Below are 56,195 nucleotides of genomic sequence, written 5' to 3' on the forward strand. Positions count from 1 at the left end.
GGTTCGTCAATAAAGATCGCTCATGTCTCCGCTCCGTTCTGGGAGCCGTGAGTCACGCAGCGCAGCTAAAATCAATGCATCCTGAGCCTAGGAGTTAACTTAGAACTTGTATGGAAGTCTGTCGCCCAGCAAAAAACAGTAAACGGATAGAATATTTGGCTGAACCCGATCAGGTAACTCATAGTCAGTTTGAACTGACGAGTTATTTCCCGGTATCAATCCGTCGATGTCTACAGGCCATTCGAAACTAGCCACCACTTTGGCGGGTATGTTGGCGGGTAGCTGGTAAAAACCGCCATTTTTTCCAATGAATTCAAAGGAAAGTGGCGGACCGAGGAGGATTCGAACCCCCGACCCCTTGATTCGTAGTCAAGTACTCTATCCAGCTGAGCTATCGGTCCGCGTTGGTGAGGCGGTGTTTAGACCTGCTGCCCGAGACGTGCAAGCCGATTCTTCAAAAAAAAATCAAAAAGTCATGTCCCCGCGCGGAAGGCGGATTTCAAAGACTGTTCCCTCGGGGCCGGTCTCTTTCAAAACCAGATCCCCGCCATGGCCGCGCACCAGCTCCTGCGAGATTGCCAGCCCAAGACCCGAGCCACCCTTTCGGACCCCGCCCTGGAAAGGCGTGAACAGGTTTTCGCGCGCCTTGGGGGGAAGACCCGGCCCCGTGTCGCGGATTTCGATGCACCAAGCGTCGTCGTATTCACAGCCCGCAATGGTAACCCGGCCAGGTTTTCCAGAGGCAACCAGAGCCTGTCTTGCGTTGCGCACGAGGTTCATGATGACGCGGTACAATTGTTCGGGGTCGGCACGGGCCACAAGCGCGTCCGGCACTTCGTTCACGATCTCGACGCAGGCATCGGCGACGGCGAGTTGTTCGCTGGCCGCGACATCTGCCGCGATTGCGCGGATCGGAACCATAGTCAGGGTGGGCGCGGGCTCTTCCGCGCGGCCAAAGGCCAATGTGCTTTCACAAAGAGACACGGCCCGGGTGATGGAATTCACCAGTTTCGGCGCCATCCGCCGCACCAGCGGATCATCACTGGCCTCGATCCGATCGGTAAACAGCTGCGCCGACGTCAGGATATTGCGCAAGTCATGGCTGACTTTGGCGACGGCCCCCCCAAGCTGCGCCAGCCTTTCCCGCTGTTTGAGCGCCTGGGTCAGGTCCGTTTGCAGCATCTTCAGTGCCTCCTCGGCCTCGCGCAGCTCCGTCACCTTCGAATTCGGCGATATTATGCCACGCGCATCCTCTGGCGCACTGGCATAGCGCTGCATGTAGCCGACGACGCTTTTGATGGGCCGCACAAGTACGACGCGTACGGCGAGAAACAGAAAAAACGCCGTGATGATGGAGATCACAAAGGACAGACCGAGAATACGCAATCCGTAGTCAATCATCGCCGTTCGCAACGGCATGCTGTCCATGGTGACTTCGATCAGAAGGCCTGCCCCCTTGACCGGTTCTCCGATGACCCGGATGACTTCGTTTTCGGGCTTGAGAAAGCGGCTGATTGCATCCCGGATCAGAACCCAGGGGCTTGCATCCCGCAAATCGAACGTGTCGGCGATTGGATCGGGAATCGGCGACGACAGCATCAGTTGCCGAACCTCATCCCGTCGCAATACGACATTGTAGACGCCTGCGTTTGCCAGCAGTTCCGCCTCAAGATCTTCCGCCAGCATATCGTCCGCCAGCAAAGCCAGCGAGGCGATCTGCGCGCGTTCGAGCCTGTTCAGCAGAAAGTCCTCGCGGAACCGGGCGATCGACGGGACAAAGATCAGAACCTCGGCCAACATGACGAAGACCGTCGTCAGGATCAGAAATCGGCCCGATAGCGAGTTCAATTTGCGCCCCTCCTCAGGTCAGGGAATCCAGCGCTGGACGAACCTGACCACTCGTTTAACTGTCTGATTCTCAAACAGCCTTGGCGAGAAATAAGCACCCGCCACACGTTTGTTAAGCTCTCCGATCGTCGGATAGGGTGAAACCATGGCAGCGATCTGCCCCATCTTCAGGTTATTGGCCAAAGCCAACGACCACAAGTTGATCAACTCACCCGCCTGATGCCCGACGATTGTGGCGCCGACAGGTCGGCCTTTCACGACCATGACCTTGACGAAGCCTTTGGTTTTGCGCTCGGCAATCGCCCGGTCATTGTGGTGATAGTCAAAGCGGGCGATTTCCAGCTTTTCTCCATGCGCCTCGCGGGCCTGAGCTTCGGTCAGTCCGACCTGCGCCAGCTCCGGGTCCGTATAGGTGGCCCACGGGATATGTGCCGTTTTCGCCCGGGACGGCAGACCGAACAGGGCCGAGCGAATGATGACACCTGCATGATACCCTGCAACATGGGTGAATTGCAGGCCACCGGCCACATCTCCGATCGCATAGACGCGGCGATTGGTCGTGCGCAGCGCGTCATCCGTCCTGAGGCCGGTTCTCGTGCGTTCAATTCCTGCTGCCTCCAGGTTCAGACGCTCGATATTGGCTTTGCGACCGGCAGCGATCAAAAGATGAGTGCCCCGGTGAATTTCATCGTTTTCGGCAACGACCTCCACAGCGCCCTCTGTTCCGCGAACCTGCGCGATCATGGCGTTTTCCCGGATGTCCACGCCTTCACTGCGCAGGGTATCCAGCACCACGGAGGCAGCCTCGGGATCATCTTTGCCCAAGGCTTTGAGCCCTTCGACGACCGTCACCCTGCTGCCGAGGCGTATATGGGCCTGCGCCATCTCCATCCCGATCGGGCCGCCCCCGATGATCAGCAGGTGATCTGGCCGCTCTCTCAAGTCAAAGATGGTTTCGTTCGTGTAATAGGGCACTGTGTCCAACCCCGGAATCGGCGGCACCAGCGGTGATGAACCGGTCGCGATGACGATGCGACGCGCAGAGATGACATGATCCCCGGCCTGCACCTTTTCAGGGGATATGAACGTGCCATATTCGCGGATGACCTTCACGCCGAAGCCTTCGAACCGCTGCTGACTGTCCATCGGTTCGATCTGCGCGATCACATCATGAACATGATCCTTTACTGCGGCGTAGTCGATCTGAGGGATTGTATCAGCGACGCCAAAACGAACGGAATGCGCCTGAGCGTGGGCCGCTTTGCCACTTGCAATCAGCGCCTTCGACGGGACACAGCCGAAATTCAGGCAATCCCCACCCATCTTGTGCCCTTCCAGCAGGACAACATCCGCGCCCATCTGGCTGGCACCCGCGGCGACGGACAATCCTCCGGACCCGGCGCCAATGACCAGGAGATCGGTTTTCAACTCTTTCATGGTTCAGGTGCCTCTTTTCGCGCGCAGTGCTTTGAAAACGATGGGCAAGGCGGCCAATATACACAACCCGATAATCGGCCCGATCACGAACGGTTCCCACAGCAACGAAACATCAGGCGTTTCCCCACGGTCGAATACACCACCCAAGCCGACCCCGATCCACGTGTACACGATACCTCCGGGAATGATGCCCAGCGCGGTCGTCAAAAGAAAATTGCGGAACTTCACACCGACCAAAGCCGGCACCAGATTGGCAACAAAGAACGGCACGACCGGCACCAGTCGCAGCAGAAACAACACCGAGATTTCGTTTTCCCGCAGACCGTCCTTCAGTTTCCTGACCGTGCCTTCTGATGATTCCAGGCGCGACGTCAGGGCTTCGCCCAAGCCCCAGCGCGCCGCCAGAAAGATCGCCGACGCACCGATGGTGGCGGACACGACATTGAAAACGGTTCCCGCAAAAAGACCGAAAAGAAAACCGCCCGTCATCGAAGCCACCGCGGCACCGGGCAGTGAAAAGGCCACTATGACGATATAAATGGCGACAAAAGCGGCTGCCATGATCCAATAGTGACCGTCCCGCCACGCCAGAAGCGCCTCGCGATTGTCCCGCAAGGTCTCGAAAGTCAGGTAATCCCCAAGCGTGAAAAAGCCGACAACGGCAACGCTCAGGATTACAAGCAGCGGAATGTGGCGCGCGACACCGTTGCGCGGCGCCTGGCTTGTGTCGGACATCAGATTTTCCGGTTCTTTGTGCTTCATCTTGTGCCCAAGATGCGCTGACTGACGGGCCTGCAACAGGGGGATCACGGGGCCTTGATCTGTGTGGCACCGAATGTGAGGGATTCCGGCGATAAACGGGTATTTTGAAACCTTTTGCCGTTGCCGGTTACAGAATTGTTGCAAAAGCTGCGAAAACCTGGCCGTTGGGGTTTGACTTACCCCCCGCTTGGCAGTAGAGGACGGGCTTCGAACACCACGGGCAGGCGAATCCGCGCCGCACCCGACCGCATAGATTGGAGACGGAGCGATGAAACGCACCTATCAGCCTTCGAACCTGGTTCGCAAACGCCGCCACGGTTTCCGCGCGCGCATGGCCACAAAGGCCGGCCGCAAGATCCTGAATGCACGTCGCGCACGCGGCCGCAAATCGCTGAGCGCGTAAACCGCTCACCGATCAGGTTATGAACATGACGCCGCCGGAGGCCCCTGAGGTTGGTAGGAACCACCCCGGGAACAAGCCCCCGGCGGCGTCCGTTTGTGCATCTGCACCCCTGACCGTTCTCAAGAAACGGTCCGACTTTCTGAAAGCGGCCCGTGCCCGCCGACAAGGCACGTCTTCGATGATGGTTCAGGCCCGCAAGCGTGACCCCGGCGAGGGCAACGGGATTCGCGTGGGGTTCACCTGCTCGAAAAAAGTGGGCAATGCCGTGGCCCGCAACCGCGCCAAGCGCCGTCTGCGCGAAGCCGCACGGGCCGTATTGCCCGAAGCCGGCCGCGACGGGTGGGATTACGTTCTGATCGGCCGCGCCGAAGTTACCGCCAACCGCCCCTATGACGCACTTCTGGACGACCTGCGCTATGCGCTCCGCAAGGTGCATGCGGCTGAAAAATGACCTTCCTGTCCCATATCGTTGCCCTGCCTGTTCGGGCGTATCGGCTGATCTTCAGCCCATGGGTCGGTTTCAACTGTCGCTACCAACCCACCTGTTCCGCCTATGCGCTTGAGGCGCTGGAGAAACACGGGGCGGTCAAAGGATCCTACCTGGCCGCTCATCGGATCTGCCGTTGCCACCCTTGGGGCGGCGACGGGTATGATCCGGTACCTGACGACAAGCATAACGACCCTTCGTCCTGACCCCCCGTCAGACTTGACCGGCAAGTGTCGCGCCTGAACAGTTGGACCTGCACAACCCGAGGTCGCGATGAAATCTCCTGCGCGCGACACCCTGCCAACCCACGATGTCCTGAACCAACCGCCCGTGCGCGGCGACGCCGATCTTTGGCTGTCCGATCCGGTCCTGCAAGACGCAGCAAAGACAGCGGGCGCGCGCGCTGTGGAACTGGCGGCATATGGCAACACACTCGGAACCGAAGAAACGCGGGAAATGGGTCGGGAAGCCAACCGGCATCCGCCAGAGCTGCGGCTGTTCGATCCCGGCGGCAGACGCCTGGACGAGGTGCGGTTTCACCCGGCCTATCATCAGATGATGCAGATCAGCCAATCGGCGGGCTATGCCGCGCTGGCCTGGGATGAACAGCCCGGCGGGCATGCGACCCATGCGGCGATGGTCTATTTGGCCGGGCAGGTCGAACCCGGGCATTGCTGCCCGATGACCATGACCCATGCAGCAATCCCTGCACTGGCCGCCAATGAACACATTGCCACTCTCTGGCAGCCAAAACTCATGGCCCGCCACTATGATCCTTCGAAGGAACCGATCGGTCAAAAGACCAGCGCGACGCTGGGGATGGCGATGACCGAGAAACAGGGCGGTTCGGATATACGCGCCAATACGACCATTGCGACCCGCGACGGGGATCACTGGCGCTTGCGCGGGCACAAATGGTTCTGTTCCGCGCCAATGTCGGATGGGTTCCTGACACTGGCACAGGCGCCCGGCGGGTTGACCTGTTTTCTGGTGCCCCGCTGGCTCGAGGGCGAGCGCAATGCGATCCACCTGATGCGTCTGAAGGACAAGCTGGGCAACAAATCCAACGCATCCTCGGAAATCGAGTATCATGACGCGCTGGCCTATCAGTTGGGCGAAGAAGGCGCGGGCATACGCACCATACTGGAAATGGTGCACCACACGCGGCTTGATACAGCCATGGCACCGGCCGGGCTGATGCGTGCCGCGCTCAGCGCAGCGCATCATTGGGTGGAACACCGCAGCGCATTTCAGCGCCGATTGATTGATCAACCGCTGATGCAAGCGGTCCTGTCCGACCTTGTTCTGGACTGGGAAGGCGCAGTGACTCTGGGAATGCGTGTGGCGCAGGCATTTGACGGCCAGACACCCGAAGACAAGGCCTTTGCCCGGATCGGCGTCGCATTGGCCAAGTTCCTGAACAACAAGCGCTGCCCGGTCGTCGTCGTCGAAGCGATGGAAGTGCTGGGCGGCATGGGGTACGTCGAAGACACGCCCTTGCCCCTGATCTACCGTGAAGCGCCCCTGAACAGCATCTGGGAGGGGTCAGGCAATGTGATCTGCCTCGATATCCTGCGCACCCTGACGCGTGAGCCGCAGGCCGCCGAGGTTCTGGGGGCCGAATTGGATGCGGTGAGAGGCACGGACAGAAGATATGACGCAGCTCTGACCGCGCATCGCAGCCGCTGGCCCGGTCCGCCGCCCGAGGCCGAAGCGCGCTGGTACGCTGAACGTACGGCTCTGCTGCTGACAGCCTCGCAATTGCTGCGCCATGCGCCCGGCGCTGTGGCTGACGGCTTTGTTGCCACACGTCTTTCAGGCGATAGCGGCCGCATTCCCGGAGCAGTAGCCGGGTTGGATACCGGCGCCTTGCTGGCGCGGCTTGGCTGACCCGCCACTTGCCCGGTTGCGCCATCTGCTGTAGGGGCAGCGCATGTTTGATGATGCAGACGATATCCACCCGCTCTTTGCCGGCGCGCCCTCGACCACCGAGTTCAAGAAACTGCGCAAACGCATCGTGCGCCAGACCCGCGAAGCGATCGAGCAATACGGGATGGTGGACCCCTCCGCCCATGACAAGGACGGCAAACCGCCGCGTTGGCTTGTCTGCCTGTCGGGCGGCAAGGACAGTTATACGCTGCTGGCCGTCCTCTACGAACTCAAATGGCGCGGATTGCTGCCCGTCGATCTTCTGGCTTGCAATCTGGATCAGGGACAACCCGGATTTCCGGCAACGATCCTGCCAGAGTTTCTGGACCGCATGGGTGTGCCACACAGGATCGAGTACCAGGACACGTACTCTGTTGTGATGGACAAGGTCCCGCAGGGCCGAACATATTGCGCCCTGTGCTCGCGACTTCGCCGCGGCAACCTGTATCGCATTGCCCGGGAAGAAGGCTGTTCCGCCGTCGTGCTGGGCCACCACCGCGACGATATTCTCGAAACGTTTTTCATGAACCTCTTCCACGGAGGCCGTCTGGCCACCATGCCACCGAAACTGGTGAATGAAGAGGGAGATCTTTTTGTCTTCCGCCCGCTTGCCCACGTCGCCGAAGCCGACTGCGAGAAATTTGCCAAGGCCATGCAATATCCGATCATCCCCTGCGATTTGTGCGGCAGTCAGGACGGGTTGCAACGGCAGCAGGTCAAACAGATTCTCGATCAATGGGAAAAGAACAGTCCGGGCCGGCGGCAGGTTATGTTCCGCGCGTTAACAAATGCGCGCCCGTCGCACCTTTTGGATGCAAAACTCTTTGATTTTGTTAATCTTTCCGTAAACTCTGACGAAAAAGCGGAAAATTTGGAAGAAATACCGCTTCTGCGTTAACGACTGACTCAGACTGGTTTCCTAGGCTCGGCACACCATTCATGCCCAAGGTCAGGACCCGATGCGGAATCATCCTTTCGTCGACCGTATTATTGAAGCTTTGAGAAATGTGGCATACGGCCCAGCCGTTCTCGCCTTTGTTCCGGCAACAAGCCTGGGGGCGTTCTGGCTTGGCGGTGAACGCGCTTTGGTCGCGGTGGCTCTGGGCTTGCCCATGATGATTGCCGGCATAGCGGCAATGGCCCCCAACCCGGCAGACAGGAAACGGCAACAGGGTGGCCTGCTGCCGAATGACCAGTTCGAAACCGTTCTGGCAGAGGTGCTCTCGGATAGTCGCCGCAGCGGTGAAACGTCGGCCTGTTTCGCTGTAATCCTGGACGACTATACGCAAATGCTTGAACTGCATGGCCAAGCAGCAGCAAACCATGTGGCACAGCAATTCTGCTCTCGTGTCATGTCCATGATCCGCGCCAGTGACTCCGCGACCCGGATCGATGGAAACAAGATGATGGTTGTTCTGCACCCGGCGCAACAGCTTGATCTGGAAACCTGCATTCACATGTCGGGACGAATGCAATCCGCGGTCGAAGACCCCATCATGCTGAACGGAACCGGAGTTTACTTGTCCTGCTCTATCGGTTTCTGCCTCAGCAGCAATGTCCCCGACGGCACCGCGACGGATTGGTGCAACGCTGCAAACAACGCGCTGCAAGAAGCACAGCAAAACGGGCCGTCGACGATTCGTGCCTTTTCGTCCGAAACACGTCGCCGAGCTCAGGTCAGAACCAATCTGCGCAAGGAATTTGATGCGGCGCTGGAAAGCGGTGAAATTCGTCCATGGTTTCAACCGCAGATCTCGACGGATACCGGGCGCGTGTCCGGGTTCGAGGCTCTGGCCCGCTGGGAACACCCGAAAAAAGGAGTGCTGGGTCCCAATGTCTTTCTGCCCTTTGCCGAACAGGCGGAGTTGATGGGCAAACTGGGGCAGGCGATGCGGCATCACGCCTTTTGCGCAATGCGCGAATGGGATCGCGCCGGTCTGACCGTACCACGCATCGGCATCAACTTTTCGTCGGACGAATTGCGTGACCCGGGGCTGATCGACCGCCTGAAATGGGAATTGGATCAATGCGATCTGACCCCGGACAGATTGGCGGTCGAAGTATTGGAGACCGTGTTTTCCAGAGGGCCGGATGACGTAATCACCCGCAATGTCACGGGCTTGGCCGCGATGGGGTGCTGTATCGATCTGGACGATTTCGGCACAGGGCATGCCTCGATCGCGTCAATCAAGCGGTTCAACGTGTCCCGGATCAAAATCGACCGCTCTTTCGTGACAAAGGCGGACCAGGACCCAAGCCAGCAGCAGTTGGCCAGCGCAATTCTGACCATGGCAGAACGGCTGAGTCTGGAAACGCTTGCTGAAGGTGTTGAAACGCCCGGGGAACACGCCTTGATGGCGCAATTGGGATGTGACCACGTTCAGGGGTTTGGCATCGGCAAGCCCATGCCTTTCGAAAAAACCAAGGGCTGGATCACGTCTCATTGCAACAAGATCGACGGAATGCCCAAAATCGGGCGGCAAACCGGCTGAAGAACCGGAAACTGCGCCACAGAAGACCAATCCGTGACGAAATGACGAGCGATTCCGCTTGACCTTTGGGCCTGCACTCTGTTGAACCCTGCGGGTGTCTTTCACTGCTCAAGGTGGCTGTCCCAGATGGACGATCAGAACAAGAATCTCATCCTCGCAACCGCGCTCAGCTTTCTCGTGATCCTGGTCTGGTTCGTGCTGTTCCCTCCGCCGGAACCCTCACCAACCACAGAACAGGCTGAAATCGCCAGCATCGAAGGGAATGAGGTTCAGACGCCCAGCGCCGCTGATACCGGTACGGTCGGCGAAGCAACTGCAAGCGCCACTGAGGCCGAAGCCGAACCCGAAGCGCCCCGCGTCAGCATCGACACGCCCCGCCTGACGGGCAGCCTGTCGCTTGCCGGTGGCCGAATTGATGAGCTGTCGCTGAAGGATTACAAGGTTTCATTGGCCGAGGATTCTCCGATCGTCGAACTTCTGTCCCCGGTTGGAAGTGACTCTGCCTATTATGCCCTTTATGGCTGGGCCCCCGGCGCGGGCCTGTCGGTCACGGACGTTCCCGGCCCGAACACTCTTTGGACGCTTGAGCAGGGCGAAACTCTGGGTGTTGACACTCCGATCACGTTGGCCTGGGACAATGGAAACGGCCTCACCTTCCGCCGCACCATTGCCGTTGATGAAGACTATATGTTCTCGGTCACCCAGTCTGTCGAGAACACCACGGACGCTGAGGTCGGCATGGCCCCCTACGGCATTCTGGCACGCCACGGTGTAGGCGAAGACGGTGACCTGCCGGGCCTGAAGAACTTCTTTATTCTTCACGAAGGCGTCATGGTTATGGCTGACGGCGTTCTGGATGAGATCGACTATGGCGATGTACGCGATTTCGATATCGACCCCAATGAACGCGCACAGGCCGAGGTCTATCAGGTCAAAGAAGGCGGCTGGATCGGGTTCACGGATCACTACTGGATGACCACCCTGATCCCGGCCGAGGGTGCAGCGTTCAAGGCTGCTGCCAAATACGATTCACGTCGCAAAATCTATCAAACGGAAACGGTTCTGCCGACGCTGACAGTCGCGCCCGGTACGACGGAAGAGGTCACGACCAGACTGTTCGCCGGTGCCAAGGAATGGGAAACCATCCGGGAGTATCAAGCAGAAGGTGTTCAGAAGTTCATCGACAGCATCGACTGGGGTTGGTTCTACTTCCTGACCAAGCCGATCTTCTGGCTGCTGCACAACATCAATGCCCTGATTGGAAACATGGGCTGGTCTATCATCGGCCTGACGCTGATCATCAAGGCCATCCTGTTCCCGCTTGCCTTCAAGTCCTACGTCTCGATGGCGAAGATGAAGGAATTGCAGCCGCAAATGGAAGCCCTGAAAGAAGCCGCAGGCGATGATCGCCAGAAAATGCAGCAGGGTATGATGGAGCTGTACAAAAAGGAAAAGGTGAACCCTGCCGCAGGCTGCTTGCCAATTCTGTTGCAGATTCCGATCTTCTTCTCGCTGTACAAGGTGATTTTCGTGACGATCGAACTGCGTCAGGCCCCATGGTTCGGCCCGTTCCAGGACCTGAGCGCGCCGGATCCGACGTCGATCTTCAACTTCTTTGGCTTGCTGCCTTGGGCCGCACCTGCACCCGAAAGCCTGATGGCGCTGATCTTCATCGGTATTCTGCCACTGCTGCTGGGTATTTCGATGTGGTTGCAGCAGAAACTGAACCCGGCGCCAACTGACCCGACACAGGCCATGATCTTTGCCTGGATGCCTTGGGTCTTCATGTTCATGCTGGGTGGTTTCGCCAGTGGTCTGGTCGTGTACTGGATCGCGAACAACACGATCACATTCACACAGCAATATCTGATCATGCGCAGCCAGGGTTATAAGCCGGATGTATTCGGAAACATAAAGTCCGGTTTCAAGCGGACGCCAAAAACGGACAACAAATGAGCGGAACGGTCTCAAGCCTTTGGCGCCACCCGATCAAAAGCCATGGGCGAGAAGCCCTGAGCCACGTCACACTCATCCCCGGGCAGACCATGCCCGGGGATCGCGTTTGGGCGGTCGCTCATGAGGCCGCCAAAACCGATGGTTCGGAATGGGCACCCTGTTTCAATTTCAGCCGCGGTTCAAAAGCGCCTCAGTTGATGGCCATTTCGGCCGAATTGCAGGGCGACCGGGTTATATTGCGCCACCCGCAACGACCGGATCTTTGTTTTGCGCCGGACACCGAACAAGAGGCTTTTCTGGACTGGGTGAAACCGATTATGCCGGCGAACCGGGCTGCATCTGCCCGGATCGTTCGGGTTCCGGGGCGCGGTATGACGGACAGCGACTTTCCATCGATCAGCCTGTGCAACATGGCATCGCATCGCGCAGTCGAACAGAAACTGGACCGGACTCTGTCCATTGTTCGATGGCGCGGCAATATCTGGTTCGAAGGTCTGCCGTTATGGGATGAGTTTGACTGGCTGGGTCGTGACGTGCGCATTGGCGAGGCCGTGCTTCGCGTCCGCGAGCGGATCACGCGATGTATGGCCACCACTGCCAATCCCGAAACCGGTGAGAGGGACGCAGACACCCTGCGCGCCCTGAACAGTTGGGACCATCAGGATTTCGGCGTTTACGCCGAGGTCGTCCAGGGTGGCGAAATCCGCGTCAACGATGAGGTGCAGGTGCTATGACCACGCTTCCCTTCCCCCTGGCCGAAGACCCGGATGAATTCGCCCTGGAGCGAGGCCGCAAACTGTTTGCAGGCCCGTCCGAGTTCGTCAAAGGCGTTGTCGCCATGAATGGCCTTCCCGCCCCTGACCGGTTGGAAGTCTGTTTTGCGGGGCGTTCGAACGTGGGCAAATCCAGCCTGATCAATGCCTTGACCGGCACGAAGGGTCTGGCCCGCGCATCCAACACGCCTGGCCGCACGCAAGAGATCAACTTTTTCACCCAAGGCCCTGAACTCTATCTCGTGGACCTGCCGGGCTATGGCTATGCAAACGCCCCGGTGAAAGTGGTCGAGAAGTGGCAGAAGCTGCTGAAACAATATCTCAGCGGGCGCCAGACACTGCGCCGCGCCTTTGTCCTGATCGACTCGCGCCACGGGGTAAAACCGGTCGATGACGAAATCATGAAGTTGCTGGACACCAGCGCCGTGACATTTCAATGCGTTCTGACCAAGGCAGACAAGGTCAAAGCCAAGGATCGTGAAAAGGTTCTGGAACAAACCCGGGCCGCGTTGTCCAAACATCCCGCGGCATTTCCGGAAATTGTGCTTACCTCATCCGAAAAGGGTGACGGCATCGCGACCCTGAGGTCCATCATTGCGCATCTGGAATAGCTTCGCCCTTGGCAGCGTGGGGCAAAGGTCCTAACACGGTTTTCCAGAAGGACTTTAGCTATGAAGACACGAGATATGAACCGGGACTGGATCGCCACCGCAGCCACACTCAACAGCGCCCTGCCCTATCTGCAGCGCTATGACGGAGCCATCGTCGTCATCAAACTTGGCGGACACGCCATGGGCAGCGACGAGGCGATGGAGAGCTTTGCCCGGGACGTGGTTCTGATGCGCCAGGTGGGTGTGAACCCGGTGGTCGTCCACGGCGGTGGTCCGATGATCAATGCAATGCTGGGCAAGTTGGACATTCAATCCGAATTCGTGAACGGCAAGCGAGTGACCGACAAGGCCACGGTTGAAGTGGTCGAAATGGTTCTGTCCGGGCTTGTGAACAAGCGCATCGTACAGGCGATCAATGATCAGGGCGGATCAGCCGTAGGCCTGTCTGGCAAGGACGCAGGCCTGATGGTCTGTGATCAGACGGATGCGTCGCTGGGCTTTGTCGGCACCCCTGCCGAGATGAATCCAAAGATCCTGCATGATCTGTTTTCACATGACGTAATCCCGGTCATCGCCCCGCTTGGTGCAGGTCGCGACGGTGAAACATTCAACGTCAATGGCGACACGGCAGCCGGGGCAATCGCTTCTTCGCTCAAGGCAGACCGTCTGTTGCTGCTGACGGATGTTTCCGGTGTCAAGAACGCGGCGGGCGATGTCGTGACCGAACTCAAGGCCGGTCAGATAAAGGAAATGACCCGCGAAGGCACCATTGCAGGCGGTATGATACCCAAGACGGAAACCGCACTGGACGCCCTGCACAGCGGCGTTCGGGCTGTCGTCATACTTGATGGGCGCGCACCCAATGCCGTGCTGCTGGAGCTGTTCACCGAACATGGGGCCGGGTCGCTGATACGCCCGGACTGATCCCCGCAAGAGAGGAGGAGGAGACATGACACATCTTGCACAGCCTTCCTCTGATCCTGACGCGACGCCTTATGAACAGGTTGAAAGCGCCGCCCATGATGCTGGTTTGTTGGTCATGGGCGCGCTGCATCCTCGCCATGTTGCAGCCAAAGACCTCGAAACCGGTACGCTGATCCTGTTGGGGGCCGGGCCGGATTTCTGGCCCGTACTGAAGGCCTCACCGGAATGGCACCAGAACGACCCCGTTGACCGATGGTCGCAAAGGGTCGTCGGTCAGATGGCCGAAAGGCTGGGCGCGCAGGCGTATTTTCCGTTCGGTGGCCCTCCGTACACGCCATTCATTGACTGGGCGCTCAAATCAGGGCGAACGTTCAGCAGCCCGGTCGGGGCATTGGTGCATGATACCGTTGGGATGATGATTTCCTATCGGGGCGCACTGCATTTTGCCGAAGAGTTCGCCATCCCGGCCCCTTCCGGCGTGTCGCCTTGCGAAAGCTGCGCCGCGCCTTGCACGACGACCTGCCCGGTCAGCGCGCTGAACGCGCAGGAGTTCTATGACGTCGCTGCATGCCACGACCATATGGGCACCGCTGAAGGTCAAGCCTGCATGGCGGGCGGGTGTCTGGCCCGCCTTGCCTGCCCTCTGAGTGCGGGCGCAGGACGCGACCCGGAACAATCGGCCCATCACATGAAAGCCTTTCATCCGTCATGACCCGAATTCTGATCCTGACACGTCATGCGAAATCCAGCTGGGATAGCCCGGGTCTTGGCGATCATGACCGCCCGCTGAACAAGCGTGGACGAAAGTCAGCCCCGGCCGTCGCTGCTTGGTTGCGTCACCACGGCTGGTTGCCGAATGAAGTCCTAAGCTCTACATCAACCCGCACCCACGAGACATGGGATCGCATGGGTTTACAGGCCGAAAAAGTCAGCTTTCACAGCGCGCTCTACCACGCTGATTCAAAGGTCATGCTACGGGAACTTTCAGGTGCTACGGAACCGGCTGTTTTGATGCTGGGCCACAATCCCGGGATCGCCGATTTTGCCAACCGTCTGGTGCGACAACCGCCAAATCATACACGCTTTTTCGATTATCCAACCTGTGCAACAACCGTCATGTCATTCGACATAAACAGCTGGGCCGAGGTCCGATGGCAAACCGGGACGTTGCTGGGGTTCACCATCCCGCGTGAGTTGATCGAATAGAAAAAGGCGGATCGGCGGCCTCGGTTTTGCAGCACATTCAGGCTAAGAATTCGATTGCCTTCACACCAATTTCCGATCTTTTGTGCCAATGACGGCCAAGATCACCCGTCTTTGACAACTGCGCGCAACCTCCCTGTGGGGGATCTGAATTGCGTCCACCGTATGCCTTCTGGTCGGGATTTTGGTGATTAATAGGCTCTATGCTATTATCTGGCCGTTGAGCACTCGCAGCATTTCATTGCGGGAATTATTACTACGACTATAGATTTACTGGAAAGGATTTGCTTCATGTCTTACGGGTTTCGTATCTTTCAGCTGAAAAATGTGCGCCCTGTCATATGCGGGGTAGTGGCTGCCGCGGCCTTTGGGGCCATGGCGCCAACAATGTCATTTGCACAGGAATTCATGACGCAAGAAGAGCTTCTTGCCACAATACCCGGCAACCAGTTGTCAGGCATTTCCAACAACGACGGAAAGACCCCGTGGGTGCAAGCCTACAGCAAGGCGACACGTAAGAAGAATGGCAAACTCAATGGCCTTTGGAACGGAAAGGACAAATATTCCGGAGACTGGTTCGTCAAAGATGACCAATGGTGTGAACAAGGGGATTGGGGCCAGAAGTGTTGGAGCATTGAACGGATCGGTTCAAACGAATTCCGAATATACGAAGGCGGACAACCGATGAAAAACACCTGGAAGCTCAAGTAGGCAAACTTTTGTAAACTGGGCTTGATCGGGTTTGTGCGAAAACTCTTTTGTCTGGCAACACGACCGATCAAATCACCGAGGTTCCGTCAGCCTAAAATCATCAGGTGTTTACCAAACCTCTGAGGCCCCAAAAAAAAGCGAGCCGCCATTTAGGCGCGGCTCGCTCATCTCGATGTTTGGCAGCGGGTTAGTGACCTGGCCCCCGCCGTGTCTCAATCAAAGGGGTCAGTGACCCAGAATCTGGCTCAGGAACAGTTTGGTCCGCTCGCTTTGCGGGTTGTTGAAGAACTCTTCGGGTTCGTTCTGTTCCACGATCTGACCGGCATCCATGAAGATCACGCGGTTGGCGACCTGACGGGCAAAGCCCATCTCGTGCGTCACGCACAGCATGGTCATGCCTTCCTCGGCCAGTTCGATCATGGTGTCGAGCACCTCTTTGATCATCTCGGGGTCCAGCGCCGATGTCGGTTCATCGAACAACATGATCCGTGGCATCATGCAGAGCGAGCGGGCAATCGCCACACGCTGCTGCTGACCGCCGGAAAGCTGACCGGGAAACTTGTCAGCCTGCTCGGGGATTTTTACCTTTTCCAGGAAGTGCATTGCACGCTCTTCAGCCTCTTTCTTGGGCGTCTTGCGCACCCAGATCGGGGCCAGCGTACAGTTTTCCAGAATGGTCAGATGCGGGAACAGGTTGAAGTGCTGGAACACCATTCCGACCTCGGAGCGAATCTTGTCGATGTTCTTCAGGTCATTCGACAGCTCGATCCCGTCCACCACGATCTTGCCTTGCTGGTGTTCTTCCAGCGCGTTCAGGCAGCGGATCAGGGTGGATTTGCCCGACCCTGACGGGCCCGCGATCACGATCCGCTCGCCCTGATTGACGGTCAGATTGATGTCGCGCAGCACGTGGAAGGACCCGTACCACTTGTTCATGCTGTTGATTTCAATGGCGACCTCGTCGCTCACCTGCATCTTGGAGCGGTCGATTTCGCGGTCGATTGCAAGTTCAGACATGTGTTGAACTCCTTAACGATGATCTGTGGCAAGGCGACGCTCGAGCCACTGAGAATATTGAGAGATGCCGTAACAGACGACGAAGAACAGAAGCGCGGCAAAGCCCAGAAGCTCCCAGTAGACGCCGTTCCATTCGGTCGACGCCAGGATGGGCCCCCGGATCATGCCCACCAGATCGAACATCGAAATGACCGAAACCAGTGTCGTATCCTTGAACAGGCCAACGGCCACGTTCACGATCCCGGGGATCGAGATCTTCAGCGCCTGCGGCAGGATGATCAGCCGCATCGCCTGCGGATAATCAAGGCCCAAGCTGTCTGCCGCCTCGTACTGCCCGCGCGGAAGCGCTGCCAGACCGCCGCGGATCACCTCGGCGATATAGGCGGACGAGAACATGGTGATCATGATCACAACGCGCAGGAACAGGTCGACCGTGCTGTCAGGCGGGAAGAAATAGGCCAGCATCACCGAAGCCACGAACAGCAGCGTGATCAGAGGCACGCCGCGGATGAACTCGATGAAGATGACGCAGACCCACTTGATCAGCGGCATGTTCGACTGTCGCCCCAAGGCCAGTGCGATCCCAAGTGGTACCGACAGCGACACACAGGTTACACCCAGCATCATGTTCAGCATGAAACCGCCCAGGTCACGACTGGGAACGGCCGTCAGCCACGCATTCTCTGATGCGCCTTCCGGGATCAGGGCCCCTCCGACGTTCCAGATGACCAGTGCCGTCACAATCGCTCCGAAGAATCCGGCGGCAAAGTTGTTGTTGCCCAGCTTCTGGAAGACACCACCGGCGGCTATGCAGCCAACTAGTGCAACCAGAGGCACGAGGATCGTGCCACCCCAGATCAGCCAGAAAGCCAGGAAGGGATAGACCGCAGTGAACAACAGCATCTTGCGAGGCAAGTCAAAGAACAGCACCGGCGCAATCGCCACCAGCATCAGCACAAAGGCCAGGTTCGGCCGCCAATAGGCATCGACGGGGTACTTGAACCCATAGATCAGCTGCGGCCAGCGTTCCGTCAGAACCGCGAAACAGGCTCCGGTCTTGTCCCCCAGAATCTCGCGGCATTCCGCGAGCGAGTTGGCATTCCACACTCCGTTCAGAATCCATGGCAGGGTATTCTTTAGAAGAATGTAGATCAGGATCAGCGACAGAACTGTCAGGATCGAGTTGACGACCCCTGAGAACAGATTCTCGCGCAGCCATTTGATGACGCCGGTCTCATTTGCCGGCGGCGGTGAGGGCGGGATGGTGCCTTCGGCCACGAAGGCGATCGGGTTTGTTGCTTGATCACTCATGGCTCAGCGCTCCTTCAGCTTGACGGAAGCGTTGTAGATGTTCATCCCCGTCGAAATCAGCAGCGAGGCCGTGAGGTAGAACAACATCAGCAGGAGAACGCATTCAATCGCCCGGCCGGTCTGGTTCAGGGTAATACCACCCAGTGTTGCGGTGATATCCGCGTAGCCAACGGCAATCGCAAGAGACGAGTTCTTGGTGATATTCAGATACTGCGAGATCAGCGGCGGGATGATGACCCGCAATGCCTGGGGCAGGATGACCAGTTTCATGATCCGTCCCTGACGCAGGCCCAACGCGGCGGCAGCCTCGGTCTGACCTTTGCTGATCGCCTGAATGCCCGCACGCACGTTTTCCGCGATAAAGGCGCCGGTATAGATCGACAGGGCAAACCACAGCGCAATCAGTGGACCACCGGCATTCAGTCCACCGCTGAAGTTAAAGCGCTTCAGCTCAGGGACATCCCAGGTCAGGCCCATGATGATCATCAACAGCACAAAAGGCACCAGCCAGATTGCCAGTTTCGGCAACAGCGTCGCGGGGCGCTCGCCAGTTTCCTCCTGCTTCTTGGTCGCGCGTTTTTCGACTTCGCCACTGACGAACCACGATCCGATCAGGACGGCGATGACCAGCAACCAGTTCAGGGCTGTCGATGCAAACAGGCCATTGGCGAACTCGGGACGGGGAAAATAAATGCCTCGATTGGTAAAGGCAAAGGACCCAAACAGCATTGAAGACGTCGGGTTTTCCCCCCGGAACGCGCTGGGCGCCGGCAGCACGGCCGTCATGATCGTGAAGATGATGATGATCCAGATCAGAACCGGGATGTTCCGGAAGATCTCGACATATACGGCCATCAGCTTCGACACGAGCCAGTTGTTCGACAGTCTCAGAACACCCGCGATCACACCGAAAACCGTTGCGGTGATACAGGCCAGGAAGGCCACGAGCAAAGTGTTCAGCAAACCGACAAGTGCCGCGCGTGCATGCGATGACTGACTGTCATATTCAACAAGACGCTGGTTGATGTCGTACCCGGCGGAGTCGCCGAGGAAAGCATAGGAAATATTGAGCCCTGCGGCCCTGAGGTTCTGGATCAGGTTGTTGCCCAGATACCAGATCGAAAGCGCAATGACGATGGCCGCAATCACCTGAAATGTAAGAGAGCGATAGCGGGTATCGTTTATGAGCATAGACAACCGAAAATCAGCTTTCGGTGGGTCAGTCATAGTCGACATATTTTGGGATCCCCGTGGCTTGCGAGCTGTTTAATTTCGGCGAGGTTTTCCCCGCTCTGCATCTGCCCGCAGCAATTTATTGTAGAAGAGGGCGCAGGTTGCCCCGCGCCCTCTTCCATTGATGCCTTAACGGAACGGCGGCGAGTACAGAAGGCCGCCTTCGGTCCACTGTGCGTTCAGGCCGCGCGCCAGGCCGATCGGTGTTTCTTCACCGATGTTCTTGGCAAAGATTTCACCATAGTTGCCGCCAGCTTTGATCGCTTTGGCCGCCCAGTCGGCGTCCAGACCCAGCATTTCACCCAGAGTGCCTTCTGTACCCAGCAGGCGGTTGATTTCCGGGTTGTCGGTACCGGCGCTCAGCTCGTCGATATTTGCCGAGGTCACACCCAGCTCTTCAGCCGAAATCAGTGCGTTCAGGGTCCAGCGGACAACGTCGCCCCACTCGTGGTCGCCATGACGGACCAGCGGGCCCAGCGGCTCTTTCGAGATGATTTCGGGCAGCAGGATGTGCTCGTCCGGCGCTTCGAAGGTGGCGCGGGTTGCGGCCAGGCCCGATGCATCGGTGGTGTAAACGTCACATGCACCGGCCAGGTACTGCTGCTGCGCTTCGGCGTTGGTTTCGATCGGAACCGGCTCGTAGCTGATGTTGTTGGCACGGAAGAAATCGGCCAGGTTCAGCTCGGTGGTGGTGCCGGTCTGGATGCAGACACGGGCGCCGTCCAGTTCCTTGGCCGAGCTGACGCCCAGCGCCTTGGGAACCATGAAGCCCTGACCGTCATAATAGTTCACACCGGTGAATTCGAACTTCAGGTCGACGTCGCGGCTGAAGGTCCAGGTGGTGTTTCTTGCCAGCATGTCGATCTCGCCCGAGGCCAGAGCGGTAAAACGTGTCTTACCAGTGGTCGGAACGAATTCAACGGCGTTGGCGTCACCCAGAACGGCAGCAGCAACGGCGCGGCACAGCGATACGTCAAAGCCCTGCCATTCGCCATTTGCGTCGGGTGCAGCAAAACCAACCAGACCGGTGGTCACACCACAATTCAGCTTGCCGCGTGCTTTAACGTCGTCAACGGTCCCTGCCATGGCTGCGCCAGCAGCAAGACCGGCAATCGTTGCCGCGCCCAAGATTACGGATTTTTTCATTTTTACCTCTTCCTGATTTTCCGCCCCGTCCGAGACGGCTCTGCCCGGCAAGTGGATGCCGGATAGGTTACCCCAAAGGTGTCTCCCCTTTAGTGGCACCGAGTTTGGGCGTATTCATAAACAAACGTCAAGGGCCGGATCATCGAAATCGATGGATCAGGCCCCAAGCTGTTTACAGATTTGCTCAAAAAAACGGAATTTAGGATCAAACCGATAATTCAAAGAAGCGTTTGGCATGCATAAAGGCTGCTTTCTTGGCCTCGGCAACCTGATGGGCTTCTGCGTCATGGCCCCATTGTTCAATCTGCCAGGTTTCATCCAATCTTGAAATGCGCCATATCTCGTCCGGTTTGCGCCAATTCATGGCGGCCGCAAAACCAAGAATCAATGACCCCGACAAGCTGACAAGATCGTGAAAAGCGGCCAGTTGGAACGCATCCAGCCCGTGCACCCGAGAACGCAATGTCGCCAGGGCGGATTCCGGCTGCGGTTGATGCAGGACGCCTGCAACCGGAACCAGACGGGCAGACAGCGCGGTCTCGGCCCAATCCAGGGCGGGATCCCATTCGGCGCTCTGACGATCCTGCAACTCCTGCGGGTGGGTTGCGCGATAACACAACAAATCGGAATCGCCATAATCGGCCAGCATGTCGGCCACTTCTCCGTGATGGATGCGGACTTTGTCAATCGCTGCATTTGCAGAACGGGTGAACGGCATCACGGCGGGATCAACCTCTTTTTCCTGCGCATCCCATTCCCCAGCCACCGCTTCGGCCATGGGGCGGGTTGGCAGGATCAGGTCTGCCTTGGCGGGTGTTTTGACCCTGCGGCCATCCAGTTCGACGGTGAACCCGCCATCAACCGCGACAACGGTGCTGTCCTTCCAGAAGCGTTTCGGTTTCCAGTCACTCATCTTTCAATTCCACATCCCAGCCAGCGCATTGGGCAACTGGTCAAAGGTTTCGACAATGCAAGAAGCTGCGGTCAGAGCCGATCGGTCATGATAGCCCCAGGTGACGCCGATGCCGCGAACACCGGCAGCCGCGGCCATATCCATGTCAAAGCTCGTGTCGCCGATCATCACTGCGCAGGCCGGATCGACCCCGGTTTCCGACAATGCGGTCTGCACCATGGACGGATGCGGCTTTGACGGGTGGTGATCCGCGACCTGCCGGGTCACGAAATACGGTTCCAGCCCGTGGGCCTCGATCAATGCGTCCAACCCGCGCTGCGACTTGCCGGTTGCCACGCCAAGAAGCACTTCAGGCACGGCATGCAACGTTTCAATCGCCTCGCGCGCACCGGGGTACAACGGCGAACTTGCCGCGCCCAATTCAAGACGATGGGCGTGATAGGCCTCTTTATACCCGTCGACCAGATCGTTCTGTACCGAAAGAGGCTGTTCCGGCGCCAACCGGGCGATGGCATGCGGCAGCGACAAGCCGACGATGGACAGGATCGCCTTTCGCGTCGGAACCGGCACGGAGGCGGCCTGAAAGCTGGCGGTCATGCAATGAACGATACTGCCCTGACTGTCGACCAGAGTACCGTCGACGTCGAACAGGACCAGCCGCAAGGGTGCGCTCATTGCAGCGCCTCAAACGGGTCGTCGGCCGCCAGATCCTCGCTCCATCCGAACGTGTCCCAGCTGTGCTTCATATGCTCGGGCAAGGGCGCCGTCACGGTCACTGGTTTCCGCGTCACCGGATGCAGGAAGGACAGTCGCCGTGCGTGCAGATGCAGCTTTTTGCTGATGATCCCACCCAGTTGCGCACCCCATCCGTCGCCAAGGTTTTCCTGACCCGAACCGCCGTATTTTCCGTCGCCGATAATCGGATGTCCGATTGCGGCCATATGCGCCCTCAATTGGTGCGTACGTCCGGTGATCGGCTCCATCGCGACCCAGGCGGCGCGGCCGGCAACGCGATAAAGGGTTGCATAATGCGTATGCGCGCGTTTTGCGCCCGGAGTGCTGTCAATTTCGTTCATATGCACGGGGATCATCTTTTCACCCTCGCCGTGCTTGCCATGACCGGGCGCCTTGACAAGGCCGGTCTTGATCTCACCCAGGTACGGCGTTGGAACACCGGCAACCAGCGCCCAGTAGATCTTGCGCGTATCGCGGTGACGGAAAGCGGCCGTCAGACCCTTGGCGGCCTCACGCGTGCGGGCCAGCAGCAGAACACCTGAGGTGTCCTTGTCCAATCGATGAACCAGCCGAGGGTTCTCGTCATAGCCGAACCGCAGCGCTTCGGACAGGCTGTCAACATGCCTTGTCTGCCCGCTGCCGCCCTGCACCGGCAGACCATGCGGCTTGTTCAGCGCCAGAATGTGATCGTCGCGGTAGATCACGCAGGACTGGATCATCTTGGCATCCGCATCCGAGATGTGATGCTTGACCTCAGCCGGTTTGTGATCAGCGTCCGGCAAAGGCGGCACGCGAACAACCTGCCCTGCCTCCAACCGGGTCGAGGCCTTGGCACGGCTACCATCAACACGCAATTCTCCCTTGCGGCACATCTTTTCAATGCGCCCCTGGCTGACATGCGGAAACAGGCGGCGCAGCCAGCGATCCACGCGCTGGTCCCCATCCCCTTCGGCGACTGTAATCATCTGCACGCCACTCATGCCATTACCCCTTTTTCCGCGCGGGTGATCCGCCCGGATTGCGTGTTTATCCGTGTCCCAGAAATCATGGGCGTCTGTCGCGCGCAACGCGGCAAGAGTCAAGGTATCAGGCTCTGGATCTCAGATGTTCGAGAAGTCGCCGTGCCGCCCCGCTCCATCCCGAAAACGGGCCGCACCAGCGGTTCCTTCGCGGCGAATGGCATCCAACCCGTTGGCCCATTCAACCTTCAGCGCGTCACGAACCGGCATTCCACGGGTTTCGATGATCGACCGGCGGTCTGCCCGAACGGCCTCTTGCGGGAAACGGGCGATATCATGTGCCATGTCTTCAGCCGCCTTTCGTGCTGCGCCATGCGGAACGACCTTTTCCGCCAGCCCAATCCTGTAACACTCCTCCGCCTCGACCTTGCGCCCGGTCAGAGCAATCTCCAATGCTTTGCCCTGCCCCACCAGACGCGGCAACCTGACCGAACCACCATCCATCAGGGTAATCCCCCAGCGGCGGCAAAACACACCCAAGTAAGCCGTTTCCGCCATGACCCGGATATCGCACCACAAGGCAAGCTCCATTCCTCCGGCCACTGCCGCGCCTTCTATCGCGCCGATGACAGGTTTCGAAAGCTCCAGCCGCGACGGCCCCATGGGCCCCAGCGTTGACGGGGCCGAACCGATGGGAAAGCCATGTTGGTCGAAATACGCCTCGCGCCGTTCGGGATCGGCCAGCGATGCGGCAAGTTTCAGATCCCACCCTGCACAGAAATTGCCACCTTTGCCCCAGAATACCGCAGCCTTGGCCGAACTGGCCTCGAAACTCAGAAATGCCTCGACCAGAGCCTCGGCATGTTCCGTATCAACGGCGTTCCGCGCATCCGGCCTGTCGTGAATGACGGTCCAGACATCTTCGGATTTTTCGATTGAAATCGGCATATCAAGCCCTCCCCTGCAAGCTTTGACCCAAGGGAAGCGTTCAATTTCAATCCTGTCGCCTGTGACGCAGCGGAACCTCCACGACTGACCCTGCGTTACTAGCTGTTCCGCTGTGTCCGCAACTTGGCAAAATAATCGAGGCGTTTCTTTAGCTCACGCTCGAAACCGCGCTCGACCGGCTGATACAAAACCGGGCGTTTCATCGTCTCGGGGAAGTAGTTCTGACCGGAAAACCCGTCCTCGGCATCATGGTCATAGGCATAGCCCGCGCCGTAACCCTGATCCTTCATCAAAGAGGTCGGCGCGTTCAGGATATGCTTGGGCGGTGGCTCGCTGCCGGATTGCTTGGCCAGCCGCATTGCCGCCTTGTAGCCGACATAGGCGCCGTTGGATTTTGGCGCCAGGGCAAGATAGACCAGCGCTTGAGCAAGCGCCAACTCGCCCTCGGGTGAACCCAGACGTTCGTAGGTTTCCCACGATTGCAAACAAATGGCCTGCGCCTGCGGATCGGCCAGGCCTATGTCCTCGACCGCCATGCGTGTGATCCTGCGCGCAAGATAACGCGGATCTTCGCCCCCGGTCAGCATGCGCGCGAACCAATACAAGGCCGCATCGGGGTCAGATCCGCGCACCGATTTGTGCAGGGCCGAGATCAGGTTGTAATGCTCATCACCGGATTTGTCGTATTTTGCAGCCCGCCGCATCAAACGCGTTGACAGCGCGTCGGGGGCCAGCGGCGCGTCCACCTTCCACGCCGAAACCTGTTCGATCAGGTTCAGCAAAGCCCGACCGTCGCCATCGGCCATCTCTTGCAACGCATCGCGGGCGGCAGGCGTCAATGGCAACGCGTGGCCCAGCTCTTTCTCGGCCCGCTGGGTCAGACGCTCCAGATCGGCAAGGCTCAACCGTTCCAGCACCAGCACCTGCGACCGGCTGAGCACAGCGGCATTCAACTCGAATGACGGGTTCTCGGTGGTTGCGCCGACCAACAGGATTGTCCCGTCTTCCATATGGGGCAGAAACCCATCTTGCTGAGCCTTGTTGAAGCGGTGAACCTCATCCACGAACAACAAGGTGCCCTGTCCGTTCTGGCGGCGTATCTTCGCGGCCTCGAAGACTTTCTTCAGATCCGGCACACCGGTAAAGATCGCACTGATCTGAACGAAATGCAGATCGGTTTCCTGTGCCAACAGCCGTGCAATTGTGGTCTTTCCAACTCCGGGAGGGCCCCAGAAGATCAGACTGGACAGACTGCCTGCCGCCAGCATGACACCCAGAGGGGCCTCGGGGCCCAGCACCTGCTCCTGCCCGATCACCTCTGCCAGGGATCGAGGCCGCAACCGGTCAGCCAGAGGCCGGTGAGGAGAAGCGGCGGGTTCTGCCGCCCCGGTATCGAACAGATCACTCACAGGTCACAACCGGAACCGCAAAGAGACGGACCGCCCCCCGCGCACCAGACCTATCTGCACGTAACGGCCCGGATCGGTCAACGCGGTCTCAACGTCCTGTGGGCGCTGGATCTCATCGGCATTGATGCTTTCAAGAATATCACCGGTTCGCAAACCCGCCCTTCCGCCATACGGGCCGGGATCCACCACGACGACACCGGTCAGCGACAGCGACAATCCCATCCTGGTGATCACCGCGGGATTGACCCGGGACACCACCAACCCCGGAAGAACGGTTCTGTCGTTCAAAGTCGTTTCCTCGGCGGCCGGAACATCGGGGGCTTTGATAAGCGCCACCTCGACATCTTCACTTTGGTCGCCGCGCAGACGGGTCAGAACCGAGGTTCCGCCCACTCCGGCGACCGACATCCGAAACTTCATCTCGGCGGGTGAATTGACCTCATCCCCGTCCACATGGGTTACCACGTCTCCCACTCTGAACCCTGCGTCGCGCAAAGGGCTGAGCTCATGCAGATCAGAGATCACAACGCCCAACGGGATGGCCAGGCCAAGGGATTCCGCGATATCCGCGCTCATGTGTTGACCCGACATTCCCGCCCACGGGCTAACGAAGGTTTCGTTTCCCTGCTGCGCCTGCTTGAGGAATTGCGCCACCAGATTGGCGGGGATGGCAAAGCCTATTCCGTTTGACCCACCCGATCGGGTCAGAATCGAGGTATTGATCCCGATAAGCTGGCCATTCACATCGATCAGCGCCCCACCGGAGTTGCCCGGGTTGATTGCCGCATCCGTCTGGATGAAATATCCGCGGCCATTCCCGGTTGCCGTGCCCGTGCGCGCCAGCCCCGAGATGATGCCGGACGACACCGTCTGCCCCACCCCGAACGGGTTTCCGATGGCCAGGGCCAGCTCTCCAACCTCGACCTGATCGGAATCGCGAAGGGTCAGATAGGGCAGGTCTTCGGCCTCCTTCAAACGCAGGATCGCGATATCGCTTTCCTCATGGCCCAGCACAACCTCGGCCGAAAACTCGCGCCGATCCGTCGTGACAACCCGGATCTCGGTCGCGGATCCGACCACGTGATAGTTGGAAACAACATACCCATCGTCAGACAGGATAACCCCGGAACCCAACGAATTTTGAACCCGCTGACGTGGTTCGCCGAACCCCCGGCCAAAGAAATCCTGAAAGAACGGGTCCGAGAAAAACGGGCTTGCCCGGCCCTGCCGGACGATCTTGGCATAGATGTTCACAACCGCCGGTGATGCCTGTTTCACGACCGGGGCAAATCCCAACGAAATCTCGGCCTGTGACTGCGGAACTTTCGTTTCGGCCATTCCTTGCGTCGCGCAGGTCAAGGCAACAAGGGTCAGCATTACGCGGATCATGGTGGCTCCGTTTTTTGCGATTGGCCCAGATATGCTGACACAAAATCTGAATTGCAAGTCGGCGGTCGGGTATGCCCCGCAACATGTCGGACATGCCATAACGAAAAAACCTCCGTCCGGTTTCCCGAACGGAGGTTCGACCGTGACCTTGGGTCAGATCTTATTCTTCGTCTGCTGCCTCTTCGGCGGCAACGCGGGCTTTGTCGGCCGCGCCCTTGGCGTCGACGTCACGATCAACGAATTCGATGATCGCCATCGGTGCCATGTCGCCATAGCGGAAGCCAGCCTTCAGGATACGGACATAACCACCCTGACGCTCGGCGTAGCGGGGGCCCAAAACTTCGAACAGCTTTGCGACGTCTTTGTCTTCTTTCAGCTGTGCTGCGGCCTGACGGCGGGCGTGCAGGTCGCCGCGCTTGCCCAGAGTGATCAGTTTTTCAACGATCGGGCGCAGTTCTTTTGCCTTGGGCAGAGTCGTTTTGATTTGCTCATGCTCGATGAGCGAGCCAGCCATGTTCGCAAACAGCGCCTTGCGGTGCTCATGAGTACGGTTCAGGCGGCGGTAACCACGTGCGTGACGCATTTTTCAGTTCCTTCTTTCGCGTTTTGCTTTGTCTGGCCGGCGATGCGTGTCACCGGCTCTCCTTGGGGCGGGAATGCCCATTTGGTCCCCGGATATTCCCACTTCGGGCCGGGCATTGGGGAAGACGCGCTTAGAACGCGTCTTCGAATTTCTTCGCCAGATCTTCGATGTTGTCCGGCGGCCAATCCTCGACATCCATGCCCAGGTGCAGCCCCATGCCGGACAGCACTTCCTTGATCTCGTTCAGCGACTTGCGGCCGAAGTTCGGGGTGCGCAGCATCTCGGCTTCGGTCTTCTGGATCAGATCGCCGATATAGACGATGTTGTCGTTCTTCAGGCAGTTTGCCGAACGGACCGACAGTTCCAGCTCGTCCACCTTCTTCAGCAGCAGCGGGTTGAACTCCAGACCATCGTCCTCGTCCTGACGGCTTGCCGATTCCGGCTCGTCGAAATTGACGAAGATCGACAGCTGATCCTGAAGGATACGAGCGGCAAAGGCCAGTGCATCCTCGGGCGTGATCGAACCGTCGGTTTCGATCTTCAGGGTCAGTTTGTCATAGTCCAGAACCTGACCTTCACGGGTCGGCTGAACGTCATAGGCGACCTTTTTGACCGGCGAATAGATCGCATCGATCGGGATCAGGCCGATGGGTGCGTCTTCGGGCTTGTTCTTCTCGGCCGAGACATAGCCCTTGCCGGTGTTGACGGTCAGCTCCATGAACAGGTCAGCGCCATCGTCGAGGTGGCAGATGACGTGATCACGGTTCAGAACCTCGATGCCGGCGCTTTCGCTGATGTCACCCGCAGTGACAACCGCGGGGCCTTTGGCATTGATCGACAGGCGCTTGGGGCCTTCGACTTCCATGCGCAGGGCAACCTGCTTGAGGTTCAGGATGATGTCGGTGACGTCTTCACGAACGCCTGCCACGCTCGAAAACTCGTGCAGGACGTTGTCAATCTGGACGCTGGTGATGGCCGCACCTTGCAGCGAGCTCATCAGGACGCGGCGCAGGGCGTTGCCCAGGGTCAGACCAAAGCCACGCTCCAGCGGTTCGGCAACCAGGGTGGCTTGACGTGCAGGATCATTGCCCGGCTTGGCTTCCAGCTGGGTCGGCTTGATCAATTCTGCCCAATTCTTGTGGATCATGTAATCCCTCCATTCCTGTCCGCGCCCCATGACCAACAAGGTGCAGACGCCCGAGGTTCAAAATGACGTGCTGGGGCCGTGCAGAAACACAGCCCCAGCTCAATTCAAAATCGCTTAGACGCGACGACGCTTCGGCGGGCGGCAGCCGTTGTGAGCAATCGGTGTCACGTCGCGGATCGACGTGATGTTGAAGCCCACGGCAGCCAGCGCGCGCAGTGCCGATTCACGGCCCGAACCGGGGCCCTGAACTTCGACTTCCAGCGTCTTGACGCCATGTTCCTGCGCCTTCTTGCCTGCGTCTTCCGCAGCCATCTGAGCGGCGTAGGGGGTCGATTTCCGCGATCCCTTGAAGCCCATGGTACCGGCAGACGACCACGAGATGGCGTTGCCCTGTACGTCCGAGATCAGGATCTTGGTGTTGTTGAAGGTCGAATTCACATGGGCAACGCCCGATGCGATGTTCTTACGCTCTTTGCGCTTAACGCGAGTCTTGTCACGTGCCATCGGTCAGACCCTCCCTTATTTCTTCTTACCAGCGATGGCCTTTGCGGGGCCTTTGCGGGTACGAGCGTTGGTGTGGGTACGCTGACCGCGAACCGGCAGGTTGCGGCGGTGACGCAGACCGCGATAGCAGCCCAGGTCCATCAGGCGCTTGACGTTCATCTGAACTTCACGACGCAGGTCACCTTCAACGGTGAAATTTGCGTCGATGTGCTCGCGGATGGCCAGAACTTCGGCGTCGGACAGTTCGTTGACGCGACGGTGCGCTTCAATGCCCACGGCTTCGCAGATCGCTTTGGCCGAGGTGTTTCCGATACCGGTGATATATGTGAGGGCGATAGGTACCCGCTTTGCAGTCGGGATGTTTACGCCGGCAATACGTGCCACGTGTCACTTTCCTTTTCGTTGCGGTTCCGTAACTCCAGAACCTTTTTTCACAACGCTTTACCGTGGCAGTGTGGCCAGAGGGTTCAGCATTATTCGAGGTGGTCGGGGCGGTTGGGACGAATCCCGCACGCGGTCTTGATTCCCTTTAGGGATGGGGGTCGATATGGGCTTTTGGCGGTGCCGTCAAGCCCATATTGAAATCAGCCGAGAATGGCCTCGATCGACGCTGTGACTTCCTTGATGTCCGCCAGCCCGTTCACGGGGCGCAGATCGCCCTTGGCGTAGTAATAGCCGATCAGCGGAGAGGTCTTCTTGTAGTACTCCATCAACCGCGTACGCAGACTGTCTTCGTTGTCGTCGGCGCGACGAACGAAGTCATTTTCCTTGCCACAGTTGGTGCACTTGCCGTCAGCCGGGATCGGCTTGGTCTTGTCGTTATAGACCTCACCGCACCCGCCGCAGGTTGACCGTGCGGTAATCCGTTCCACCAGAGCATCGTCATCCACGCGCATCTCAATCACGGTATGCAGGGACTGGCCCAGCTTGGTCAGCAGAGCCGACAGCGCGTCGGCTTGTGCCAAAGTGCGGGGGAAGCCGTCAAAGATGAAACCGGCGCCTTTTTCGGTGGTCAGTTTTTCTTCAATCAGGCCGATCACGATCTCATCGGTGACCAGCTTACCCGCGTCCATGATCGCAGCAACCTTCTGGCCCATTTCGGTTCCGCTGGTCTTGGCTTCGCGCAGCATATCCCCGGTGCTGAGCTGCACCATCCCGCGGGTCTCTACCAGGTGACGCGCCTGCGTTCCCTTGCCTGCCCCCGGGGGGCCCAGAAGAATGATGTTCATCGACGAGCAGCTCCCTTTCTGCCGCGTTTCTTGCCTTTGCCGCGCAGCTGGGACTTTTCGATAAGCCCTTCATATTGATGCGCCAGCAGGTGGCTCTGGACCTGCTGGATCGTGTCCATGGTCACAGAGACGATAATCAGAACCGAGGTGCCGCCGAAATAGAACGGAATGGCAAACTGGCCCCGCAGAATTTCGGGCAGCAGACAGACCGCGGCCAGATAGGCCGAACCCAGAACCAGCACGCGGTTGACCACGTATTCCAGATACTCGGCCGTTTTCTTGCCGGGCCGGATGCCGGGCACAAAACCGTTCTGCTTTTTCAGGTTGTCCGCCACATCGTCCGGTTTGAACGACACATTGAACGTATAAAAATAGGCGAAGAACACGATCATCGAGGCAAAGAACAGAAGGTAAAGCGGCTGTCCGGGGCCGAAATTGGCCAGCAGCCACGACATGACCGGCCCGTTGGCAGCACCGGACGAGAAGGTTGAGATCGTGACCGGCAGCAGCAGCAGCGAGCTGGCGAAGATCGCCGGAATGACACCCGCAGGGTTGACCTTGACCGGCAGGTGGCTTGAGCCGCCTTCGTAGACTTTCATACCGGCCTGGCGGCGGGGATACTGAATGTGGATCTTGCGCAGGGCGCGCTCCATGAACACCACGAAGGTGATGACCGCGATGACCATGACGATCACGCCGACGATCACGGCAGGGCTGATCGCACCGCTGCGGCCGCTTGCAAAGAACTGCGCCAGAGCAGCCGGAACCTCGGCAATGATGCCGACGAAGATGATCAAAGAGATACCGTTGCCGATCCCGCGTGCGGTGATCTGTTCCCCCAGCCACATCAGGAACATGGTGCCCCCGACCAGCGTGATCATGGTCGACATGCGGAAATAGAACCCCGGATCAGTCGCCAGATCGCCCGATTCCAGCGAAACGGCCAGACCATAAGCCTGAACGGTGGCCAGAGCCACGGTTCCGAAGCGGGTGTACTGGTTGATCTTCTTGCGCCCCTGCTCGCCCTCTTTCTTGAGCTGTTCGAGCGCGGGAACCATGGATGTCAGCAGTTGAACGATGATCGAGGCCGAGATGTAAGGCATGATGCCGAGGGCAAAGATGCCCATCCGCCCCAGCGCCCCGCCGGTGAACATCGAAATCATGCCGCCGATGCCCTGCCCCGCCTGCTCCATGAATTCGCGCAAAGCTGCTCCGTCAATCCCCGGCACCGGAATAAAGGTGCCCAGACGATAGACGATCAGCAAACCCAGCGTAAACAGGATGCGGTTGCGCAGATCGGTGGCCTTGCCCAAAGCAGCCCAGCTTGTGTTGGCTGCCATTTGTTCTGCTGCTGATACCATAAATCGGTCTCTCTTATGCAAACGCCGCCCGGAACCGTTTTCCGGCTCGGACGGCGTCTTGGAAAACTCTGAGGTCTATGTAAGCGGGTCTTTGCCCGCTCACAAGCGATTACTCTGCCGCAGCAGCTTTTGTGACCTTCAGTGAACCGCCCGCTTTTTCAACTGCCTCAACGGCAGACTTCGAAGCACCGGTTACTTCCAGGTTCACTTTGGCGCTGATTTCGCCTTTGGCCAGAACGCGGATACCGTCCAGCTTGCGGCGGACCAGACCGGACGCAACCAGAGCGTCTTCGGTGATCGCAGCCGAAGCATCCAGCTTGCCGGCTTCGACAAATTTCTGGATCAGGCCCAAGTTAACAACGGCGAATGCTTTGCGGTTCGGCTTGCTGAAGCCACGCTTTGGCAGACGCTGGTACAATGGCATCTGACCGCCTTCGTAGCCGTTGATGGCCACACCCGAACGGGATTTCTGGCCTTTGATACCACGGCCACCCATTTTACCTTTGCCGGAACCCGGACCACGGCCAACGCGGGTGCGTTTCGGGCTGGCGCCTGGATTGTCGCGCAGTTCGTTCAGTTTCATGTCGCTTCTCCTAAGCCGGATATGACCCCGAAGCGTGATGGGCCAAACACGGCATTTCTTGGTTTTTGATTCTCGTGGCGGAAAGCCACCGCAGGCGTATAGGCCCGATAACCGCACTTGACAAGCCTGTAGATTGCCCTGCGCCCCGGGACGCCGGCATGAGGTCTTGAGCCAGGTGTTACGCAAAGGGCACCTCTGCCGGCCTTTGACCGAAAAGTGACCGTGAAATGCAGCGCCTTTAAGAAAAACCGCTTGCTATGTCGGGGTGGTCGTCTATCCGGTGGCCTACAAACACTAGACTGGCAGGCGTATGATTGAACCCTCTCTCTCGCTCCGCGACAAGCCGGAGACCACCGCCGCACGTGACTGGGTAACAACGCTTGCCAAATATCGCGAACCGGACCAAATGCGCAGCGCTTTTGAGCTGGGTGTAAGCATTATCCCCTTTATCGGACTGTGGGCATTGTCCTGGATGTCACTTTCAGTCAGCTATTGGCTGGCCTTTGTGATTTCCGCCCTCAATGCGGCCTTTCTGTTGCGCTTGTTTGCCATCCAGCATGATTGCGGGCACGGCGCATTCTTCAAAAACCGGGCCGTCAGCGACTGGATCGGGCGCGGCATCGGAGTTCTGACACTGACACCATATGATGTCTGGCGCCGCAGTCATTCCACGCATCACAACAGTTCCGGCAACCTGGACAAGCGCGGGATGGGCGATGTCCACACCCTGACCGTGGCGGAATACCGCGCCAAAACACCACTGAACAGGTTCTGGTACCGCGTGTACCGGAACCCGATAACTCTGTTCGTGCTTGGCCCCGGTTATCTGTTTCTGTTTCAAAACCGCCTTCCGCTGGGCCTGACAGACAGCGTCAGGTTCTGGGTCAGCGCGATGGCGACCAATCTTGCCATTCTGATTGCCCTTGTGGCCGTCTACTATTTTGGCGGGCTGATGCCGATGTTGCTGATCTTTCTGCCGTCGACTCTGATTGCCGCAACGGCCGGAGTTTGGCTGTTTTATGTACAACACCAGTTCGAGAACACGCATTGGGACGCCGATGCAGACTGGCAACTGCATGAAGCAGCGCTGCACGGAAGTTCGCACTATATCCTGCCCTCAGTGCTGCAGTGGTTCAGTGCCAATATCGGCATCCACCATGTACACCACCTCTACAGCCGCATTCCGTTCTACCGTCTGACCGAAGTGCTGCGTGATCATGAAGAACTGGCAAACAGCAACCGGATGACCATCCGTGAAAGCCTCGCCAATGCGCGGCTTCACCTGTGGGACGAGAAGAACCGTCGTCTGTTGTCCTTTGCCGAGGCCCACGCACTTTATGGGTAACGGGCATGCCTGGCATTTTCGTCTCTGAAATCGCAGCGCGTGCCTTGCATCAACGGCAGGCGTGTGGCGCGGGACAGTCTCCATCATCCATCGCGACGACTTTCTTGGGCGCGATTTTGACAAAGAATGCGCGCGGCACAAACCGGTATTCAACCGGTGCAAACGCTGGCGCGACTAAGGTGCCTTCATCCCGATCGTGACTGGCTTGATCGCCCACGCCTGAACGGGAAAGCGATCGCGATTGACGCAACCCGCATCGCGCCCTGCATTGCAGTTAAAAAGGCGGTGACCATCTGGTGACAGGAACACCACTCTGCACGGCATCAGTGATAACTAAGAGCGACCGTCCAACCTGTTCGTCGATGCTGGGCAAGGCTGCGGCACCGTGAAAGAAAACTAGCCTCCCCGGGCCTGTGGACACGGCGGAAATCCCTCATGCCCCTGCACAAATCAAACAAAATCCCTTGTCACACCCCCGCCCCGATGCCATATGCAAAGAGCTTACGTTTTTCTATTCGACCTACTGTCTCCTTCATCGGCAGTCAGTCTATCGATACAGACCGACGACGCCAGGCTGCCGCAACTCCGTGGGCAGCACTCAAACAGGAGACACGGATATGCCAGCAGGCACCGTAAAATGGTTCAACACCACCAAAGGCTTCGGCTTCATCGCACCGGAAGAGGGCGGCAAAGATGTATTCGTACACATCTCGGCTGTCGAACGTTCGGGCCTGACCGGTCTGGCCGACAACCAGAAAGTCACGTACGAGCTGCGCGCCGGTCGTGACGGCCGCGAAAGCGCCGACAGCATCCAGCTGGCCTGAGCTTGATATCGGGTGAGGGGATTCCCCTCGCCCCTTTCCCGCCACCACCTCGGGTGGCAGGCAGGACACATCACGTCCACGTGATGTCTGCCCTAGAATTGACCAAATATCGTATCATGATGAAATTGGTTTCAGTTTCATTGGTCATTCGACGAGGGTTTCGATGTTTACACGCCGTATTTTTCTGGCCGGAACGGCGGCCAGCATGTTGCCGGGCATCGCCAGCGCCAAAAAAGCGGTCGAGTATGATCCGACACCGCAATTCGTGCGCATCAAGAAACAGTTCGTACCTGGTCAGCTGCTGGTCGCGCCCCGGTCGTTCTATCTTTACTTCGTCACGGAACCTCGCAAGGCGATCCGCTATGGATGCGGCGTCGGCAAAGCGGGGTTGGAGTTTACCGGCACGGCCACCATCGATGTGAAAAAGGAATGGCCGACCTGGCGCCCGACCGATGAGATGATCGAACGTGATCCCGTCGCTTACGCCAAATTCAAGGACAACGACTATGTCCAACCCGGCGGCGGAGATAACCCGCTGGGCGCGCGCGCGCTGTATCTGTTCCAGAACGGTGTCGACACCTATTTCCGCATCCACGGCACGACGCAGCCGCAGACCATTGGCCGGGCGGTGTCCAACGGTTGCATACGAATGCTGAACGAGCATGTGATCGATTTGTACAACCGGGTCCCGATCGGAACCGTTGTCACGGTCGTCTAGGTGCCCATGGATTGGCGCCTATTCCGCTCGACCCGCCTGATCAACAAGCTTCAGAACGGACGGCCCCAGTGATTCAACGATCTTTACCACCCCATCCGCGTTTGGATGTATTCCGTCCGGCTGCATGAACTGCGATACCGCGCCGGGGTCGCCCTCGGCCGCAAGCCCTTCGAAGAAACTGGCGGCGAAGAGGACGTCGAACTCCTTCGCCAAGTCTGGGTACATTCCGTCGAAAGCTTGCTTGTAATCGGCCCCGTAGTTGCCCGGCGCCTGCATACCGATCAGCAGAACCGGTACATTCGCGTCTAGCGCCACGTCCAGGATCCTGCGCAGATTGGCCTTTGATACGGCAGGGTCGATCCCACGCAGCAGGTCGTTGCCGCCAAGGGCAACGATCATGCCATCCACATCCGGTGTCAGGGTCCAGTCCACACGTGCGGCCCCGCCCGCCGTCGTGTCGCCCGAAACACCTGCGTTGATGACGCGGACATCCGCGCCCTGCGTCTGCAACCAGCGTTCAAGCTGTGGAACAAACCCGCTTTCCTCCACCAGCCCATAGCCCTGAGTCAGCGAGTCCCCCAAAGCCGCAATCACCACTTGTTCGGCTGTGGCCGCAAAACCGCACCACGTGAAAAGGCCTGCCATCAAAGCCTTGCGCAACGTGGTGATCGCTCCATATCCCAAAAGACCGCTCCTTTTTCGGGTAGACCCATGACGACTGCTGTTCTCGCCCTCCAAGATGCCTCTTTGTCCCTGGATGGCAATGCCGGGCGGGTCGATATTCTGCATGACATTACGTTGACTGTGAACAAGGGCGAGACGCTGGGGCTTATCGGGCCTTCTGGCTCGGGCAAGTCTTCGCTGCTGATGTTGATGGCGGGGTTGGAACAGGCGACGCACGGTCAAATCATGGCGCTGGGTCAAGACCTTACCGACATGGATGAGGACGCTCTGGCCCGGTTTCGGCGCGACAGTATGGGGGTGGTGTTTCAGAACTTCCATCTGATCCCGACGATGACCGCGCTTGAAAACGTGGCAATCCCACTGGAACTGGCAGGGCACAAGGATGCGTTCGACCGGGCCGAGCAAGAGCTGGACGCCGTTGGCCTGTCGCACCGTCGCGATCATTACCCGGCGCAACTGTCGGGCGGAGAACAACAGCGTGTTGCCTTGGCACGAGCATCTGCGCCGCGCCCCAAAATCCTGTTGGCTGATGAACCGACCGGGAACCTGGACGAAACCAACGGGGCCGCAATTGTTGATTTGCTGTTTGGTCTGCGCCGGAAATACGATGCAACCCTGGTTCTGGTGACCCACAGCCATTCATTGGCCGAAAGATGTGATCGGGTCGTTCGGTTGCGTGACGGCAGGATCGCCGAAGAGACCCGGCAGGAGGCCGCGGAATGAGCCTGCGGATGGCCGGGCGGCTCGCCCGCCGCGAGCTACGCGGAGGCCTGAGCGGTTTTCGGATCTTTCTGGCCTGTTTGGCGTTGGGGGTCGCCGCCATCGCGGCCGTCGGGTCGGTGCGGCAGGCCATACAGGCTGGGCTTGCGCAAGAAGGGGCCTCGCTGCTGGGGGGCGATGCCGAACTTGAATTCACCTATCGTTTTGCCGATGAGGCAGAGCGCGCCTGGATGCAACAGACATCCGTCCAGATGTCCGAGGTTGTCGATTTCCGCTCGATGGCCGTTGTGCCCGGCGCGACAGGTCCGGAACGAGCGCTGACTCAGGTTAAGTCGGTCGACAACGCGTACCCACTTGTCGGCTCGGTACGGCTGGAACCCGAGATCCCGCTGGAAGACGCCCTGAACGGCAGTTTCGGCTTGCCTGGGGCCGTGATGGAACCTGTGCTGATGGACCGGCTTGGGTTGTCCGTCGGTGATCGGTTTTCACTTGGGACGCAAGAGCTCATCCTGACGGCTGCCTTGCTGGACGAGCCCGACAGCGCGGCGGATGGGTTTGGCCTTGGGCCGCGCACTCTGGTGCGAACCGAGGCATTGCAGGCGTCCGGTCTGCTGGAACCCGGAACACTGTTTTCAACAAAGTACAGGATGATCCTGCCCCGGAACGCAGATCTTTCGGATGTATCCGCAAGGGCTGACGCGGCATTCGAAGGCACTGGAATGCGCTGGACGGATGCACGCAACGGTGCCCCCGGGATATCCGAGTTCGTCAATCGCCTGAGTGCATTTCTTGTCCTTGTCGGGCTGTCCGGGCTTGCCGTCGGAGGCATCGGCGTTTCTGCCGCCGTGCGTGCTTATCTGGGGCAGAAGACGGAAACGGTTGCGACTCTGCGCACCTTGGGGGCCGATCGCGCCACCATTTTTCAAACCTACATGATTCAAATTGGCGTTCTGTCCGTCTTCGGGATCGCGATCGGCCTGACGCTGGGTGGATTGGCGCCGCTTGTTCTGGCCCCGCTGCTGGAAAGCCAATTGCCGGTTCCCGCAGTGTTTTCCCTTTATCCACAGCCGCTGATCGAGGCAGCAATATACGGTCTGCTCACAGCGTTCCTGTTCACCCTTTGGCCACTGGCCCGCACCGAAGATGTGCGCGCCGCGACGTTGTTTCGCGACGCGCTGAGCTCGGCCCGCCCCTTTCCACGTCTGATTTACGTCGTGGCAACGGGTGCCGGGCTGTTGTTGCTGATCGCCCTGGCATCATGGTTCAGCGGCTCGACGCGGCTTACTGTCTGGACCGGCGGCGGGCTTGTCGGTGCACTGGCGCTGTTGGCCCTCGCCGCTTATGCCATTCGCAAACTGGCCCGGGCTGGGACTTCGTTGGCCCGCGGGCGGCCCACAGTCAGATGGGCGTTGTCGGCCATCTCGGACCCACGCGAAGGTGCAGGATCTGTAGTTCTGTCACTGGGGCTGGGCCTGTCGGTGCTGGCTGCGGTCGGGCAGATCGACGGGACCCTGCGCAACGCCATTTCGGGCAACCTGCCGGATGTTGCGCCGTCGTACTTCTTTGTGGACATCCAGAAAGATCAAATGCCCGGCTTCACCGAACGCCTGCAAAGCGACCCCGCGGTCAGCCGCATTGAAAGCGCGCCAATGTTGCGCGGGATCATCACGCAGATCAACGGCCGGCCCGCTCGGGACGTGGCCGGAGATCACTGGGTGCTGGAAGGGGATCGCGGCGTGACCTATTCGGTTCAACCGCCGCCGAACACACGCTTGACCGCAGGGGAATGGTGGGACGAAAATTACGCAGGCGCGCCGCAGGTCAGCTTTGCCGCCGAAGAAGCCGAAGAGATGGGCCTGAACCTAGGCGACCAATTGACCGTCAATATCCTGGGGCGAGACATCACGGCAGAGCTGACGTCCCTGCGCGAGGTGGATTTCTCTACCGCGGGAATGGGCTTTGTCATGTCGATGAACCCCTCTGCGCTGGCCGGTGCGCCGCACAGCTTTATCGCGACGGTCTATGCCGAAGAACAGGCCGAGGCGTCCATCTTGCGGGATCTTGCCGGCCAGTTCCCCAATATCACGGCCATCCGGGTGCGCGACGCCATTGATCGCGTCTCGGGCCTGCTGGCAGGCATCGCCGCAGCGACCTCGTACGGTGCAGGAGTATCGCTGCTGACCGGATTTCTGGTTCTGATCGGCGCTGCGGCGGCAGGCGAACCTGCCCGCAGATACGAAGCAGCGATCCTCAGGACATTGGGTTCGGACCGTGGCCGTATCCTGCGCAGCTTTGGCCTGCGATCCGTTCTGCTTGGGGCCGCTGCGGGTTGCGTCGCGCTGTTCGTTGGCATTCTGGGCGGCTGGGCCGTTGCCACCTACATCTTCGACACAGAGTTCACGGTCATCTGGTCATCGGCCTTCGGCATCGTACTGGCCGGGATAGGCGTCACGGTATGTGCTGGGCTGGCATTTGCCCTGCGTCCACTTTCGGTGCGTCCGGCGCGCATATTGCGCGCGAGCGATTGAAATCAGCGCACGCAGGCCACGGGCTGCAAGAGCCTCAGCAGCGGATCGTTGTCACATACCAAAGCATCCAGAGTAACATCGTCCAGGGACGCATAGAACACCTCTGCCGCGTCCTGAAGCGCAAGCCTCAGCCGGCAGGCATCCGTGAGCGGGCACGTGTTGTCAGCGTCCGCGAAACACTCGGCAATGGGCAAAGCCCCTTCAACATGCCGGAACACCGCACCGATGCGTATCTGATCCGCGGGGCGCGCCAGCGACATGCCACCGTTACGACCGCGCTGCGTGCTCAGATAGTTCAGCTGGCTCAACTGATTGATCACCTGCGCCAGATGGTTTTCCGAAATGTTGCACACTTCGGCAATTTCGGATTTCGTGACCAGCCTGTCCGGGTGAGCTGCGCAATACATCAACAGGCGCACAGCGATATTCGTCCTTTTGGTAATCCGCATGAGGGCCTCCCTAAATTCAAGATGCAACCTTATTGCATGTCCGGGAAAAAAGCGGTTTGACATACATCAATCGACCCAAAGGACACTTCTCGGATGGCCGACCCCTATTTCTTTGGCTATGGCAGCCTTGTGAACCTTGCGACGCATGATTTCCCCGATCCACGCCCCGCGCGACTGAAAGGTTGGCGGCGGGCCTGGCGGCATACCGATCTGCGACCCGTGGCGTTTCTGACTGCCGTGCCCGACCCGGAGTCAGAGATCGAAGGCATGATTGCGCATGTTCCCAATAATGACTGGGCCGCGCTGGATGAACGGGAATGGGCGTATGACCGAATTCCTGCAACGCAGTCGGTTTCACATCCCCTGACGCACGACGTCGAAATAGCTGTCTACGCCGTCCCGCAGGATCGGCACAGCCAGCCCAGCAATCACCACCCGTTGCTGCTCAGCTATATCGATGTTGTCGTGCAGGGTTACCTGCGGGCGTTCGGCGAAGACGGCGCGGATCGATTCTTTGAGACGACAACAGGCTGGGACGCCCCGATCCTGAATGATCGCGCCGAACCGCGTTATCCACGCCACCAGCAACTCAAACCTGTCGAACGTGATTTTGTCGATGACCGCCTGACCAGTTTGTCGGTTCGATTTGTGCAACCAGCGTAAACAAAAAAGGGCCACGCCGATGACGTGGCCCAGAATTCTGGTGTGCCACCACGTTAGCCGCGCGCGCGGATCACCTGTAGCAACGGCATCAGCGCTGCCATTTCCGGGCCGCGCTCCTTGCCGGTCAGCGCTTTGCGCAGCGGCATGAACAGACCTTTGCCCTTGCGACCGGTTGCCTCTTTCACGGCTTTGGTCCAGGTGCTCCAGGTCTCGCCGTCGAACGGACCTTCGGGCAGCAAAGCCATTGCCTGGGCAATAAATTCCTGATCTTCATCGGCGATCAGGGGATCGGCCCCGTCACGGCACAGCTCCCACCAGCCCTTGAGATCGGCCAGGGTGGTGATGTTTTCACGGGCCATGGCCCAGAAAGGTTCTGCCAATTCATCTGGAACACCGGCATCCGCAACGGCACTGGCCACATCTGACAGCGGCAGCGATTGCAAATGCCTCGCGGTCAGCGGGAACAGGTCCTGCACATCGAACTTGGTCGGCGCGGCGCCAAACCGGTTTACATCGAACCCTTCGATCAGCTCGGCCATTTCCGAGCGCAGCTCAACCGGATCAGACGAGCCCAGACGCGCCATAAGGCTCAGCAACGCCATCGGTTGCACACCCTGTTCGCGAAGATCGCGCAAGGCCAGCGTGCCCAGCCGTTTCGACAATGCCTCGCCCTGCGGACCAGTCAGCAGAGAATGGTGGGCAAAACGCGGACAACGCCCGCCCAGCGCCTCGATAATCTGGATCTGCGTCGCCGTGTTGGTCACATGGTCCGAACCCCGTACGACATCCGTCACGCCCATTTCAGTATCATCCACAACCGACGCAATCGTATAGAGAACCTGACCATCGCCACGGATCAAAACCGGATCGGAAACCGAAGCCGCATCAATCGAGATGTCGCCAAGAATGCCGTCATTCCATTCGATACGTTCATGATCCAGCTTGAAGCGCCAGACGCCGTTGCCACGTTCGGCGCGCAGCTTCTCTTTCTCGGCCTCCGACAGGTTCAGCGCAGCGCGGTCATAGACCGGCGGCTTGCCCATGTTCAGTTGCTTCTTGCGTTTCAGATCCAGCTCGGTCGGCGTTTCGAACGCTTCGTACAAACGACCCATCGCGCGCAGCTTGTCGGCCGCTTCGGCATAGCGGTCCAGACGGTCCGACTGACGCTCGACCCGGTCCCAATGCAAACCCAGCCATTCCAGGTCCTGCTTGATGGCATCGACATATTCTTCTTTCGACCGCTCAGGGTCGGTATCATCGATGCGCAGGATGAACGTACCGCCTGCCTTGCGGGCAATCAGATAGTTCATCAGGGCGGTGCGCAGGTTGCCCACATGGATGTAACCGGTGGGCGACGGGGCGAAACGGGTGGTTGTCATGGGTGTCTCCTGTTGGCGCGGCTCTTGTCACATGGGGGCGTTTTTGTCCAGCCGCCGCTTGATCCATCAGGTGATTCAGAAAGGTTTCACCGGCCACACCCTGTCGAGGTCGTCCAGTCCAGCGCGAATGAGTTCGCGCAAAACGCCCGTGTCGATATCCGCCAGTTTGTTGACGTAAAGACAGGACTTGCCCAGCTTGTACTTTCCCAATCTGGCCATGAGATCCGCAAAATCTGCGTAACCCGGCATGATGTAAATCACCAAAGCGGATTTGCGCGGCGAAAAACCGGTTGCCAGAAAGTCGCCTTCACGACCCGATTTGTAGCGATAGTGGTAGCGGCCATACCCGACGATCGACGGGCCCCACATGACCGGGCTAAACCCGGTGGTGGCGCGATACAATTTGTCAAGCTGGTGCGCGTCTTCAGCACGGCGCGCCGGTTGAACCGTTCTCAGGAAATTCTCGACGCTCTGATCTGTCGGAACTGTCTTGTTGTCTGATCGCGCCATGAACAAAAATTAACACGTATTATTCATCCATGCACCCCATCTGAATTGCGTATAAACTGGCAAGAGACTCTCGACGCCCTAACTGCAACAATGATGTCCTGACAGGGAGAACGAAGATGACAATAAAACTTACACGCCGCGCCGCTTTGGGAAGTGCCGCCGCCTTGCCGTTTGCAGCTGCCGCCGCACCGGTTCTGGCCGCCAGCCCGGAAACCAAAGCAAACTCGACCATCGCAAGGTCATTTCATATTGGCGATTTCACGGTCACGACCCTGCTGGATGGCAGCTTTCCACGCGACGGAGCCAAAGAGATTTTTGGGGGCGGAGCGACAGACGAAGAATTTGCCAAGGTTTCGGCTGAAAACTTCATTCCGGCAGACGTCGCACAGTTTTTCTTTACCCCCTCACTGGTCAACACGGGATCAGAGCTGGTTCTGTTTGATACCGGTCTGGGGCAAGGTGGCATACAGGCCGCGCTGGCAGATGCGGGCGTGACCCCGGATCAGATCGATGTGGTCGTGATAACGCATATGCACCCTGACCATATCGGTGGCATGACCACCGAAGGCGCGCCGACCTTTGCGAATGCGCGCTACGTGACGGCTTCTCCGGAATATGATTTCTGGGCTGCGCAGGACGCAGGCAATCGCGTGGGCGATCTGGTCGCTGAAAAAGTCACACCGCTGGCCGAGAAAATGACCTTTGTCGAAGACGGGGGCGAGGTTGCCTCGGGCATTACCGCAGTGGCCGCTTATGGCCACACACCGGGCCACACGGTCTACCATCTGGAAAGCAACGGGCAACGTCTGGTGCTGACGGCGGATCTGGCCAACCACTATGTCTGGTCTTTCGCCCATCCCGAATGGGAAGTCCGGTTTGACATGGACAAGGCCGCAGCCACTGCCGCACGCCGCGATGTTCTTGGCATGCTGGCTGCCGACAAAGTGCCGATGGTCGGCTATCACATGCCCTTCCCCGGCGCCGGGTATGTTGAGACCCGTGGAGAAGGCTTTCGCTTTGTCCCGGTCAGCTACCAGATGATGGGCTAAGCGTTCAGTACCCCGGATCCGGCCGCACTTTTGAACCGTCACTGAACCGCGACAAGCGAAAGGCGGCCGGGTCCACGCAAGGCGTTGTTTCGGCAACCAGATCAGCCATCAGCCGCCCCGCCCCGGGGCCGATTCCAAAGCCATGGCCTGAAAACCCCGTGGCAATGTACATTCCCGGCAGATCATCCACGCCCGAGATGACGGGAATGGCATCCGGCGTCACATCGATCATACCTGCCCAGCTTTGTACGATCTCGCCTGTTTGCACAGCTGGGTATCCCTTGCATGCACTGGCCCAGGCGCGTCGCAGTGCTTTTTGAGACGGCTCAGGGTCCAGGATCCGGCACTTTTCGAACGGCGTCACATCGGTTGGCAGCCATCTCCGATCCTGTTTTGCTTCGATCGTCCAGCGTTTGGACAGGCGAAAGCGCAGAGATTTCCACTCCTGTACAAAAGCCGGCAGGAACTGCATCGCCAATCGAAAACTGTCCGGCACGATGTCCACAGTATTTTCGTGACCAGACGCAATTGTGTAACCGCCATCGGCCCGTTTTCGGATCGCAAAGTCATCCGACCACAACGACGTCTCGGGCCCCTCTGCGATGGGGGATGTGCGCAGGACCGTATTCAGAACCTTCAGCTGCGGCAGTTCGATCCCCGCATTGCCTGCAAACAGGCGCGACCACGCACCCCCGGCCAGAACGACGCGGCCGCTGGCAACTTTGCCGCGCTCGGTGAAAACACCGGCGACACGTCCAGCCTGAACGTCCACACTGCGCACGGCGCAATTCGTCATGATCACTGCGCCCCGAGCCCGCGCGGCTTCGGCGATAGCGGGGGCTGTCCATTGAGGTTCGGCACGACCGTCCTGCGGCATGTACAAAGCGGTTTCAAAGCCCGATTGGTTGCCGTGCAAAAGGTCTGCCAACTCACCGCCAGAAACCATCCGCGCGCCGGTCTGCAATCCTTCGACATAGTGCAGCCAACGTTCCATGTTGCCGGTATCCCGCCTGCCGGATGCGCCAAAAAGGATACCGGATCGGGTGTAACCTGTCTTGCGGTCCAGCCGGTCATCGAGCGTCTGCCAGATGCGCAACGATTCCTGCATCAGGGGTATCTCTCTTGGGTCCCGCATCCCAAGACGGACCCAACCCCAATTTCGTGAACTTTGTTCGGCTGCAATCTGCCCTTTTTCGCACACAAGAACCGAAGCGCCCCGCTCTGCCAGTTCCAATGCGGTTGAAACGCCGATGATTCCGCCGCCGATGACCACGACATCAACGGTTTTGGGCAGGGCAAGATCAGGTTCTACAGGAGTCGGTTTGGGCGCGGTCATCAATAGGCCTTACTCTGTCGCTTGGACCGCCATGGAGACCAAAAGACAAAGCATGGGCAATACAAACTGCCACCGCAACATACGATTTTCGGCATCTGTGACCCAGACGCCTGAGGTTATAAGCGCATGGCCTAAGGTTACGCTGCGCCGGACAGTTCCGCCCATTTCTGGCGCAAGATCGCGGACAACCGCTTTTCCTTCAGCGCCGCTTGCGCGGATACGTCTTCCTGAGGAAGCAATTGCGGAAACTCTGGCCGCAACATGGCCGCTTTCTGATCTTCCGACTGCCGCTGCTCATTCAACAGATCGGCAATTGCTGCATCCAGCTTTTTTTCATCCAATTCTTGCGGCGGAGATTCCATTGTGCGCCATTTCAAAGGCGCATGAAGCGATCTTTCATAATCCTCGTACATTTTAACACCAAACCATTCACTCAGACATCCAACCCCGGATACGCTGCGTTCGCCACATTCGGCTTTCGCCATCAACGGCAATGCGTCGCATCCGCCCCACATTGGGCAACTTCCAAGCAAAAATGTGTCAGAAAAATGTCACCCAGGCAAGCCAGGGATGGCCTTTTTCGCCCGGTTGCACGGGCTTTGCCCCTCGATCAGGGAACAATGCACAGCACCGAAACTTCACTGTTTCCGATCTGACGAGTTTGGCTTCGATTTCAGTGACGATCACGCCAGCGATTTACGATCGGGTACCGCCGGTCCAGCCAGAATGCCCGCTTGCTCAAGCGCGTGCCCGGAGCGGACTGGAACCGCTTGTACTCGCTGATGTAGATCAGGTGCTCGACCTTCCGCGCGTCCGCCTCGTCAAATCCGGCGGCGACGCAATCCGCGATGGAGCCATCCTGATCGACCAGAATGTCAAGTATCGCGTCCAGCACGGGATAGTCCGGCAGGCTGTCACTGTCCTTCTGATCTTCGCGCAGTTCGGCGCTGGGGGGTTTGTCGATGACGGACGGGCGAATGACCTCTCCGTCAGGCCCCATCATCCAGTCTCGATGATTGGCGTTGCGCCAGCGGCAGGTTTCGAACACGCGGGTCTTGTACAGATCCTTGATCGGGTTGTAGCCGCCATTCATGTCGCCATAGATCGTGGCATAGCCCACCGCGACCTCGGACTTGTTGCCGGTGGTCAACAGCATTTCGCCGAATTTGTTCGAGATCGCCATCAGCAAAAGCCCGCGCAGGCGCGACTGAATGTTCTCCTCGGTCAAGCCTTCGTCCGACCCCGCAAATAGCGGAGCAAGCGTGTTGGTGACGGCAGCCCGGCTTTCCGAAATCGGCACATGGTCATAGTGCACACCAAGCGCCTTGGCGACGGCCTCGGCATCGTCCAATGACGCTTGGCTGGTATATTCCGACGGCAACATCACACAGCGAACATTGTCGGCCCCGATGGCATCCACCGCGATGGCCGCCACCAAGGCGGAATCGATCCCTCCGGACAGTCCCAGAACTGCCTTTTTGAAACCGGTCTTGCCCATATAGTCCCGCAGGGACTGCACCATCGCGCGATAATCCTGCTCCCACACATCCGGCTGGGGCACGATTTCTGCCGGCACAATGCGCCAGCCATCATCGCCGCGCTCAAGATCCACCTGAGAAACCACTTCGTCGAATACCGGCATCCGGAAGGCCAGCTCTCCGCCCGGGTTGAGACCGAAGCTGGCGCCGTCAAAAACCTGATCGTCCTGCCCGCCAACCATGTTCAGGTAGATCAGCGGCAGGCCCGTTTCGACCACGCGCGCGACCATATGGTTCAGACGTACATCGTATTTGTTCCGGAAATAGGGCGACCCATTGGGGATCAGCAGAAACTCGGCCCCGGTTTCCTCAAGCGTTTCCGCCACATCCGGGTGCCAGCCATCCTCGCAAATGGGGCTGCCGATCCGGAAGTTGCCAACCGAATACGGACCGCCCAGAGGACCCGCATCATACAGGCGCACTTCGTCGAAAACAGTCTCATTCGGCAGGTGGTGCTTCAGAACCTTGCTGGTGATCCGCCCCCCCTTCAGGATCAGATAGGCATTGTACAACTTGCCATCATCGACCCACGGACCACCCAGGGCAATCGCGGGCCCATCGGCGCATTTCCCGGCCAGAGTCTCGACCGCATCCATGGCCGCGCGATGAAACACCGGCTTCAGCACCAGATCCTGCGTGTTGTATCCGGTGATGAACATCTCGGGGAACGCCACCAGATCGGCCCCCGCCGCCTTGCCCTGTTCCCACGCGGAAACGACCTTGGCCGCATTGCCGTCGATATCCCCTACGGTCGGGTTCAGTTGCGCCAGAGTGATGCGAAAACGGTCGGCCATGCTGCCCTCTTGCCTCGTCAGTCCTATTGCCATTTAGCAGATCATCGCGCGAGTAAAAGGCCAATGCGGCAAAACCCGTTGCCCTGCCCTCGACGGTACCCTAGTTTTGCGCCCAGGGATGCAACCAACGATGATCCGGCAGGCAGGACCAAAATGAACGTGATCCGAAACTCAATTGGGGCTGTGGCCATGAGCCTGGCAACTGCGACCGCTTTTGCGCAGGACGGCACGATTATCGTCAAGGATGACGAAGTGGGCGGCGTCTACGAGGGCACTTATGAGAATGGCCTGCGCCACGGGACGGGTACGTATCGGCTGCCCAACGGGTTCGAATACACCGGCCAGTGGGTGGAAGGTGAAATTCAAGGCCAGGGCGTCACCAAGTACCCGGATGGATCGGTTTATGAAGGGGCGTTCGTCAAAGGTCAGCCTGACGGGCGCGGCAAGATCGTTTACGCCAATGGCAGCAGCTATGATGGAGAATGGTCCAACGGATCCATCAACGGCACGGGCGTCGCTGAATTTGCCAATGGCTCGCGCTATGAGGGTGAGTTCAGGAACGCACAACGGCACGGCAAGGGCAAACTGACCTTTCCCGATGGGTATGTCTACGATGGCGATTGGGTGGAGGGTCAGCGGCAAGGCAAGGCCACGATTACCTATGCCGATGGCAGCGTTTACGAAGGCGATGTCAACGCCGGCTTGCGCGATGGCACGGGCACCCAGACAATGCCTGACGGAATGGTATACGAAGGCGAATGGACGCAGGACCAGATCACCGGGACAGGTCGCCTGACCTATGCCAATGGTGATGTGTATGAAGGCGAGCTTGTGCAGGGGCGCCGTCAGGGCAAAGGCAAAGTAACTCACGCGTCAGGGGACGTCTACGAGGGCGATTTTGTCGATGATCGCCGCCATGGCAAAGGCACGTTCACCGGAACCGATGGATTTGTGTACACCGGCGACTGGAACCAGGGTCAGATAGAAGGCCTGGGTGAGCTGACCTATCCCGACGGTTCGGTTTACGTGGGCGATTTCGTGGCCGATCTGGCGGAAGGAAACGGCCGCATCACCTATCCCGACGGCTCCACTTACGAGGGTGAGTGGATCGCCGGCGTCATCGAAGGCCAGGGTACGGCGACCTATGCCACCGGCATGATCTATGAGGGTCAGTTCAAAAACGCACAAAGCCACGGCAAGGGTGTGATGACCCGCGCGGACGGTTCGATATATGACGGAGACTGGGTCAACGGGGTTCGTCAGGGAAAAGGCAAGGCGACCTACTCTGACGGCACGGTATACACCGGGGATTTCGTGAACGGTAAGCGCCACGGCAAAGGAGAAATCGTGACCCCTGCCGGGTTCAAATATGTCGGCGACTGGTCCGAAGGCAAAATCAACGGCGAAGGCATAGCGACCTATTCGAACGGTGACGTCTATGAGGGCAACTTTGTCGACAACAAAAGGCAGGGCAGCGGAACCATGCGCTATGCCAACGGGCAAGAAGAAACCGGTATCTGGGAAAACGGGGTTTTGCCAAATCAAACCCAGGACCAGCAGGGCGACGCAGACGCTCCGGCACAGCAGATAGACCCGGGTTCAGAGGCGGCACAGCCAGATCCGTCTGGCGAATGATCGTTCACCAGGGAACAGGTTTTCCGGCCCAGTCAAAGAACCCACCGGTATCCGCCGGGCGCAACCCGCCGATCACGGACATCAGGTTGCGCGCGGCTTCACCGGGTTCAACGGCGGGATGCCGGCCCAGATATTTCCGAGTAAACTCTGTTTTGACCGTGCCGGGATGCAGCGCAACACATATCGCCTGTTTATGGGTCCGGGCCAATTCAATTGCCGACGTATGGACGATTTGATTGACCGCGGCCTTGGCCGCGCGGTAGCTGATCCAGCCGCCCATCCGATTGTCGCCAATGGACCCGACCCGCGCGGACAATACAGCAAATACCGAACGCCGCTGTCGCGGCAACAACTGATGGGCCCGGCTTAGCACCAACGCCGGACCAACGGCATTCAGAGCAAACTGGTCCATCATTGCCCTTGCCGAAACAGATCGAATGGTCTTTTCGGGCGCATTGCCTGAAATCTCCAGCGCCCCGGAAGCGACAAGAACAAGATCGAACGGGCCCGATAGGCGTTCAAGCATCCGGCTTGCTCGATCTGGTTCCATCAGATCGAACCCCTCGACAGAGCGCGAGAGGCACGTCACCGCAACGCCCCGCGCCTCCAATTGCTCGCGTACGGCCGCACCGATCCCGCCGGACGCACCAATGATCAAAGCAGTATCCATCTGCGACCAGCTAGCGGCAGGGACGGATCAATCAAGGGACAGGGAATTTCCAACCCCCTACGCCGCAACTTGTCGAAAATTGGTTCTTTTCATTCCCGGCGGCGTCTGTATAACCTCAAACCCATGATCAACTGCGCAGATATCCCTTTTGCCAAAGCCGCCCCTCGCGGCGCGGTTCTGCGTGGCCTACTGATCCTAATCCGCCTCTGAGCGTGCCATCCGGCGCGCCCGCTCAGAGGAGGACGCCAGCGCGCCAACAGGCTTTAGGACAGACAAGAAAGAGATTCCCATGACCAACGTGACCGACCAAGACCGTGTCTTGATCTTCGATACCACTTTGCGCGACGGCGAGCAGAGCCCAGGCGCGACCATGACCCATGACGAAAAGCTCGAGATTGCCGAGCTGCTGGATGACATGGGCGTCGACATCATCGAAGCCGGTTTTCCGATCGCATCCGAAGGTGACTTCAAAGCGGTATCCGAGATCGCCAAGAACGCCAAGAACGCCCGTATCTGCGGTCTGGCACGCGCCAATTTCGCCGATATCGACCGCTGCTGGGAGGCGGTCAAACACGCGGAACAGAACCGCATTCACACCTTCATCGGCACCTCTCCGCTGCACCGCGCCATTCCGAACCTGACACAGGACGAGATGGCTGACAAAATCCACGAAACGGTCAGCCACGCGCGCAACCTGTGCGAAAACGTGCAGTGGTCGCCGATGGACGCGACCCGGACCGAATGGGATTACCTGTGCCGCGTCATCGAAATCGCGATCAAGGCCGGGGCGACCACCATCAACATCCCCGACACCGTGGGATATACTGCGCCGCTGGAATCAGCGGACCTGATCAAACGCCTGATCGAAACGGTTCCGGGCGCAGATGAGGTGATCTTTGCCACCCATTGTCATAACGACCTCGGCATGGCGACCGCGAATTCGCTGGCGGCGGTCATCGGTGGTGCGCGCCAGATCGAATGCACCATCAACGGCCTGGGCGAACGCGCCGGCAACACCGCCCTGGAAGAGGTCGTGATGGCAATGCGCACGCGCAATGACATCATGCCCTTCCACACCGGGATCGACACGACCAAGATCATGCATATCTCGCGCCGGGTCGCTACGGTGTCGGGCTTCAACGTGCAGTTCAACAAGGCCATCGTCGGCAAGAACGCGTTTGCCCACGAAAGCGGCATCCATCAGGACGGCATGCTCAAGAACCGCGACAATTTCGAGATCATGCGCCCCGAGGATATCGGCCTGTCGGGCACATCCCTGCCTCTGGGCAAACACTCGGGCCGCGCCGCTCTGCGCGACAAACTGGAAACGCTGGGCTTTGAAGTTGGCGACAATCAACTCAAAGACATCTTCGTGCGGTTCAAGGATTTGGCGGATCGCAAGAAAGAAGTGTTCGACGACGATCTCATTGCGCTGATGACCCTGGATGAGGCGGACGACTATCTGCAACTGGTGTCGATGAAAGTCACCTGCGGCACCGGCGGGCAGGCGGAATCGACGGTCGAGCTGGAAGTCGACGGCAAGGACGTCATCGCAACTGAACACGGTGACGGGCCGGTAGACGCGACCTTCAAGGCAATCCGTGCGATTTACCCCAACACGGCCCGCTTGCAGCTGTATCAGGTTCATGCGGTGACCGAAGGCACCGATGCGCAGGCCACGGTTTCGGTCAGGCTGGAAGAAGATGGCATGATCGCCACGGGTCAATCAGCGAACACGGATACCGTCGTGGCTTCGGCCAAAGCCTATATCCACGCGCTGAACCGCCTGATCGTGCGCCGGGAAAAGACCGGCCCGGGCGCGGATGCCCGCGAAATCAGCTACAAAGACCTGACCTGATCCAAAGTGGCGCGATGAGGGGCTCCCGCACCTGCGGTTGCCCGGCTGCGCCGAGCACCCTTGCAGCTTTGGGCCCGGCAGCGCGCCTGCGGCGCGCTGCCGGGCCCAACATGTTTGACGGCATCTCTGATGCAGGCAAACAGGGCGGGAGTATCGGTTGCATTTCTTTGGCTGGCCTCAGAGACCTGCAAATAGCTGCGACAGGCGTGTCGTTTCTTCCTCGATGCCGAATGGTGCGTTCAGAATGAACATCCCTGATCCCACCATCCGATGCCCTTCGCGCACCGGTGGAAATGTCACCTCATGACAAAAGGCCTTGGGGAAGTTTTGCGCTTCAAGCGTCGCGATCATCCGGGCGTGGCGTTTGTCCGTCAGAACCGGGTACCACAGGGCGATCACCCCGACATTCCATTTCCGGTGCAGTTTGGCAATCACTCCGGGCAGTCGATCGTAATCGGTCTTCACCTCATAGCTTGGGTCAATCAGCAAAAGCCCCCGTCGCGGCGTCGGAGGCAGCAGGGATTGCACCAGTTCAAACCCGTCCTGCTGATACACCTTCGCCCCGAACGGTGACATTGCCAAAGACAGCGCGGCATGTTCCTGGGGGTGCAGCTCGGCAAAATGCAGACTGTCCTGATCCCTCAACAGATGTGCTGCAATCATTGGCGATCCCGGATAGGCCGCGTCGCCGTGCCGGGCCTGTATGTTTTTCAGAACCCGCGCCATCGGATGTCCGGGGCCAAACCACCCTTCTCGTTGCGCGCGCGCGATTCCTGCCGCCGCCTCGCCCGTCCGCATGGATTCGTCCGCGTCCAACTGGTACAGCCCCCGCCCGGAGTGCGTTTCGACATAGCTGAGCGGCTTGTCCTTCTGCGTCAAATAATTCAGCACCCAGGCCAGCAATGCGTGCTTTTGGACATCAGCCAGATTCCCGGCGTGGTAAATGTGTTGATAAGAGAGCATTTTGCCTTCTAAAGTCCCATTCAATAAGGCGGAAAGGTGCTGATTGTCGCGGAATCAGCCCTTTTACCGGGCGTGATGGCACCCTATAAGTCATCCGTCCCGGAACCGTCGAGTCGCGGGCAGTAGAAAAACCGACATACAGGATCAGGGGAAACATGGGGATCTTTGGCAATCTGGGCGGCCTGTTCACAGCGGACATGGCCATCGACCTTGGAACGGCGAACACGCTGGTTTACGTCAAGGGGCGCGGTGTCATCCTGTCTGAGCCTTCGGTCGTAGCCTATCACGTCAAGGACGGCGTGAAGAAAGTTCTGGCTGTCGGCGAAGATGCCAAGCTGATGCTGGGCCGGACGCCCGGTTCTATCGAAGCCATCCGCCCCATGCGCGAAGGTGTGATTGCTGACTTCGATACAGCCGAAGAAATGATCAAACACTTCATCCGCAAGGTTCACAAGCGTTCGACTTTCTCGAAGCCCAAGATCATCGTCTGCGTTCCCCATGGCGCGACACCCGTTGAAAAGCGAGCGATCCGTCAGTCGGTTCTGTCCGCTGGTGCCCGCCGCGCCGGCCTGATCGCCGAACCGATCGCCGCCGCCATCGGCGCGGGCATGCCGATCACCGACCCGACCGGCAACATGGTCGTCGACATCGGCGGCGGCACCACCGAGGTGGCCGTTCTGTCGCTGGGCGACATCGTCTATGCCCGCTCGGTCCGCGTGGGTGGCGACCGCATGGACGAAGCCATCATCTCGTACCTGCGCCGTCAGCAGAACCTGCTGGTCGGTGAATCCACTGCGGAACGCATCAAGACCACCATAGGCACGGCGCGGATGCCTGATGATGGCCGCGGCCAGTCGATGCATATCCGGGGTCGTGACCTGTTGAACGGCGTACCCAAGGAAATCGAGATCAGCCAGGCCCAGGTCGCCGAGGCGCTGTCGGAACCCGTCCAGCAGATCTGCGAAGCGGTGATGACTGCGCTGGAAACCACTCCGCCCGATCTGGCCGCCGATATCGTGGATCGGGGCGTGATGTTGACCGGCGGTGGCGCGCTTCTGGGTGATCTGGATCTGGCCCTGCGCGAACAGACCGGCCTGGCCGTGTCGATTGCCGACGAAAGCCTTAATTGTGTGGCTTTGGGCACCGGCAAGGCGCTAGAATACGAAAAACAGCTGCGCCACGCGATTGACTACGAAAGCTGAGGCGCGCACCTTTCAGGGGGCAGTCTGAATTCGGCACGAGCAGCACGGGAAGGTAACCTGTGGCAAAAGACCGATCACAGCGCGATGACTACACGACCCCTCTGCGCCGCTTGTTGCTGGGGATCGTCATCCTGTGCTTGCTGGGCATCTTTCTAGTCTGGCGGATCGACAGCCCGCGCGTCGAGCGGTTCCGCGCGCAGGTGGTGGACGCAGTCGTACCGTCGATGGATTGGGCCATGGTGCCGGTGACTGCCGCTGTGAACCTTGTGCGTGATTTCCAAAGCTACCAGCGTCTGAGCGAGCAGAACCGCGAGCTGCGCAGCGAACTGCGCCTGATGCGTGCTTGGAAAGAGGCCGCACTGCAATTGGAGCAGGAAAATGCGCGGCTGTTGGATCTGAACAATGTCCGCCTCGACCCGCGCCTGACATACATCACGGGTGTTGTGATGGCCGACAGCGGGTCACCCTTCCGGCAGTCCGTCCTGTTGAATGTGGGGGAACGCGACGGGATCGTTGATGGCTGGGCCACGATGGATGGCATCGGGCTGGTTGGCCGAATTTCCGGCGTCGGGCCAGATACGGCTCGGGTGATCCTGGTGACGGATGCCACCAGTGCCATTCCGGCAACGATTCAGCCTTCTGGCCAGACCGCGTTGATCAAAGGAGACAATACTCCGGCCCCAGTGGTCGAATTCCTGGAAAACCGAGAGCTGGTCCGCCCCGGTGATCGGGTGATCACATCCGGCGACGGAGGCGTTTTTCCGGCAGGCCTTTTGATCGGCCAGATCGCCGCGGATCCGGGCGGCCGTCTGCGCGTTCGCCTTTCAGCGGATTTTGAACGGCTCGAGTTTCTTCGCGTTCTGCGCTTCCATTCGCCCCCGCCAATTCAGGATCCGGGTGGGATCGTCGGGCCAACTCGGCCCGAAACTGCGCTTGTACCGGATGAGGTAAGCGATGGATAGGCCCGCCTCATACAACTGGGCCATGCGCGGACTTTACGTTGCGCTGGCCTTTGTCGTGCTGTTCATGCACTTGCTGCCGCTCGATGCGCAACCGGATCGCTGGCCTTTTCCTGATGTATTGGTTGCGCTGACCTTTGCCTGGGTATTGCGGCGCCCCGATTATGTGCCCACTCTGTTGGTCGCGTTTGTCATGCTGATGGCGGATCTTTTGCTGCAACGCCCGCCGGGCCTTCTGGCCGCGCTGGTGGTGTTTGGCACAGCCTATCTGCGCTCTGCCGCTCCGGGTATGAAGGACACCGGATTTGTCGGAGAATGGATGTCTGTCGGTGTGGTGATTTCCATGGTCTTTTTGACGAACAGAGTCGTTTTGTCGATCTTGTCTGTGCAGCAGGCCGCATTGTGGCCAGTCGTGATTCAACTTGTGCTGACAATCGCCTTCTACCCGTTCATCGTGCTGTTGAGCCAAAGCGTATTTGGCGTCCACCGCCTGTCTGCTGCGGATGCCGGAGCCGTAGGGGGCGGAGCATGAAACAACGCAAACCCAAGTCGCAGGGCCTTGCCTATAAACGCCTGCCACGCCGGGCGCTGCTGCTGGGCGGTTTGCAGGCGGCTTTTATCGGCGGGTTGGCCGCACGGATGCGTTTCATGCAGGTGGATCAGGCCGACGAATACCGCCTGCTGGCCGAAGAAAACCGCATCAACATTCGACTGATCCCGCCAACCCGTGGACGCATCTATGACCGCAATGGTCAGATCATCGGTCAGAACTCACCATCCTATCGCATCGTTATCGTTCGTGAAGACGCAGGTGACGTCGACAAGGTGATTGCCAAATTGTCGGAACTCATCCCGCTGAACGATGATGAGATCCAACGCGCCCGGACCGAAATGCGCCGATCAGCGCCGTTCCTGCCGGTGACTTTGGCGGATCAGGTCACTTGGGAAGACATCTCGAAAGTCGCGGTCAATGCCCCGGCCCTGCCGGGTGTGACGCCCGAGGTCGGCCTGACACGGCAATACCCACGCTATGAGGATTTCGCCCATATCGTCGGCTATGTCGGCCCGGTCAGCGACTACGATCTCAGCAAGCTCGAAGACCCCGAGCCGGTTTTGCGAATTCCCAGGTTTCAGATTGGCAAGGTCGGGTTGGAAGCCAAGCAGGAAATTGCCTTGCGTGGCAAAGCCGGCGCAAAGCGTGTCGAAGTCAACGCCACAGGGCGCGTCATGCGCGAGCTGGACCGGCAGGAAGGTCAACCGGGTGCGGACTTGCAATTGGCGATCGATGCCGACCTGCAACAATATGCGCAAGCGCGGCTGGCAGGTGAAAGCGCGGCTGCAATTGTTCTGGATTGCGAAACCGGGGACCTGCGGGCTGTCAGCTCTACGCCCAGTTTCGATCCAAATCTGTTTGTGCGCGGTATCTCGGTCGCGGATTATCGGGCATTGACGGGGGACAAGTATCGCCCTCTGGCCAACAAGTCCGTACAAGGCACTTATCCTCCGGGGTCGACGTTCAAGATGGTCACTGCCTTGGCCGCGCTGGAGGCCGGCGTAATAGGCCCTGGAAACACAGTGTACTGCCCCGGGCATCTGAAGGTCGGCAGCCGCAGGTTCCACTGCTGGAAGCGCGGCGGGCATGGTACGGTCGATCTGAACCTGTCGCTTAAACGCAGCTGCGACGTCTATTACTACGACGTGGCTTTGCGGGTCGGGATCGACAAAATATCCGAAATGGCCCGTACATTGGGGCTGGGCGTCAAGCACGATATTCCGATGTCGGCGGTTGCCGCTGGACTTGCCCCCAACCAGGAATGGAAGCAGCGGACACACGGTCAGGATTGGCTGGTGGGCGACACGGCCAACGCGTCCATCGGGCAAGGGTTCATGCTGGCATCACCGCTTCAACTGGCCGTCATGACGGCTCGTATCGCCACCGGCCGATCTGTGACACCGCGCCTTGTACGATCGATCGACGGTGTCGAGCAGCCTTCGGGCGCAGGGGAACCGCTGGACATCAACGCCTACAATCTGGAACAGGTGCGCAAGGCCATGTACTCGGTCTCGAATGATCGGCGGGGGACGGCCTATCGCAGTCGCATCATCGCAGACGAGTTCCGCATGGCCGGCAAAACCGGCACCAGCCAGGTCCGCAACATCACCAAGGCCGAGCGTGCCGCCGGCGTTATACGCAACGAAGACCTGCCATGGGAACGTCGCGACCACGCCTTGTTCGTCTGCTTCGCGCCCTATGACAATCCGAAATACGCGGTTGCCGTGGTCGTTGAACATGGCGGCGGCGGGTCCAAGGCGGCGGCACCGGTGGCCCGCGACATCATGCTTCAGGCGCTCTACAACGGTACTCCGC

At 59.0% G+C, this 56,195-nt stretch carries 56 protein-coding genes and 1 tRNA gene (1 of these 57 running past the window's edge); 27 read left to right on the forward strand and 30 right to left on the reverse strand.

What is annotated here, in order from left to right; all coding sequences use genetic code 11:
* Positions 1–324: 324 nt before the first annotated feature.
* The 4 genes from ACR0E2_RS13225 to ACR0E2_RS13240 all read right to left on the reverse strand — a co-directional run bounded on the left by ACR0E2_RS13225 (position 325) and on the right by ACR0E2_RS13240 (position 4,020).
* A tRNA-Arg gene (locus ACR0E2_RS13225) sits at positions 325–401 on the reverse strand.
* A gap of 64 nt (positions 402–465) precedes the next feature.
* Positions 466–1,848, reverse strand: a complete 1,383-nt coding sequence (locus tag ACR0E2_RS13230; RefSeq protein WP_480446720.1) for a sensor histidine kinase — start codon at positions 1,846–1,848, stop codon at positions 466–468.
* Between the two features lie 18 nt (positions 1,849–1,866).
* Positions 1,867–3,285: a dihydrolipoyl dehydrogenase family protein gene (locus tag ACR0E2_RS13235; RefSeq protein ID WP_480446721.1), complete on the reverse strand. Its 1,419-nt coding sequence runs from the start codon at positions 3,283–3,285 to the stop codon at positions 1,867–1,869.
* Positions 3,286–3,288: 3 nt separating this feature from the next.
* Positions 3,289–4,020, reverse strand: coding sequence for a TVP38/TMEM64 family protein (locus ACR0E2_RS13240; RefSeq protein ID WP_480446722.1), 732 nt, complete (start codon positions 4,018–4,020; stop codon positions 3,289–3,291).
* A 295-nt stretch (positions 4,021–4,315) separates the two neighbouring features.
* Between ACR0E2_RS13240 and rpmH the strand changes: the two genes are divergently transcribed.
* The 13 genes from rpmH (at position 4,316) to ACR0E2_RS13305 (ending at position 15,536) form a co-directional block, all read left to right on the forward strand.
* Complete coding sequence (gene rpmH / locus ACR0E2_RS13245; RefSeq protein ID WP_005980833.1) at positions 4,316–4,450, forward strand: 50S ribosomal protein L34; 135 nt, start codon at positions 4,316–4,318, stop codon at positions 4,448–4,450.
* A 25-nt stretch (positions 4,451–4,475) separates the two neighbouring features.
* Entirely contained in the window at positions 4,476–4,901 is a 426-nt protein-coding gene (gene rnpA / locus ACR0E2_RS13250) for a ribonuclease P protein component (protein ID WP_480446723.1), read from the forward strand.
* Complete coding sequence (yidD, locus tag ACR0E2_RS13255) at positions 4,898–5,143, forward strand: membrane protein insertion efficiency factor YidD (protein ID WP_152456928.1); 246 nt, start codon at positions 4,898–4,900, stop codon at positions 5,141–5,143. The genes rnpA and yidD overlap by 4 nt, the downstream gene beginning before the upstream one ends.
* A gap of 67 nt (positions 5,144–5,210) precedes the next feature.
* Entirely contained in the window at positions 5,211–6,827 is a 1,617-nt protein-coding gene (locus ACR0E2_RS13260; RefSeq protein WP_480446724.1) for an acyl-CoA dehydrogenase family protein, read from the forward strand.
* A gap of 43 nt (positions 6,828–6,870) precedes the next feature.
* Entirely contained in the window at positions 6,871–7,764 is an 894-nt protein-coding gene (ttcA, locus tag ACR0E2_RS13265) for a tRNA 2-thiocytidine(32) synthetase TtcA (protein ID WP_480446725.1), read from the forward strand.
* Positions 7,765–7,825: 61 nt separating this feature from the next.
* On the forward strand, positions 7,826–9,358 hold the full coding sequence (locus tag ACR0E2_RS13270; protein ID WP_480446726.1) for a putative bifunctional diguanylate cyclase/phosphodiesterase: 1,533 nt from the start codon (positions 7,826–7,828) through the stop codon (positions 9,356–9,358).
* Positions 9,359–9,484: 126 nt separating this feature from the next.
* On the forward strand, positions 9,485–11,314 hold the full coding sequence (gene yidC, locus ACR0E2_RS13275) for a membrane protein insertase YidC (RefSeq protein ID WP_480446727.1): 1,830 nt from the start codon (positions 9,485–9,487) through the stop codon (positions 11,312–11,314).
* Entirely contained in the window at positions 11,311–12,048 is a 738-nt protein-coding gene (locus ACR0E2_RS13280) for an MOSC domain-containing protein (RefSeq protein WP_480446728.1), read from the forward strand. The genes yidC and ACR0E2_RS13280 overlap by 4 nt, the downstream gene beginning before the upstream one ends.
* Positions 12,045–12,698, forward strand: a complete 654-nt coding sequence (gene yihA, locus ACR0E2_RS13285) for a ribosome biogenesis GTP-binding protein YihA/YsxC (protein ID WP_152456923.1) — start codon at positions 12,045–12,047, stop codon at positions 12,696–12,698. The genes ACR0E2_RS13280 and yihA overlap by 4 nt, the downstream gene beginning before the upstream one ends.
* Before the next feature lie 60 nt (positions 12,699–12,758).
* Positions 12,759–13,622, forward strand: coding sequence for an acetylglutamate kinase (argB, locus tag ACR0E2_RS13290; RefSeq protein WP_480446729.1), 864 nt, complete (start codon positions 12,759–12,761; stop codon positions 13,620–13,622).
* A 25-nt stretch (positions 13,623–13,647) separates the two neighbouring features.
* Positions 13,648–14,334 (forward strand): ferredoxin, encoded by a 687-nt coding sequence (locus tag ACR0E2_RS13295; RefSeq protein WP_480446730.1) that lies wholly within the window; start codon positions 13,648–13,650, stop codon positions 14,332–14,334.
* Positions 14,331–14,828, forward strand: coding sequence for a SixA phosphatase family protein (locus ACR0E2_RS13300; RefSeq protein ID WP_480446731.1), 498 nt, complete (start codon positions 14,331–14,333; stop codon positions 14,826–14,828). The genes ACR0E2_RS13295 and ACR0E2_RS13300 overlap by 4 nt, the downstream gene beginning before the upstream one ends.
* A 288-nt stretch (positions 14,829–15,116) precedes the next feature.
* Positions 15,117–15,536, forward strand: a complete 420-nt coding sequence (locus tag ACR0E2_RS13305) for a hypothetical protein (RefSeq protein ID WP_480446732.1) — start codon at positions 15,117–15,119, stop codon at positions 15,534–15,536.
* Between the two features lie 225 nt (positions 15,537–15,761).
* Here ACR0E2_RS13305 and ACR0E2_RS13310 read toward each other — a convergent pair whose 3' ends face one another.
* From ACR0E2_RS13310 to rplO, 17 genes are all read right to left on the reverse strand, one after another.
* Complete coding sequence (locus tag ACR0E2_RS13310; RefSeq protein WP_152456919.1) at positions 15,762–16,553, reverse strand: amino acid ABC transporter ATP-binding protein; 792 nt, start codon at positions 16,551–16,553, stop codon at positions 15,762–15,764.
* A gap of 12 nt (positions 16,554–16,565) precedes the next feature.
* A complete protein-coding gene (locus ACR0E2_RS13315) occupies positions 16,566–17,864 on the reverse strand; it encodes an amino acid ABC transporter permease (protein ID WP_171119635.1) in 1,299 nt (432 codons plus the stop codon).
* A 3-nt stretch (positions 17,865–17,867) separates the two neighbouring features.
* Positions 17,868–19,100 (reverse strand): amino acid ABC transporter permease, encoded by a 1,233-nt coding sequence (locus tag ACR0E2_RS13320; RefSeq protein WP_152456917.1) that lies wholly within the window; start codon positions 19,098–19,100, stop codon positions 17,868–17,870.
* A gap of 126 nt (positions 19,101–19,226) precedes the next feature.
* Entirely contained in the window at positions 19,227–20,243 is a 1,017-nt protein-coding gene (locus ACR0E2_RS13325; protein WP_152456916.1) for an amino acid ABC transporter substrate-binding protein, read from the reverse strand.
* Positions 20,244–20,448: 205 nt separating this feature from the next.
* On the reverse strand, positions 20,449–21,156 hold the full coding sequence (locus tag ACR0E2_RS13330; protein WP_480446733.1) for an ATP12 family chaperone protein: 708 nt from the start codon (positions 21,154–21,156) through the stop codon (positions 20,449–20,451).
* 3 nt (positions 21,157–21,159) lie between these two features.
* Positions 21,160–21,831 carry an HAD-IA family hydrolase gene (locus tag ACR0E2_RS13335; RefSeq protein WP_480446734.1) on the reverse strand — a complete coding sequence of 224 codons (672 nt, stop codon included), beginning with the start codon at positions 21,829–21,831 and terminating at the stop codon, positions 21,160–21,162.
* Positions 21,828–22,871, reverse strand: a complete 1,044-nt coding sequence (locus ACR0E2_RS13340; protein WP_171229727.1) for an RluA family pseudouridine synthase — start codon at positions 22,869–22,871, stop codon at positions 21,828–21,830. Before ACR0E2_RS13340 ends, ACR0E2_RS13335 begins: the two co-directional genes overlap by 4 nt.
* Positions 22,872–22,991: 120 nt before the next feature.
* Positions 22,992–23,798 carry a crotonase/enoyl-CoA hydratase family protein gene (locus tag ACR0E2_RS13345; protein WP_480446735.1) on the reverse strand — a complete coding sequence of 269 codons (807 nt, stop codon included), beginning with the start codon at positions 23,796–23,798 and terminating at the stop codon, positions 22,992–22,994.
* Positions 23,799–23,896: 98 nt separating this feature from the next.
* Entirely contained in the window at positions 23,897–25,207 is a 1,311-nt protein-coding gene (locus ACR0E2_RS13350) for a replication-associated recombination protein A (protein WP_480446736.1), read from the reverse strand.
* A 3-nt stretch (positions 25,208–25,210) separates the two neighbouring features.
* The gene (locus ACR0E2_RS13355) at positions 25,211–26,596 is read right to left on the reverse strand and encodes a trypsin-like peptidase domain-containing protein (protein ID WP_480446737.1); all 1,386 of its coding nucleotides are present in this window, start codon (positions 26,594–26,596) and stop codon (positions 25,211–25,213) included.
* A gap of 160 nt (positions 26,597–26,756) precedes the next feature.
* Entirely contained in the window at positions 26,757–27,179 is a 423-nt protein-coding gene (rplQ, locus tag ACR0E2_RS13360) for a 50S ribosomal protein L17 (protein ID WP_170687292.1), read from the reverse strand.
* A gap of 130 nt (positions 27,180–27,309) precedes the next feature.
* Complete coding sequence (locus ACR0E2_RS13365) at positions 27,310–28,326, reverse strand: DNA-directed RNA polymerase subunit alpha (RefSeq protein ID WP_117870179.1); 1,017 nt, start codon at positions 28,324–28,326, stop codon at positions 27,310–27,312.
* A 114-nt stretch (positions 28,327–28,440) separates the two neighbouring features.
* Positions 28,441–28,830, reverse strand: coding sequence for a 30S ribosomal protein S11 (gene rpsK, locus ACR0E2_RS13370; RefSeq protein ID WP_008757289.1), 390 nt, complete (start codon positions 28,828–28,830; stop codon positions 28,441–28,443).
* A 15-nt stretch (positions 28,831–28,845) separates the two neighbouring features.
* Positions 28,846–29,214, reverse strand: a complete 369-nt coding sequence (gene rpsM / locus ACR0E2_RS13375) for a 30S ribosomal protein S13 (protein WP_008757392.1) — start codon at positions 29,212–29,214, stop codon at positions 28,846–28,848.
* Between the two features lie 200 nt (positions 29,215–29,414).
* Positions 29,415–30,059, reverse strand: a complete 645-nt coding sequence (locus ACR0E2_RS13380; RefSeq protein ID WP_152456908.1) for an adenylate kinase — start codon at positions 30,057–30,059, stop codon at positions 29,415–29,417.
* Positions 30,056–31,420 carry a preprotein translocase subunit SecY gene (gene secY / locus ACR0E2_RS13385; RefSeq protein ID WP_480446738.1) on the reverse strand — a complete coding sequence of 455 codons (1,365 nt, stop codon included), beginning with the start codon at positions 31,418–31,420 and terminating at the stop codon, positions 30,056–30,058. The genes ACR0E2_RS13380 and secY overlap by 4 nt, the downstream gene beginning before the upstream one ends.
* 109 nt (positions 31,421–31,529) lie before the next feature.
* Positions 31,530–32,003 carry a 50S ribosomal protein L15 gene (rplO, locus tag ACR0E2_RS13390; protein ID WP_171229730.1) on the reverse strand — a complete coding sequence of 158 codons (474 nt, stop codon included), beginning with the start codon at positions 32,001–32,003 and terminating at the stop codon, positions 31,530–31,532.
* Between the two features lie 310 nt (positions 32,004–32,313).
* Between rplO and ACR0E2_RS13395 the strand changes: the two genes are divergently transcribed.
* The 4 genes from ACR0E2_RS13395 (at position 32,314) to ACR0E2_RS13410 (ending at position 34,890) form a co-directional block, all read left to right on the forward strand.
* Complete coding sequence (locus ACR0E2_RS13395) at positions 32,314–33,348, forward strand: fatty acid desaturase (protein ID WP_480446739.1); 1,035 nt, start codon at positions 32,314–32,316, stop codon at positions 33,346–33,348.
* A gap of 126 nt (positions 33,349–33,474) precedes the next feature.
* Positions 33,475–33,648: a hypothetical protein gene (locus tag ACR0E2_RS13400; protein ID WP_480446740.1), complete on the forward strand. Its 174-nt coding sequence runs from the start codon at positions 33,475–33,477 to the stop codon at positions 33,646–33,648.
* A 317-nt stretch (positions 33,649–33,965) separates the two neighbouring features.
* On the forward strand, positions 33,966–34,172 hold the full coding sequence (locus ACR0E2_RS13405) for a cold-shock protein (RefSeq protein ID WP_152456904.1): 207 nt from the start codon (positions 33,966–33,968) through the stop codon (positions 34,170–34,172).
* 163 nt (positions 34,173–34,335) lie between these two features.
* On the forward strand, positions 34,336–34,890 hold the full coding sequence (locus tag ACR0E2_RS13410; protein ID WP_170346434.1) for a L,D-transpeptidase: 555 nt from the start codon (positions 34,336–34,338) through the stop codon (positions 34,888–34,890).
* 18 nt (positions 34,891–34,908) lie between these two features.
* Here ACR0E2_RS13410 and ACR0E2_RS13415 read toward each other — a convergent pair whose 3' ends face one another.
* Positions 34,909–35,535: an arylesterase gene (locus ACR0E2_RS13415; protein ID WP_152459810.1), complete on the reverse strand. Its 627-nt coding sequence runs from the start codon at positions 35,533–35,535 to the stop codon at positions 34,909–34,911.
* Positions 35,536–35,601: 66 nt separating this feature from the next.
* On the opposite strand from ACR0E2_RS13415, the gene ACR0E2_RS13420 reads away from it, so the two are divergent.
* Entirely contained in the window at positions 35,602–36,297 is a 696-nt protein-coding gene (locus ACR0E2_RS13420) for an ABC transporter ATP-binding protein (RefSeq protein ID WP_480446741.1), read from the forward strand.
* Positions 36,294–38,822 (forward strand): ABC transporter permease, encoded by a 2,529-nt coding sequence (locus ACR0E2_RS13425; RefSeq protein WP_480446742.1) that lies wholly within the window; start codon positions 36,294–36,296, stop codon positions 38,820–38,822. Before ACR0E2_RS13420 ends, ACR0E2_RS13425 begins: the two co-directional genes overlap by 4 nt.
* A 2-nt stretch (positions 38,823–38,824) precedes the next feature.
* Here the strand turns inward: ACR0E2_RS13425 and ACR0E2_RS13430 are convergent, their stop codons facing one another.
* The gene (locus ACR0E2_RS13430) at positions 38,825–39,271 is read right to left on the reverse strand and encodes an RrF2 family transcriptional regulator (protein ID WP_170346430.1); all 447 of its coding nucleotides are present in this window, start codon (positions 39,269–39,271) and stop codon (positions 38,825–38,827) included.
* Between the two features lie 93 nt (positions 39,272–39,364).
* Here ACR0E2_RS13430 and ACR0E2_RS13435 point away from each other — a divergent pair, with 93 nt between their 5' ends.
* Positions 39,365–39,934 carry a gamma-glutamylcyclotransferase family protein gene (locus tag ACR0E2_RS13435; RefSeq protein WP_480446743.1) on the forward strand — a complete coding sequence of 190 codons (570 nt, stop codon included), beginning with the start codon at positions 39,365–39,367 and terminating at the stop codon, positions 39,932–39,934.
* 53 nt (positions 39,935–39,987) lie between these two features.
* Here the strand turns inward: ACR0E2_RS13435 and gltX are convergent, their stop codons facing one another.
* Both gltX and ACR0E2_RS13445 read right to left on the reverse strand, forming a co-directional pair.
* A complete protein-coding gene (gltX, locus tag ACR0E2_RS13440) occupies positions 39,988–41,313 on the reverse strand; it encodes a glutamate--tRNA ligase (protein WP_480446744.1) in 1,326 nt (441 codons plus the stop codon).
* Between the two features lie 75 nt (positions 41,314–41,388).
* On the reverse strand, positions 41,389–41,823 hold the full coding sequence (locus ACR0E2_RS13445) for a DUF1801 domain-containing protein (protein WP_480446745.1): 435 nt from the start codon (positions 41,821–41,823) through the stop codon (positions 41,389–41,391).
* 116 nt (positions 41,824–41,939) lie between these two features.
* Between ACR0E2_RS13445 and ACR0E2_RS13450 the strand changes: the two genes are divergently transcribed.
* The gene (locus ACR0E2_RS13450; RefSeq protein WP_171171063.1) at positions 41,940–42,872 is read left to right on the forward strand and encodes an MBL fold metallo-hydrolase; all 933 of its coding nucleotides are present in this window, start codon (positions 41,940–41,942) and stop codon (positions 42,870–42,872) included.
* Positions 42,873–42,876: 4 nt separating this feature from the next.
* On the opposite strand, the gene ACR0E2_RS13455 is transcribed toward ACR0E2_RS13450, so the two are convergent.
* The 3 genes from ACR0E2_RS13455 to ACR0E2_RS13465 form a co-directional block, all read right to left on the reverse strand.
* Entirely contained in the window at positions 42,877–44,208 is a 1,332-nt protein-coding gene (locus ACR0E2_RS13455) for an NAD(P)/FAD-dependent oxidoreductase (RefSeq protein WP_480446746.1), read from the reverse strand.
* Positions 44,209–44,345: 137 nt separating this feature from the next.
* Positions 44,346–44,570 (reverse strand): hypothetical protein, encoded by a 225-nt coding sequence (locus tag ACR0E2_RS13460; protein WP_480446748.1) that lies wholly within the window; start codon positions 44,568–44,570, stop codon positions 44,346–44,348.
* A gap of 311 nt (positions 44,571–44,881) precedes the next feature.
* Positions 44,882–46,540 carry an NAD+ synthase gene (locus tag ACR0E2_RS13465; RefSeq protein WP_480446749.1) on the reverse strand — a complete coding sequence of 553 codons (1,659 nt, stop codon included), beginning with the start codon at positions 46,538–46,540 and terminating at the stop codon, positions 44,882–44,884.
* A 153-nt stretch (positions 46,541–46,693) separates the two neighbouring features.
* Here ACR0E2_RS13465 and ACR0E2_RS13470 point away from each other — a divergent pair, with 153 nt between their 5' ends.
* Complete coding sequence (locus ACR0E2_RS13470) at positions 46,694–48,175, forward strand: MORN repeat-containing protein (RefSeq protein ID WP_480446750.1); 1,482 nt, start codon at positions 46,694–46,696, stop codon at positions 48,173–48,175.
* Positions 48,176–48,179: 4 nt separating this feature from the next.
* Here ACR0E2_RS13470 and ACR0E2_RS13475 read toward each other — a convergent pair whose 3' ends face one another.
* Positions 48,180–48,845 carry an SDR family NAD(P)-dependent oxidoreductase gene (locus ACR0E2_RS13475; protein WP_480446751.1) on the reverse strand — a complete coding sequence of 222 codons (666 nt, stop codon included), beginning with the start codon at positions 48,843–48,845 and terminating at the stop codon, positions 48,180–48,182.
* Between the two features lie 289 nt (positions 48,846–49,134).
* On the opposite strand from ACR0E2_RS13475, the gene ACR0E2_RS13480 reads away from it, so the two are divergent.
* Complete coding sequence (locus tag ACR0E2_RS13480; protein WP_171641715.1) at positions 49,135–50,703, forward strand: 2-isopropylmalate synthase; 1,569 nt, start codon at positions 49,135–49,137, stop codon at positions 50,701–50,703.
* A gap of 177 nt (positions 50,704–50,880) precedes the next feature.
* Here the strand turns inward: ACR0E2_RS13480 and ACR0E2_RS13485 are convergent, their stop codons facing one another.
* Positions 50,881–51,666: a 23S rRNA (adenine(2030)-N(6))-methyltransferase RlmJ gene (locus tag ACR0E2_RS13485; protein ID WP_480446752.1), complete on the reverse strand. Its 786-nt coding sequence runs from the start codon at positions 51,664–51,666 to the stop codon at positions 50,881–50,883.
* Between the two features lie 155 nt (positions 51,667–51,821).
* Between ACR0E2_RS13485 and ACR0E2_RS13490 the strand changes: the two genes are divergently transcribed.
* The 4 genes in view from ACR0E2_RS13490 to mrdA are tightly spaced (at most 59 nt apart) and all read left to right on the forward strand, a layout consistent with a single transcriptional unit that may run on beyond the window.
* Complete coding sequence (locus tag ACR0E2_RS13490; protein ID WP_039523195.1) at positions 51,822–52,868, forward strand: rod shape-determining protein; 1,047 nt, start codon at positions 51,822–51,824, stop codon at positions 52,866–52,868.
* 59 nt (positions 52,869–52,927) lie between these two features.
* On the forward strand, positions 52,928–53,830 hold the full coding sequence (mreC, locus tag ACR0E2_RS13495; RefSeq protein WP_170346418.1) for a rod shape-determining protein MreC: 903 nt from the start codon (positions 52,928–52,930) through the stop codon (positions 53,828–53,830).
* Entirely contained in the window at positions 53,823–54,359 is a 537-nt protein-coding gene (locus ACR0E2_RS13500; RefSeq protein WP_171666461.1) for a rod shape-determining protein MreD, read from the forward strand. The genes mreC and ACR0E2_RS13500 overlap by 8 nt, the downstream gene beginning before the upstream one ends.
* Positions 54,356–56,195: the 5' portion of a penicillin-binding protein 2 gene (gene mrdA, locus ACR0E2_RS13505; RefSeq protein WP_171206014.1), read on the forward strand. Its footprint extends 110 nt past the window's final position; the window shows 1,840 of its 1,950 coding nt (coding positions 1–1,840); its start codon is at positions 54,356–54,358; the stop codon falls past the right edge of the window. The genes ACR0E2_RS13500 and mrdA overlap by 4 nt, the downstream gene beginning before the upstream one ends.

This window comes from Ruegeria sp. A4 (assembly GCF_056543025.1).

What these genes read in the sequence shown, in the direction of transcription:
- ACR0E2_RS13270 (WP_480446726.1), top strand. Translation starts at nt 7,826, where the DNA reads ATGCGGAATCATCCTTTCGTCGACCGTATTATTGAAGCTTTGAGAAAT.
- ACR0E2_RS13485 (WP_480446752.1), bottom strand. Translation starts at nt 51,666, where the DNA reads ATGCTCTCTTATCAACACATTTACCACGCCGGGAATCTGGCTGATGTC.
- ACR0E2_RS13235 (WP_480446721.1), bottom strand. Translation starts at nt 3,285, where the DNA reads ATGAAAGAGTTGAAAACCGATCTCCTGGTCATTGGCGCCGGGTCCGGA.
- ACR0E2_RS13425 (WP_480446742.1), top strand. Translation starts at nt 36,294, where the DNA reads ATGAGCCTGCGGATGGCCGGGCGGCTCGCCCGCCGCGAGCTACGCGGA.
- ACR0E2_RS13435 (WP_480446743.1), top strand. Translation starts at nt 39,365, where the DNA reads ATGGCCGACCCCTATTTCTTTGGCTATGGCAGCCTTGTGAACCTTGCG.
- ACR0E2_RS13400 (WP_480446740.1), top strand. Translation starts at nt 33,475, where the DNA reads ATGCGCGCGGCACAAACCGGTATTCAACCGGTGCAAACGCTGGCGCGA.
- rpmH (WP_005980833.1), top strand. Translation starts at nt 4,316, where the DNA reads ATGAAACGCACCTATCAGCCTTCGAACCTGGTTCGCAAACGCCGCCAC.
- ACR0E2_RS13380 (WP_152456908.1), bottom strand. Translation starts at nt 30,059, where the DNA reads ATGAACATCATTCTTCTGGGCCCCCCGGGGGCAGGCAAGGGAACGCAG.
- ACR0E2_RS13430 (WP_170346430.1), bottom strand. Translation starts at nt 39,271, where the DNA reads ATGCGGATTACCAAAAGGACGAATATCGCTGTGCGCCTGTTGATGTAT.
- argB (WP_480446729.1), top strand. Translation starts at nt 12,759, where the DNA reads ATGAAGACACGAGATATGAACCGGGACTGGATCGCCACCGCAGCCACA.
- ACR0E2_RS13445 (WP_480446745.1), bottom strand. Translation starts at nt 41,823, where the DNA reads ATGGCGCGATCAGACAACAAGACAGTTCCGACAGATCAGAGCGTCGAG.
- rplO (WP_171229730.1), bottom strand. Translation starts at nt 32,003, where the DNA reads ATGAAACTGAACGAACTGCGCGACAATCCAGGCGCCAGCCCGAAACGC.
- ACR0E2_RS13410 (WP_170346434.1), top strand. Translation starts at nt 34,336, where the DNA reads ATGTTTACACGCCGTATTTTTCTGGCCGGAACGGCGGCCAGCATGTTG.
- ACR0E2_RS13315 (WP_171119635.1), bottom strand. Translation starts at nt 17,864, where the DNA reads ATGAGTGATCAAGCAACAAACCCGATCGCCTTCGTGGCCGAAGGCACC.
- rpsK (WP_008757289.1), bottom strand. Translation starts at nt 28,830, where the DNA reads ATGGCACGTGACAAGACTCGCGTTAAGCGCAAAGAGCGTAAGAACATC.
- ACR0E2_RS13260 (WP_480446724.1), top strand. Translation starts at nt 5,211, where the DNA reads ATGAAATCTCCTGCGCGCGACACCCTGCCAACCCACGATGTCCTGAAC.
- ACR0E2_RS13395 (WP_480446739.1), top strand. Translation starts at nt 32,314, where the DNA reads ATGATTGAACCCTCTCTCTCGCTCCGCGACAAGCCGGAGACCACCGCC.
- ACR0E2_RS13300 (WP_480446731.1), top strand. Translation starts at nt 14,331, where the DNA reads ATGACCCGAATTCTGATCCTGACACGTCATGCGAAATCCAGCTGGGAT.
- ACR0E2_RS13330 (WP_480446733.1), bottom strand. Translation starts at nt 21,156, where the DNA reads ATGAGTGACTGGAAACCGAAACGCTTCTGGAAGGACAGCACCGTTGTC.
- ACR0E2_RS13355 (WP_480446737.1), bottom strand. Translation starts at nt 26,596, where the DNA reads ATGATCCGCGTAATGCTGACCCTTGTTGCCTTGACCTGCGCGACGCAA.
- ACR0E2_RS13470 (WP_480446750.1), top strand. Translation starts at nt 46,694, where the DNA reads ATGAACGTGATCCGAAACTCAATTGGGGCTGTGGCCATGAGCCTGGCA.
- ACR0E2_RS13460 (WP_480446748.1), bottom strand. Translation starts at nt 44,570, where the DNA reads ATGGAATCTCCGCCGCAAGAATTGGATGAAAAAAAGCTGGATGCAGCA.
- ACR0E2_RS13345 (WP_480446735.1), bottom strand. Translation starts at nt 23,798, where the DNA reads ATGCCGATTTCAATCGAAAAATCCGAAGATGTCTGGACCGTCATTCAC.
- ACR0E2_RS13280 (WP_480446728.1), top strand. Translation starts at nt 11,311, where the DNA reads ATGAGCGGAACGGTCTCAAGCCTTTGGCGCCACCCGATCAAAAGCCAT.
- ACR0E2_RS13295 (WP_480446730.1), top strand. Translation starts at nt 13,648, where the DNA reads ATGACACATCTTGCACAGCCTTCCTCTGATCCTGACGCGACGCCTTAT.
- ACR0E2_RS13320 (WP_152456917.1), bottom strand. Translation starts at nt 19,100, where the DNA reads ATGTCGACTATGACTGACCCACCGAAAGCTGATTTTCGGTTGTCTATG.
- ACR0E2_RS13500 (WP_171666461.1), top strand. Translation starts at nt 53,823, where the DNA reads ATGGATAGGCCCGCCTCATACAACTGGGCCATGCGCGGACTTTACGTT.
- yihA (WP_152456923.1), top strand. Translation starts at nt 12,045, where the DNA reads ATGACCACGCTTCCCTTCCCCCTGGCCGAAGACCCGGATGAATTCGCC.
- ACR0E2_RS13305 (WP_480446732.1), top strand. Translation starts at nt 15,117, where the DNA reads ATGTCTTACGGGTTTCGTATCTTTCAGCTGAAAAATGTGCGCCCTGTC.
- ttcA (WP_480446725.1), top strand. Translation starts at nt 6,871, where the DNA reads ATGTTTGATGATGCAGACGATATCCACCCGCTCTTTGCCGGCGCGCCC.
- ACR0E2_RS13450 (WP_171171063.1), top strand. Translation starts at nt 41,940, where the DNA reads ATGACAATAAAACTTACACGCCGCGCCGCTTTGGGAAGTGCCGCCGCC.
- ACR0E2_RS13490 (WP_039523195.1), top strand. Translation starts at nt 51,822, where the DNA reads ATGGGGATCTTTGGCAATCTGGGCGGCCTGTTCACAGCGGACATGGCC.
- ACR0E2_RS13365 (WP_117870179.1), bottom strand. Translation starts at nt 28,326, where the DNA reads ATGATCCACAAGAATTGGGCAGAATTGATCAAGCCGACCCAGCTGGAA.
- ACR0E2_RS13475 (WP_480446751.1), bottom strand. Translation starts at nt 48,845, where the DNA reads ATGGATACTGCTTTGATCATTGGTGCGTCCGGCGGGATCGGTGCGGCC.
- rnpA (WP_480446723.1), top strand. Translation starts at nt 4,476, where the DNA reads ATGACGCCGCCGGAGGCCCCTGAGGTTGGTAGGAACCACCCCGGGAAC.
- ACR0E2_RS13310 (WP_152456919.1), bottom strand. Translation starts at nt 16,553, where the DNA reads ATGTCTGAACTTGCAATCGACCGCGAAATCGACCGCTCCAAGATGCAG.
- ACR0E2_RS13335 (WP_480446734.1), bottom strand. Translation starts at nt 21,831, where the DNA reads ATGAGCGCACCCTTGCGGCTGGTCCTGTTCGACGTCGACGGTACTCTG.
- ACR0E2_RS13420 (WP_480446741.1), top strand. Translation starts at nt 35,602, where the DNA reads ATGACGACTGCTGTTCTCGCCCTCCAAGATGCCTCTTTGTCCCTGGAT.
- ACR0E2_RS13480 (WP_171641715.1), top strand. Translation starts at nt 49,135, where the DNA reads ATGACCAACGTGACCGACCAAGACCGTGTCTTGATCTTCGATACCACT.
- rplQ (WP_170687292.1), bottom strand. Translation starts at nt 27,179, where the DNA reads ATGCGTCACGCACGTGGTTACCGCCGCCTGAACCGTACTCATGAGCAC.
- secY (WP_480446738.1), bottom strand. Translation starts at nt 31,420, where the DNA reads ATGGTATCAGCAGCAGAACAAATGGCAGCCAACACAAGCTGGGCTGCT.
- gltX (WP_480446744.1), bottom strand. Translation starts at nt 41,313, where the DNA reads ATGACAACCACCCGTTTCGCCCCGTCGCCCACCGGTTACATCCATGTG.
- ACR0E2_RS13455 (WP_480446746.1), bottom strand. Translation starts at nt 44,208, where the DNA reads ATGACCGCGCCCAAACCGACTCCTGTAGAACCTGATCTTGCCCTGCCC.
- ACR0E2_RS13415 (WP_152459810.1), bottom strand. Translation starts at nt 35,535, where the DNA reads ATGGCAGGCCTTTTCACGTGGTGCGGTTTTGCGGCCACAGCCGAACAA.
- ACR0E2_RS13340 (WP_171229727.1), bottom strand. Translation starts at nt 22,871, where the DNA reads ATGAGTGGCGTGCAGATGATTACAGTCGCCGAAGGGGATGGGGACCAG.
- ACR0E2_RS13405 (WP_152456904.1), top strand. Translation starts at nt 33,966, where the DNA reads ATGCCAGCAGGCACCGTAAAATGGTTCAACACCACCAAAGGCTTCGGC.
- yidC (WP_480446727.1), top strand. Translation starts at nt 9,485, where the DNA reads ATGGACGATCAGAACAAGAATCTCATCCTCGCAACCGCGCTCAGCTTT.
- ACR0E2_RS13325 (WP_152456916.1), bottom strand. Translation starts at nt 20,243, where the DNA reads ATGAAAAAATCCGTAATCTTGGGCGCGGCAACGATTGCCGGTCTTGCT.
- ACR0E2_RS13465 (WP_480446749.1), bottom strand. Translation starts at nt 46,540, where the DNA reads ATGGCCGACCGTTTTCGCATCACTCTGGCGCAACTGAACCCGACCGTA.
- yidD (WP_152456928.1), top strand. Translation starts at nt 4,898, where the DNA reads ATGACCTTCCTGTCCCATATCGTTGCCCTGCCTGTTCGGGCGTATCGG.
- ACR0E2_RS13240 (WP_480446722.1), bottom strand. Translation starts at nt 4,020, where the DNA reads ATGTCCGACACAAGCCAGGCGCCGCGCAACGGTGTCGCGCGCCACATT.